Annotated in this window: 38 protein-coding genes and 2 pseudogenes; 23 read left to right on the top strand and 17 right to left on the bottom strand. The window is 71.0% G+C overall.

Annotated elements, in window-relative coordinates; genetic code table 11:
• The first annotated feature begins 386 nt into the window (after positions 1–386).
• Positions 387–2,237: a glycosyl hydrolase 53 family protein gene (locus AB0K12_RS47035; RefSeq protein ID WP_364575628.1), complete on the top strand. Its 1,851-nt coding sequence runs from the start codon at positions 387–389 to the stop codon at positions 2,235–2,237.
• Positions 2,238–2,626: 389 nt separating this feature from the next.
• On the opposite strand, the gene AB0K12_RS47030 is transcribed toward AB0K12_RS47035, so the two are convergent.
• On the bottom strand, positions 2,627–2,824 hold the full coding sequence (locus AB0K12_RS47030; RefSeq protein WP_364575626.1) for a TetR family transcriptional regulator C-terminal domain-containing protein: 198 nt from the start codon (positions 2,822–2,824) through the stop codon (positions 2,627–2,629).
• 321 nt (positions 2,825–3,145) lie between these two features.
• On the opposite strand from AB0K12_RS47030, the gene AB0K12_RS47025 reads away from it, so the two are divergent.
• The 8 genes from AB0K12_RS47025 to AB0K12_RS46990 all read left to right on the top strand — a co-directional run bounded on the left by AB0K12_RS47025 (position 3,146) and on the right by AB0K12_RS46990 (position 11,579).
• Entirely contained in the window at positions 3,146–3,787 is a 642-nt protein-coding gene (locus AB0K12_RS47025; RefSeq protein ID WP_364575624.1) for a histidine phosphatase family protein, read from the top strand.
• A gap of 640 nt (positions 3,788–4,427) precedes the next feature.
• The gene (locus AB0K12_RS47020; protein ID WP_364575622.1) at positions 4,428–5,420 is read left to right on the top strand and encodes a hypothetical protein; all 993 of its coding nucleotides are present in this window, start codon (positions 4,428–4,430) and stop codon (positions 5,418–5,420) included.
• Positions 5,421–5,893: 473 nt separating this feature from the next.
• Entirely contained in the window at positions 5,894–6,157 is a 264-nt protein-coding gene (locus tag AB0K12_RS47015) for a hypothetical protein (protein ID WP_364575619.1), read from the top strand.
• An 8-nt stretch (positions 6,158–6,165) separates the two neighbouring features.
• Positions 6,166–6,309 (top strand): nuclear transport factor 2 family protein, encoded by a 144-nt coding sequence (locus AB0K12_RS47010; protein WP_364575617.1) that lies wholly within the window; start codon positions 6,166–6,168, stop codon positions 6,307–6,309.
• 96 nt (positions 6,310–6,405) lie between these two features.
• Positions 6,406–7,038, top strand: coding sequence for an NADP-dependent oxidoreductase (locus AB0K12_RS47005; protein ID WP_364575615.1), 633 nt, complete (start codon positions 6,406–6,408; stop codon positions 7,036–7,038).
• A gap of 857 nt (positions 7,039–7,895) precedes the next feature.
• Positions 7,896–10,589: an AAA family ATPase gene (locus AB0K12_RS47000; protein WP_364575613.1), complete on the top strand. Its 2,694-nt coding sequence runs from the start codon at positions 7,896–7,898 to the stop codon at positions 10,587–10,589.
• Between the two features lie 172 nt (positions 10,590–10,761).
• On the top strand, positions 10,762–11,301 hold the full coding sequence (locus tag AB0K12_RS46995; RefSeq protein ID WP_364575611.1) for a hypothetical protein: 540 nt from the start codon (positions 10,762–10,764) through the stop codon (positions 11,299–11,301).
• 5 nt (positions 11,302–11,306) lie between these two features.
• Positions 11,307–11,579, top strand: coding sequence for a hypothetical protein (locus AB0K12_RS46990; RefSeq protein ID WP_364575636.1), 273 nt, complete (start codon positions 11,307–11,309; stop codon positions 11,577–11,579).
• Between the two features lie 243 nt (positions 11,580–11,822).
• Here AB0K12_RS46990 and AB0K12_RS46985 read toward each other — a convergent pair.
• Together AB0K12_RS46985 and AB0K12_RS46980 are read right to left on the bottom strand one after the other, a co-directional pair.
• A pseudogene (locus AB0K12_RS46985) lies at positions 11,823–11,960 on the bottom strand (NAD(P)-binding domain-containing protein); the annotation flags it as partial.
• Positions 11,961–11,991: 31 nt separating this feature from the next.
• Positions 11,992–12,726 carry an SDR family oxidoreductase gene (locus tag AB0K12_RS46980; RefSeq protein WP_364575609.1) on the bottom strand — a complete coding sequence of 245 codons (735 nt, stop codon included), beginning with the start codon at positions 12,724–12,726 and terminating at the stop codon, positions 11,992–11,994.
• A gap of 143 nt (positions 12,727–12,869) precedes the next feature.
• On the opposite strand from AB0K12_RS46980, the gene AB0K12_RS46975 reads away from it, so the two are divergent.
• Complete coding sequence (locus tag AB0K12_RS46975) at positions 12,870–13,511, top strand: helix-turn-helix domain-containing protein (RefSeq protein WP_364575607.1); 642 nt, start codon at positions 12,870–12,872, stop codon at positions 13,509–13,511.
• A gap of 300 nt (positions 13,512–13,811) precedes the next feature.
• Here AB0K12_RS46975 and AB0K12_RS46970 read toward each other — a convergent pair whose 3' ends face one another.
• Complete coding sequence (locus AB0K12_RS46970) at positions 13,812–20,660, bottom strand: DUF2341 domain-containing protein (protein ID WP_364575605.1); 6,849 nt, start codon at positions 20,658–20,660, stop codon at positions 13,812–13,814.
• 168 nt (positions 20,661–20,828) lie between these two features.
• On the opposite strand from AB0K12_RS46970, the gene AB0K12_RS46965 reads away from it, so the two are divergent.
• On the top strand, positions 20,829–21,689 hold the full coding sequence (locus AB0K12_RS46965) for a helix-turn-helix transcriptional regulator (protein ID WP_364575603.1): 861 nt from the start codon (positions 20,829–20,831) through the stop codon (positions 21,687–21,689).
• Positions 21,690–21,693: 4 nt separating this feature from the next.
• Here AB0K12_RS46965 and AB0K12_RS46960 read toward each other — a convergent pair whose 3' ends face one another.
• From AB0K12_RS46960 to AB0K12_RS46940, 5 genes are all read right to left on the bottom strand, one after another.
• Positions 21,694–22,155, bottom strand: a complete 462-nt coding sequence (locus AB0K12_RS46960) for a DUF2690 domain-containing protein (RefSeq protein WP_364575601.1) — start codon at positions 22,153–22,155, stop codon at positions 21,694–21,696.
• A gap of 347 nt (positions 22,156–22,502) precedes the next feature.
• Complete coding sequence (locus AB0K12_RS46955; protein ID WP_364575599.1) at positions 22,503–23,609, bottom strand: chlorophyllase; 1,107 nt, start codon at positions 23,607–23,609, stop codon at positions 22,503–22,505.
• Positions 23,610–23,940: 331 nt separating this feature from the next.
• A complete protein-coding gene (locus tag AB0K12_RS46950) occupies positions 23,941–24,957 on the bottom strand; it encodes an alcohol dehydrogenase catalytic domain-containing protein (protein ID WP_364575597.1) in 1,017 nt (338 codons plus the stop codon).
• Positions 24,958–25,170: 213 nt separating this feature from the next.
• The gene (locus tag AB0K12_RS46945; RefSeq protein ID WP_364575595.1) at positions 25,171–27,906 is read right to left on the bottom strand and encodes a LuxR family transcriptional regulator; all 2,736 of its coding nucleotides are present in this window, start codon (positions 27,904–27,906) and stop codon (positions 25,171–25,173) included.
• 353 nt (positions 27,907–28,259) lie between these two features.
• Complete coding sequence (locus tag AB0K12_RS46940) at positions 28,260–28,754, bottom strand: TetR/AcrR family transcriptional regulator C-terminal ligand-binding domain-containing protein (RefSeq protein WP_364575593.1); 495 nt, start codon at positions 28,752–28,754, stop codon at positions 28,260–28,262.
• 171 nt (positions 28,755–28,925) lie between these two features.
• Between AB0K12_RS46940 and AB0K12_RS46935 the strand changes: the two genes are divergently transcribed.
• The 8 genes from AB0K12_RS46935 to AB0K12_RS46900 all read left to right on the top strand — a co-directional run bounded on the left by AB0K12_RS46935 (position 28,926) and on the right by AB0K12_RS46900 (position 44,847).
• Entirely contained in the window at positions 28,926–30,191 is a 1,266-nt protein-coding gene (locus tag AB0K12_RS46935; RefSeq protein ID WP_364575590.1) for an MFS transporter, read from the top strand.
• 50 nt (positions 30,192–30,241) lie between these two features.
• Entirely contained in the window at positions 30,242–31,039 is a 798-nt protein-coding gene (locus AB0K12_RS46930) for an alpha/beta fold hydrolase (RefSeq protein WP_364575588.1), read from the top strand.
• A 305-nt stretch (positions 31,040–31,344) separates the two neighbouring features.
• Positions 31,345–34,077: an AAA family ATPase gene (locus AB0K12_RS46925; protein WP_364575634.1), complete on the top strand. Its 2,733-nt coding sequence runs from the start codon at positions 31,345–31,347 to the stop codon at positions 34,075–34,077.
• A 169-nt stretch (positions 34,078–34,246) separates the two neighbouring features.
• A complete protein-coding gene (locus AB0K12_RS46920; RefSeq protein ID WP_364575586.1) occupies positions 34,247–37,174 on the top strand; it encodes a LuxR C-terminal-related transcriptional regulator in 2,928 nt (975 codons plus the stop codon).
• A gap of 292 nt (positions 37,175–37,466) precedes the next feature.
• Complete coding sequence (locus AB0K12_RS46915; RefSeq protein WP_364575584.1) at positions 37,467–39,869, top strand: hypothetical protein; 2,403 nt, start codon at positions 37,467–37,469, stop codon at positions 39,867–39,869.
• 14 nt (positions 39,870–39,883) lie between these two features.
• The gene (locus AB0K12_RS46910) at positions 39,884–41,101 is read left to right on the top strand and encodes a hypothetical protein (protein WP_364575582.1); all 1,218 of its coding nucleotides are present in this window, start codon (positions 39,884–39,886) and stop codon (positions 41,099–41,101) included.
• Between the two features lie 55 nt (positions 41,102–41,156).
• On the top strand, positions 41,157–42,341 hold the full coding sequence (locus tag AB0K12_RS46905; RefSeq protein WP_364575580.1) for a hypothetical protein: 1,185 nt from the start codon (positions 41,157–41,159) through the stop codon (positions 42,339–42,341).
• Position 42,342: 1 nt separating this feature from the next.
• Positions 42,343–44,847 (top strand): S8 family serine peptidase, encoded by a 2,505-nt coding sequence (locus AB0K12_RS46900; protein ID WP_364575578.1) that lies wholly within the window; start codon positions 42,343–42,345, stop codon positions 44,845–44,847.
• A gap of 109 nt (positions 44,848–44,956) precedes the next feature.
• Here the strand turns inward: AB0K12_RS46900 and AB0K12_RS46895 are convergent.
• The 3 genes and pseudogenes from AB0K12_RS46895 to AB0K12_RS46885 form a co-directional block, all read right to left on the bottom strand.
• Positions 44,957–45,211, bottom strand: a pseudogene (locus tag AB0K12_RS46895) (PQQ-dependent sugar dehydrogenase); the annotation flags it as partial.
• Between the two features lie 168 nt (positions 45,212–45,379).
• Positions 45,380–45,802, bottom strand: coding sequence for a DUF5709 domain-containing protein (locus tag AB0K12_RS46890; RefSeq protein WP_364575576.1), 423 nt, complete (start codon positions 45,800–45,802; stop codon positions 45,380–45,382).
• Between the two features lie 244 nt (positions 45,803–46,046).
• The gene (locus AB0K12_RS46885) at positions 46,047–46,373 is read right to left on the bottom strand and encodes a GNAT family N-acetyltransferase (RefSeq protein ID WP_364575574.1); all 327 of its coding nucleotides are present in this window, start codon (positions 46,371–46,373) and stop codon (positions 46,047–46,049) included.
• A 314-nt stretch (positions 46,374–46,687) separates the two neighbouring features.
• Between AB0K12_RS46885 and AB0K12_RS46880 the strand changes: the two genes are divergently transcribed.
• Entirely contained in the window at positions 46,688–47,080 is a 393-nt protein-coding gene (locus tag AB0K12_RS46880; RefSeq protein WP_364575572.1) for a GNAT family N-acetyltransferase, read from the top strand.
• A gap of 75 nt (positions 47,081–47,155) precedes the next feature.
• Here the strand turns inward: AB0K12_RS46880 and AB0K12_RS46875 are convergent, their stop codons facing one another.
• From AB0K12_RS46875 to AB0K12_RS46865, 3 genes are all read right to left on the bottom strand, one after another.
• Entirely contained in the window at positions 47,156–47,782 is a 627-nt protein-coding gene (locus tag AB0K12_RS46875) for a TetR/AcrR family transcriptional regulator (protein WP_364575632.1), read from the bottom strand.
• 26 nt (positions 47,783–47,808) lie between these two features.
• Complete coding sequence (locus AB0K12_RS46870; protein WP_364575570.1) at positions 47,809–48,258, bottom strand: hypothetical protein; 450 nt, start codon at positions 48,256–48,258, stop codon at positions 47,809–47,811.
• 654 nt (positions 48,259–48,912) lie between these two features.
• Positions 48,913–49,488: a helix-turn-helix domain-containing protein gene (locus AB0K12_RS46865; RefSeq protein WP_364575568.1), complete on the bottom strand. Its 576-nt coding sequence runs from the start codon at positions 49,486–49,488 to the stop codon at positions 48,913–48,915.
• Between the two features lie 157 nt (positions 49,489–49,645).
• On the opposite strand from AB0K12_RS46865, the gene AB0K12_RS46860 reads away from it, so the two are divergent.
• The 3 genes from AB0K12_RS46860 (at position 49,646) to AB0K12_RS46850 (ending at position 51,945) form a co-directional block, all read left to right on the top strand.
• Positions 49,646–50,560 (top strand): NmrA/HSCARG family protein, encoded by a 915-nt coding sequence (locus AB0K12_RS46860; protein WP_364575566.1) that lies wholly within the window; start codon positions 49,646–49,648, stop codon positions 50,558–50,560.
• Positions 50,557–51,423, top strand: a complete 867-nt coding sequence (locus AB0K12_RS46855) for a TIGR03620 family F420-dependent LLM class oxidoreductase (RefSeq protein WP_364575564.1) — start codon at positions 50,557–50,559, stop codon at positions 51,421–51,423. The genes AB0K12_RS46860 and AB0K12_RS46855 overlap by 4 nt, the downstream gene beginning before the upstream one ends.
• Before the next feature lie 204 nt (positions 51,424–51,627).
• Positions 51,628–51,945 carry a hypothetical protein gene (locus tag AB0K12_RS46850; protein WP_364575562.1) on the top strand — a complete coding sequence of 106 codons (318 nt, stop codon included), beginning with the start codon at positions 51,628–51,630 and terminating at the stop codon, positions 51,943–51,945.
• A 284-nt stretch (positions 51,946–52,229) separates the two neighbouring features.
• On the opposite strand, the gene AB0K12_RS46845 is transcribed toward AB0K12_RS46850, so the two are convergent.
• A complete protein-coding gene (locus AB0K12_RS46845) occupies positions 52,230–52,655 on the bottom strand; it encodes a GNAT family N-acetyltransferase (protein WP_364575560.1) in 426 nt (141 codons plus the stop codon).
• Between the two features lie 157 nt (positions 52,656–52,812).
• Positions 52,813–52,920, bottom strand: a complete 108-nt coding sequence (locus AB0K12_RS46840) for a hypothetical protein (protein ID WP_364575630.1) — start codon at positions 52,918–52,920, stop codon at positions 52,813–52,815.
• Positions 52,921–53,463 lie beyond the last annotated feature (543 nt).

The raw sequence follows: 53,463 nt of genomic DNA, 5'->3' as shown, positions 1-53,463 counted from the left end.
TGGAACCCGGCCACCGCAGCCGGACTGCCCAACATCGACTACCTCGACCTCGGCGCCACGACCGGCTGACTCCTCACCACGAGCGGTTCAGGAGGGCACCGGGACCTCCGTTGCTGCGCCCGGGAGCGGCCGTGCCTGCCACCGCCCCGGTCCTGGACGTCACTGCTTCCCCTCCGCCCGGGTATCTCGCGAGATTCCGATTCTGTGAACGTTCACAGAACAAATCTCCTGAATTTTGCACGAACGTACATGTCTTTCCCAAGGGAAGCGCTCCCTGACTGCATGGCATCCGTCCACACCAAGACGCCAACGCGTAGCCGCACACCTCGAGAGGAAACATGATCCATAGATATGGGACGCGCGTCACCGCAGCACTCACTGTGCTCGTGGCCGCGCTGGTGGCGGGGATGTTCACAGCGCCCGCACCGGCGCACGCCACCTTTGGCACCGCGGACATCAAGCCGATCGAGAGCAACATCGCCGCCAAGTTCTGGGCCTCCGCCACGGCAAGCAGCGGCTTACCCACCGCCCGACTGGCCATTGACGGAGACCCGACGACGTCCTGGTACGCGGACGGCCCCAGCGCCCGACAGCGGCTGACCGTCGACCTTGGCGGCGCCTACGACAACCTGCGGAAGGTCAAGGTGATCTTCGCTGACCCTGGCGTGGTGTACCGGTACATCATCGAAGCCTCATCCGACGGGCGCCGGTGGACCAAGATCGCCGGCAAATTGCGCAACCGAGCCGCGTCACGGGGAGCGGTGCACCTGTTCACCCGGCCGGGAACACGCTTCGTCCGGCTCACGGTCACCGGCGCGTCAGGCCACTCCAAGGTCGGGGTGAGCGAGATCCAGATCTTCAACTACCTGCGCGACGACCTCATCCTCGGCGCCGACCTGTCCTGGGTGGACGACGTCCAGACCCAGGAATACTGGGTCAACCCCCTGGCCGCCGACCGGGGCGCCGGACCGCACCTACTCGACGTGGCCAAGGACCGCGGCATGGAGTACACCCGGCTGCGCATCTTCAACGAGCCGAGGGACGAAAGCACCGGCGAACCCACACCGATCCCACGCCAGGGGCCGGAACGCTCACTGCAGTCAGCACGATGGATCAAGGACCGGAGCATGGGCCTCGGCATCGACTTCCACTACGCGGACTCCTGGGCGGACCCGTCCAAGCAACCGAAACCGCGCGCCTGGGCCGAGTTGGAGTTCGACGATCTGACGCAGGCGGTGTACGACTTCACCGGCGACTACCTCCGCCGGCTGATCCAGCAGGGCACCACGCCGGACAAGGTCGCCGTCGGAAATGAGATCATCAACGGCTTCCTGTACGGCAGCGAGGCAGCCCTCATCGGCACGACCAACCCGCCGTACTTCGTCAACCAGGCCGACATCTACCAGTCGAGGCCCGGCGGCGGCCTGCTGTGGCGCTACTGGCAGTCGACCGACCCGGTCGAGCAGCGGCTTTACAACGAGGCGTGGGACCGGTTCACCACGTTGGCCGCGGCCGGGATCAAGGCCGTCCGCGATACGTCGCCGAAGACCAAGGTGGAGATCCATGTGATCGTCGACGCCGGGCGGCTCGCCAAGACCATGGAGTTCTGGAGCCAGTTCCTCACCCGGGTCAAGGCCAAAGGCCAGAACCCCGACGTGCTCGCGATCTCGTACTATCCGGAGTGGCACGGTTCGCCTGACGCACTGGATGTCAACCTGCACACGATCGCGACGACCTACCCCGACTACGAAGTCGAGATCGCCGAGACCGCCTACCCCGCGTCCGGCGGCGACGGCTCGCCGTTGCCCAACTCACCCTTCCCACGCACCATCCAGGGTCAAGCAGACGCCATCCAGCGGGTCTTCCAGGCCGCCAACGACGTGGTCGACAACCAGGGCACCGGCGTGCTGGTCTGGGAGCCGGCGGGCTACCAGACGATGTTCCGGGCCGTGCCCGAGTTGCCCAACACCTGGGAGCCGCACGCGTCGATCAACGTGTACAACGCGAGCCAGGCCAGGCACATCCTTGAAGACTTCGTCTACGTCACCACCGGGGCAGGCAGGCCTCCGGCACTCCCCTCCTCCATCCACAAGCTCACCACCGCAAGCAACGCCATCACCACAATCCGCGTTCACTGGCAGGCGCTGCCGGACGGAGCAACCGACACGCCCGGTGAGGTCGTCGCCGTCGGGATGACGGCGCTGGGCAAGGTCACCGCAGTCATCGACGTCATCTAGACACTCTCAAAAGGCCCGTCGAGGCGTGTTGAGACCCAGGCGACGGCCCGACGAGTCGGCGGAAGGCCACATACGCGTGTCGCATGTGGCCTTTCCGCTCGGCCGCTACGTGAGCTGACGGTGCGCATCAACCAGTTGGAGAAGCAGCTGAAGCAGCTCGTGCAGTCCATGGCCCCGCAGTTGCTGGACGTCGTCGCCGCTCTGCGTCAAGGGGCCTTGAGCAGGGTGAGGAAACTGTCCAGTTGTGCGGGGAGGGTCTGGATGGTTTCCAGTGCGGGCATGAGGGTCGCGGTGATCTGCGCGCCGAGCAGCGCGGTGAGCAGATGCCCGATGATGTGTTCGTCGGGGATGGGAGTGCGGATCTCCCCGGCCTCTCGCGCTTCGGTGAGTTAGCGCTGCAGGTGTTCGCGCCACTCGCGCATGACGTGCTCGTGCCGGGCCGCCAGGTGGGGACTGGTGAGAGCTTTGTGCCAGAACGGGATGACGATGCGGGCCTCGTCCAGGGTTGTTTCATCCAGCGGCAGGATCTCCTGGCAGTAGGCGCGCAGGGCCGTCAGGCCGTGTTTGCCGCTGGTGGCGGCGGCCATGCGGTCCTACCGGCGAGCGCGGGCCGATGACCACTACTGCGGCTCGCTGTACAGCTCTTTGACTTCGGCCAGCCCGACCTTGGTCCTGCCGGAGCCCGGCAGTTTCGCAACCCGGACGAGGCGGACTGGGAGGAGGACATCCTGTAGATCGTGGTAGGGCCCGGGACTCCTGAAGTTGCGGTGCACCCGCAAAGTAGAAGCATTCGCGCAGTTTACGGTGGGCCGCGGTCGGCGACAGGGCCGTGATCGCCGAAGTTCAGAGAACTCGTGAATCACTCTTAAGATCACTCAAGAACAGCCCCCCACAGGAAGAGCTCACGCATGCGCACCATTTACGCCGTCACCCATCCGGAGGCGACGCACCACGTCGAGGGGGTCGTCGGCGGCTGGCATGATTCGCAGCTGACACCAGCCGGTCTCAGCGCGGCAGCCTCCATTGCCCAGGCGCTGCGGGCTCAGATCCCGGACGGCGTCGATGTGGAGCTCATTTCCTCGGATCTGCAGCGCACCCGGCAAACGGCCGAGAAGGTCGCCGAGCCGTTCGGCGTGAGACCAATCCTGGACCACAGACTGCGGGAGAAATCCTACGGAGAGGCGGAGGGAAGGCCACAAGAGTGGCTGGACCAGCGATTCGTCCCGCCGCCGGCTGTCGGGGAGCGGTTGGAGCACGACGAGGGCGTGGAGGGAGCCGAGACCAAGGCGGCGTTGGCGCAGCGTATCTACGCGGCCATGGACGAGATCTTGCAGCGCCCGTGTGAACACCAGATCATCGTGACGCACGGTGGCGCCCTGACAATCATCGTGGCGTCGTGGATCAAGATGCCGATCAAAGCGGTCGGCCATGCCTTTTTCCGGGCGCCGTCAGGCAGCATCACCACGCTGCACGAAGACGACTTTTACTACAACCGGCAGGTCGTCAGTCTCGGTGACACCCGTCATCTCGACTCTGGCGAAGCTGGCTGACCTCTGCCCGGCCCGGCCGCCGAGCTCAGTCCATCCCTTGAGGGCGGTAACGGTCGATTGCGCCCCCATAGGGCGATCGATCAAGCCGCCAGCCGCCGCGGCCACGGCTACTCGGTCCGCATCACGGCCCCGGTCTCACTCCACCGCGCCGCGCTGGAACGGAGTGCCGCCCTTGCCGAGGCCGCCCCGACCGAGCGCAGGGCGCACCGCGTGTACGCCGCCCGCATCACAGCCATTCAGGCCACCCCACTGCATCCCTCATGACCTGCGAGACGCAATTTGAACAGAGAGTCACGGCAAGCCGCTCAACGCTGCCCTGCTAACGGGACTTTTCGTGCGGATGCTCGTCATGCCCCGATGCGCACCGGCGCGTGGTCGCCATCGCCGTGGACGGGCTGCGCGCCTGCCATCCGCGCCCGCTGCCCGGCGGCCCGCCCACCGACCGGCTCTTCACCGACCGCTGAGTGCACGAAAGCGGGTGATCTCCACCGGCGCTGCGTGAGGCGGGGCTCATCCGGCAGCGCGACGACGGCACCCGCCGATGGACCACCCTGCGGGAGCAGGATCTTGAGAGCCGCTGCCCCGGGTTGGCGGACGTCATCGTGACCGCTTATGAGAGGCCGGCGGGGGGATCGCACTGATGAGCGTGAACGAGGGGCTGGACGGGCTGAGTTCGGTCGACTGGACGAAGCTGCACCACGCCTACGGCACGGCCGAGGACGTTCCCGGGCAGGTGAGAGCGCTGCGGTCGGCGGACGGAGACGAACGCGGGCGTGCGCTTCACGAGCTGTATGGGAACGTCTACCACCAGGGGACCCGGTGGCAGGCGAGCGGCCACGTCGTGCCGTTCCTGGCCGGGCTGGTGGACGACCCGGCGACACCGGACCGCGTGGCCGTGCTCGGCCTGCTGCGCGCCGTCGCGCTCGGGGATTGCGACGACACCTGGCTGCCCTTCGATCCCGGCCGGGCCTTCGCCCAGGCCTCCGGGGTCACCGATGGTGATGTGGCCAAGGTGCTGGACTGGCTCTATGGTGGCGCGGCTGAGGAGGACGGCTCGGCCGAGAAGGACGGCTCGGCCGAAGAGGGAGGTGAAGGCGGCGAAGGTGATGAAGCCGGAAAGGGCCGGGAGGGCGGCGAGGATGTGGCTGATGCCGTCGCGGCGGCCTGGGACCGCGACGCCTACCTCGCGGCTGCCGCGATCAGCGACCGCTTCGCCGCTTGGCTCGACGATCGCGACCCGATGATCGCGGCGAACGCCGCCGAGCTGGTGACCTGGTTCCCCGCCACCGAGCCCGTGATCTCCCGCCTGCTGCGGCTTCCCGCCGCCGGGGGATACGAGGTGGCACGCGCCAGCGCCAACCTCAGCCTTGCCTACCTCGCCCCGGACGACCCGGCGATCGACGGCAGGCTGACGGAGCTGCTCGCCGCCGAGTCGCCGGGTGTGCGGCTCACCGCGGCGGTCGCTCTCGCGTTCCGGATCGGTGATCTCCTCCCCGACGCCGGCCTGCAGGCACTCGCGGAGGCCCGCGACCACACCGCCGAACTCGACGCCCGCATGTTTCCCATCCCCTGGGACCGATCGCTACTTGGCTTCGCCGCACTGGCACTCCAGCGGATCGGCCTGTCCCCCTGACCCGCGGCGGGGCTTTGAGAGCACGCGGCGGACACCCGGAAGGCGGCGGATCGGGCCGGCGAGGGCGAAACACGCCGGGAGCACCACGACGACGGCGAGCAGGAACCTTGTGGTATCGCCTCGGAGATCGAGCCGCAGATCCAGATCTGGGAAAGGTCCGTCATGCTCCGATTGTGGCAGCGAACCCAGTGATCACTGTGGGCTGTGCCCTTTTGGCTTTGCTGGGAAGGGCATGTGCGATGCGTCCATTGCGCCACCGCTCTGCCGAATCTCACCCGTAAGTGGACCTTTCCGAAACGCAGAGACGTAACGCGACGGACCTCGCAGCGCTCTCGCGACGGAGCTCGCAGCGCTCTGTGGAATTGTCGTGTCCATGAGTGTGGGTGACCCGGCTGGCTGGTCGAACGACCGGAAGAACTCGCCGGCGCCGGCGTGCCGCGGCGCGTGCCGCGACTGACCGCTATCGCGGGTGGATGGACCAGCTCGACGCCCAGATCAACGAGCTGGCGGAGCCGCCGAACGCATCGGTCTCGATCGCCGCGTGCGTCGCGGTTGCCGCCCAGCTCGCGCTGGGCCACGCGGTCGAGTTGCTGTCGGTCTTGCATGGCCAGGACCTGGAAGCCGAAGCAGGCAACGCCCTGATCCGATGGTGCCGCGGCCGCCGGCAGGCCGGGCGAAACGCCCCTCGCACCAGTGCGTGGGAGTCCGTGCGGGCTGAGGCGGGCCGGATCAACTAGGTGACACCATGTCTGCTTCCTGGGACCTCAAACACCGGCTGACCGATGCGGTCAACGCTCACGACCTCGAGAGACTGCTCGACTGCTACAGCGCGGACGCTGTCTACGTCACACCATCGGGCACAGGGGAAGGGCATGAGCAAATCGCCTGACTCTATGAGCAAGACTTCAAGACATTCCCAGACTTCATTTGACGCCGTGGTTTGAGCTCGCTGACTGCGATAACCCGGCCGTCACGGAATGGACACGTGGTACGGTCACGCCAGGTCGCCCGCAAACCCGCGAGCCTGTCGCACGTGGAGGCGGCGGCGCTTCCGCTGGCGGGGCTGACCGCCTGGCAGTCCCTGGTCGACACCGCCCAGGTGGGGCCCGGTACGCGCGTGCTGATCCACGCGGCGGCGGGCGGCGTCGGCCATCTGGCGGTGCAGATCGCCAAGGCGCGGGGCGCGTACGTGATCGGCACCGCCGGCTCCGCCAAGCACGACTTCGTGCGCTCACTGGGAGCCGATGAGGTGATCGACTACACGGCTGTCGCGTTCGAGGATGTTGTCGAGCCCGTGGACGTGGTGCTCGACCTGGTCGGTGGCGAGACCCGCCGGCGTTCGCTGGAGGTGCTGGCCGAAGGGGGACTGCTCATCCCGCTGCCGCGCGGGCTGGATGTCTCGCAGGAGGCGGCAGGGCGCGGCCTGCGGGTGGCGCCCGTCATCGTCGAGCCCGACTACCGCGGCTTGGAGCACCTGGCCGAGCTGGCCGGCTCCGGAAGGCTGAAGGTCAGCGTGTCCCGGGAACTGCCGCTGGCACAGGCCGCCGAGGCTCACCGGTACATCGACGGCGGGGGCGCCACCGGCAAGACCGTCCTCACTGTGATCGCCCTGAGCTGATCGCGGGGGACGGCACCATTGCGCCTGCCGAAATCTCATTTTTCTCAGCCTCCGGTTCCCGCCACGTTCCTTCTGGACCAGGCGGCGGTCAACTCGGCAAGCACGAGCTCCTCCTCGACCCGTCTGCCGCGTCGCTCCATCGCCACGGTCGGCCCCGGCTCCCAGCGGCGTAGGGCGTGCCTGCCCGGGCAGTGGCGACGACGAGGGCATGGCTTGGTAGGAGGCGGCAGTGAAGCGCCATGGCAGGAACCTGAGCCGTTCGTGAACCGGCGATGGCGATCCCCCCAGTCGATCCCGACAACGAGACCGCTGCCCAGATCGCCGCCCAAGCTGCCGTGCACCGGAGCCGCTACGCCCCCGGCGATCACCAACGGTGACAATTCTCCCCCTCCCGACCACGAATACAACACCGTTGATCACGAAACCTCACCGGTTCTGACCCCCGACTACATCCGCGACCTCGGCTACCCAGTCTCGGACACGGTGCTCACGATCGACCTGATCGACCTACGGGTGACCCCACTGCGCCAATCACCACCAGGTTGGCGGCTTTAGGGCTCGATGCCGGCGGTCGCGCTCACCCTGGCCACGGTCTCCTGCACGCCCGCCGGCCGGGTGCTCCCGCTCGGCGTCGTCCGATGACAGTGGCCGACGCTGTGACCTGCGCGCTGTCCTGTAGCGGTGTGTGTGCGCTCGCCTGACACGTCATCGAAGTCGGCAGTGACAGATGATTGTGCCGCCCGTTCGCCGGCATTCTCACTCACAACAGAGCTTGGGAAGGAGGGCCTTTCGCGTTAGCGGTGCGAGGGAATCCTTCCTGCGTTTTTTGCGACACTGTGATGGTGCGGGAGCGGAGGGTGGCGGCCGACGCCATTCATGAGCGGCTCGCGGAGGCCCAGGCGGGACGTGGCGGGGCGGTGTTCGTCCACGGGGACGCGGGGATGGGGAAGACCTGGCTGCTCGGCGGAATCGCCGACGCCGGTTTCCACGTCGGACGCGCTCACGGCTCGCCCATCGCGTCGGGGGTCCCCTTCGATGTGATGACTCAGGCCCTGGCGGCACTCGGCGTCGGCGACCAGCCGACCGACACCCTGGCGGGCCGGTGTCACCGCATCTGGCAGGCGCTAAAGTCCTGGTCGGGCGATCCTGTGGTGCTGGTCGTCGACGATCTCCACTGGGCCGACGCCGACTCGCTCACGCTGCTGGCGTTCCTGTGCCGCCGCCTGGCCGCCTCCCGGGTAGCGGTCGTGGCGGCCCTCCGGGCGTGGCCGCCCGCCGCTCTGGACCTCGCGCGGGACCTGGAGGAGAGCGGGTGCGCGCGTACGGTCGAGCTCGGACCCCTGGGTGAGCGGTCCTCCGCCGCCTTCCTCGCCCGGCGGACCGGCCACGAGCTGCCGGCCCGGATGGCTCGCACAGTGTGGGCGATGTGCGCGGGCAACCCGCTGCTGCTCGACCACGCCGCGCGGCTGCTCGCCGACGGCGCGGACCTGGGCTCGCTGGAGACGCGATCGCCCGATCTCGCGGGCCGGGAGCTGCTGGTCCGGCGGTTTGTCGGGGCGACGCCCGAGGCGATGCGCTGCGCGCGGGCGGGCAGCGTCCTGGGGCTGTCGTTCGATCCAGGGGCGGCGATGGAGCTGGCAGGCCTGGACACCGAGGCGGGCGACGACACCGTCGCGGGTCTCCAGCGGGGGCGCCTCCTGCGGGAGGCTCCCGGCGGGCGGGTCGAGTTCGTCCATCCGCTGTTCCAGCAGATCCTCTACGAGGAGATGCCGACCTCGACTCGCTTACGGCTGCACGCGCTGGCGTTCGCCCTGCTGATGCGGCGGGGGTCGCGGGCAGAGGCGGCCGAGCACGCGCTGCGCGGGAACCTGGCCGGCGACCGGCATGCCGTCGCCGCGCTGGAACGGGTCGGCCGCGACGCGCTGGCCGCCGGCGCGACCGAGACGGCCGCGCGCTACCTGGCGGGCGCCCATCGCCTGGCCGGAGACCACGCCAACCCGGGGCTGGGGCTGGCCGCAGGCCAGGCCCTCATGGCGGTCGGCCGGGCCGCGGAGGCGGTCGCGCTGCTCGGGGCCGTCTCCCGCCATCCCGCCGCCGACGTGGAAACTGCCGCGCAGGCCGCCTGGATGGCCGGCCGCGCCGGTTTCCTCACCGGCGACCATCGACAGGCCGAACGCGACCTCGACCGGGCCGCCGGACTGGCCGCCGAGCGTGCCCCTTCGATCGCCGTCGAGGCGCTGCTCGACCACGCCAACTTCCAGCACCTGATCCACGGAAGCCGGGCGCTCCCCTTCGCCGCCCGGGCCCGCGACCACGCCTGGGAACATGCGGCCGGCGTCGGCGCGGCCCTGCGCCGGAAGGTCGCCTCCGCGCACGGCTACATCGCCTACCTCGGCGCTGACCTGGCCGGGCTCGACGAGGTCGTGCGGGCGGCCCGGGAGATCGAGGACGACCCGGAGGCCCAGCTGACCGACGTGCAGGGCACCTGGGGGGCGCTGAGCAACCACGCCTTCGCCGCGAAGTGGGCCGAGCGCTTCGACGAGTGCGAGCAGGCGTTCACCCGGGTGATCGCCGCCGCCGAGCGCGCCGGGGCGATCGGCACCCTGAGCATGCTGTACGCCTCCCGCGCCGAGTTCATGGTGCGCGTCGGCCGGCTCCGCGAGGCCTTCGCGAGCGTGGAGCAGGCCCGGGCCGTCAAGGATCTGGCCCCGATCTCGGAGCGCTACGTGGCCGCCGCCCAGACCTGGCTCCTGCTGCTGTCGGGCGACTTGGAGGAGTGCGAGCGACGCTGCGCCCAGGTCGAGCACAGCGCGTCGAACCTGAGCGACGTCGGCACCCTGATCGTCGTCTGGTACGTCCGGGGCCGCCGCGCCCTCCACGAGGGCGACCTCGCCACGGCATGCGCGCAGTTTGACCTGCTCGACGAGACGACCCAGCGGGTCGGCATCTTCGAACCGTGCCTGGTCCCCTTCGCGCGGGACGCCGCCGTGGCGTACACGAGAATCGGGCGGCGCGAGTCAGCAGAGCGGCTGGTCGCGCGGCTAGAAGCGGTCTCGGAGTCGCTGCCCTGCGTCTGGCCGCGCATCGCGGCCGCGACCGGGCGGGCCCTCCTGGCCGACGACCCCGCCGTGACGGAGGCCGAGTTCGCGACGGCCCTCGACCTGCACGACACCACCGACCAGCCCTTCGAGAAGGTGGAGACCCAGCTCCTCTACGGCGCCTGGCTACGCCGGACCGGCCGGCCCGCGCGGGCCAGGCCGATGCTCGCCGACGCAGCGGCCACGGCCGCCCAAGCCGGGGCACGGTGGCTGGCCGCACGGGCGCACGAGGAGCTCCGCCGCGCCGACGGCCGCCGCCGTACCACTGACCCCCAGGCGCTGACCCCCGCCGAGACCCGGACCGCGACCCTGGCCGCCCAAGGACTCACCAACGCCGAGATCGCCGAACGGCTGTCGATCACCGTCAGAACCGTGGAGACGCACCTAGGCAGGGTGTACACGAAGCTGCGAATGTCCCGCCGCGACCTCATTCGGCGTGGTGTGACGCCCTAAACATCCGTGGTTCCCCCGATGCCCGCGTGAGCGGCCCGACCCGATCCTGGGTGTACCGAACCCACCCGTTGATCCGGCAGGCCCCTTCAGGCGCTCATCGAATTCGCGAATCTGTCTCGCGCGGTACGCACCTGCGCCGGAGAGCACCAGGGCGCCAATTTCAAGGAGAAACATGGAGAAAGACAGCAGCGGATCGATGCCCCGCCGAATCATGATCAGAACGGGCACGGCCGCCGGGCTCGGAGCCATCGGCCTGGCGGCGGTCGCCGCGAGGCCGGCCTCGGCCGATCCGGCGCCCCACTCCAGTCGTCTGTCGCAGAAGGCTCCCCCCAACTGGAAACTCCCCGGCGAACAGATCACATTCCAACCGGCCGACTTCGACGTTCTGGATCTGACCCTGCATGTCGTCCCCGAACTCAGGATCTGCGCCCTGGCGGTGAAGCTGGCGGAGGAAACCGGCGTCCGCTATCCCATCACGAGTCACGCGACCATCGCCGGCCTGCTGCCCGGCAAGAAGTTCAGCGCCGCCGGGCATCACATCACCGCCGCGGCGATAAGCCGGTACGTCCCCAAGGAGTTCTTTCCTATCAACCACCCGGGCGAGTTGGCGGAGCGGCTCTACATGGCGCTGCTGCGGTGCCGCGCCGAGAGTTCGGCGCTGATGGCGCGGCGGTCCACGCCAGCCGGTGCGACACCGGCGTCGGAGCAGTGATTCCGATGTCGACCACCCAGTACGCACTCTGCGACCCATCCATATGGACGGCGCTGTACAACGGCCCGAGCTTCGGGGCCATGAACCTCACCCACCGGCCGGGCGACGGGCTCGTGACCGTCGAATGGCGCCGGTACGGCGCGGACCCGCCGTTCTACGCCAATGGCACCGTGCACAACCTCAGTGGCACGACGACCATCTGGCACGGGGTGCCGACGGCGTACGTCCGGATCGAGGTCAGACCGATCGGACGTTTCGCCTACCTCATGGTCGCGTGAACGGGACGTCCACGTGCTCGGGCCCCGGGAAACCGGGGCCGCCCACTGCCGGCGCGCGCCCGTGGTCGTCCAGCTCGGCAAGGACTCCAGGGCGCTCCAGCCGACGATCATGTGGTGCGCGCTGCCCAGGGGCGGTCGTTGCGCTCGATCTGGTCTTGGTGCTACTGAAGGGAAGTTCACCTCGTGTCCGCTGTCCCGGCTGACCCCGGCCGGGACGGCACCCCACGCTCCCGTCGTGGCGCCGCCGCCGAGAGCCTTGGCCAGGTCAGCGGCCTTGGCCTGATCGCGGCCCATGACCTCGACGGTGTTGCCGCCCGCTACCGCCCGTGCTCCGATGGTGCGGGCCATGTTGCCGGTGCCGATGATGCTGATGTTGCTCATGAGATGTCCTGCCTGGTGGTGGTGATTCGGTTCAGATGGCGGTGGTGCCGCCGTCGACGACGAGTTCCATGCCGTTGACGTAGCTGGAGTCGTCGGAGGCGAGGAAGAGGGCGGCGGTGGCGATTTCGTCGGGACGGCCCATCTGGCCGCGGGGGATGAGGGACTCGAACTGGCGCTTGGTGGCCTCGTCGAAGAGCTCCTCCTGCTTGGCGGTGGCGACCTGGCCGGGGGTCAGGACGTTGACGCGGATGCGGCGGTCCTTGAGCTCGTTGAGCCAGACGCGGGCCCAGGCCTGCTGGACGGCCTTGCTGCCGGCGTAGACGCTCCAGCCGGGGAAGGCGCCGAGGGAGGCGTTGGAGCCGGTCATGAGGATGGAGCCGCCGTCGTTGAAGAGCGGCAGGGCCTTCTGGACGGTGAACAGGGTGCCGCGGGCATTCAGCCCGAACCAGGTGTCGAACTGGGCCTCGGTGATCTCGCCGAGCGGAGCGGGCTCGCCCCCGCCCGCGCTGGCCCACAGCACGTCGATGCTGCCCTTCTCCTGCTTGACAGTGTCGTACAGGCGGACCAGGTCGTCCAGGTCGGCGGCATCGCCCTGGACGCCTGTGACGTTGCGGCCGATCTGCTTCACGGCCTCGTCCAGGGCGCCCCGGCGGCGGCCGGTGATGAAGACGTGTGCTCCCTCGTCGACGAACAGCTTCGCGCCGGCCAGCGCCATGCCGGTGGTGCCGCCGGTGATGACCGCTACCTTGCCGTCAAGCTTTCCCATGGTGATCCTTCAGGTCGGTGGTGCGTGCGCACCTGGGACGACGGCGCTATGTACACCGTTCGGTGTGCTTACCGTACGGGGCGGGTGGCCGGGACGCAAACTTAAGTACACCGATCGTTATCCAGTTCGGGTAGCATGGGCCCGTGACGGAGTTGGAGAAGGGCCCCAGGGGCCGCCGCCGCGGCCGGGGCGCCCGCGAGCGCATTCTGAGCGCGTCCCGGCAGCTGTTTCGCGAGCAGGGCATCAACCGCACCGGCATGGAGCAGCTGTGTGCGGCGGCCCAGGTGTCCAAGCGCACGGCCTACCAGCACTTCACCGGCAAGGACGAGATCGTCGCCGAGTATCTGCGCCGGTTCGACCCCTCCGTTCTATCCGGCGTGTTCGACCGCACCGACCTGACGCCCCGCGAACGGCTCCTCGCCGCCTTCGACATCCCTCCCAGCACCCCCCTGTGCCCCTACATCGCCGCCGCCGTCGAACTCCACGACCCCGAGCACCCCGCCTCCCAGTACGCACGCGACTACAAGAAAGCCGTCGCCGCGCGGCTCGCCGACACCGCCCGCGAAGCCGGCGCCGCCGAGCCTGAACAGCTCGGCGAGCAGCTCGCGCTGCTCATCGACGGCGCCGCGGCGCGCACCCGGGTTCTCGACGCCGACGCCTTCCCCACCGCCGCCGCCATCGCCGCCGTCCTCATCGACAACGCCATCCCCGCGTCATCTCCCGGGCAGGCCGGCGATGACCGCAGAACTACCGGGTCTGCTCCCGTTCCGGTGGGAGGCCGATGACGGCCCGATCATGGGCTTCGCGGGCCCGGCGAACGCGCCACCGCCCAGCTCAAGTGCCGGCGCATCCTGCACAACGGGTCTGTCCAGTGGACGGCTCCGGCCCGTGATCGGTGATGGCGCTGGATGATCCCTGCCGGGCTGCGCCGTGCCGAAGATCGACGATCTTACAGATGTCGTGTTCGCGGGACTGTCCGCCCTGGTCATCGAGGGCGTAGAGGACGAGGGCGACCGCATTCCGAAGGTCCGCACGAAAATGGGCGTGACCGCCGAGACGATCACGCCCACCTTCTCACTCCGGGGTCAGGTCAGTGGCCGCCACGGGCCGTGCGGGTTGCCCGGCTCCTGGTCGCGGGTCCACCACTTGGCCTCGTACCGCTTCCCGTCGTGCTCCGCCACCTCACCGGCGACGAAGATCCGGCTCGCGGTCCAGACGGCGGTGCCGTCGGCGGTCGTGGCGATCTCCTGCCACGGCCCGTACGGGTCGCCCGGCTTCTGGTTCTGCGTCCACCACGACGCCCGCCAGACGGCGCCGCGATAGGTCACCTCGTGCCCCGCCGTGTAGACCGTCCTGGCGTCCCACTCGGGCTGCGACGGCGTCGCGTCCACGGTGAAGGTGCTGACGGCGCTGCGGGTCACGTGGCCGGCAGCGTCGCGCAACTCGGCGTACCACTCGTAGGAGCCGCCGCCCTTGAGCCCGTTCAGCACCACCGAGACCTGCTCGGCGCCTACCGCGGTGCGCACGTCCCCGACCTGCCGGCGCGCGCCGGCCGCGGCGGTGAGCGCCTTGGCCGTGAGGGTCCGCTTCGTGGTGCCGCCGAGGTCGATCTCCAGGGCGAAGTTCTCCGAGTCCGCGCCGTGGAAACCGGGGATCGCGCCCGCCGGCACGCTGTGGTGCCAGTTGCCGTCGGACGTGGCCTTGCCCAGCAGGGGCGACCAGGTGTTGAAGTAGATCAGGTCGTTCTCGGCGTCGACGCTGATGTGCTTGAGGTACTCCTGGCCGCCGTACACGCGCGACTGGTAGTCGGTCAGCACGCCGTAGACGCGGTTGCCGCCCGCCGTCTGCCGCCAGGCGACGCCGGTGCCGGCGATGTGGCCGCCGAGCACCAGCTTGACGTTCGGGTACGGATCGATCAGCGCCTGGGTGACGTTGCCGTTGGACCAGCCGTTGACGCCCTGGTTCACCGAGTTGTGGTTGGCCAGGATCACCGCGTGGTCCGGGTGGGCCTCGATGACCTTCTTGCCCCAGGCCAGCCCGGCGTCATCGGCGTTGTCGGCGGAGAAGAAGCCGACGGTGAGCAGCAGCAGCTTCGCCCCGTCGATCTCGGCTGTGTAGTAGTAGTTGTCGATGTCGTCGCTGCCGCCGAACTTCCAGGGGCTGCCTTCGAGGCTCTTCTCGAAGCGCTCCATGGGGAAGTACTTCGGCAGCATGACGCGGCCGTTGCGGGCATCGGAGTAGTCGTGGTTGCCCCACGAGATCATGTAGGGCAGTTTCGCGTCCTCCAGGGCCCGCGCCGACGGCTCGGCGTTGACCCACTGGTACTCCTGCGACAGGTACTCGCGGTTGACCCAGTCGCCCGACTGCAGCACCAGCTTGGTCTTGCGCTCCTTCGCGACCTCGGCGACGTACTCGAACTGGTGCGTCATGAGGTCGGGCGTCGCCTGCGCGTACAGCTGGGAGTCCGGCACGTGGTCGAACGCCCAGTCGTAGCGGTCGGCGGTGGGCATCGACTCGATGTCGTCACCCTCCTGGCCGGGCATCGCGGTCAGGCCGCGCCAGACCAGCAGGTGCAGCCGCCCGCCTGACACGACGTTCTCGCCGCCGCGGGCGGTCACGTCGAGCTGGATCTCGGCGCCGGACGGGTCGGAGCCGGTGTCCTTCAGGATCCAGCGGCCGGCCGTGTGGTCGTACACGTGGGCCGAGATCGTGCGCTCGTCGCCCGAGCCCGTCCAGGTCAGGTGGAACTCCTGCTGCGCCGCCTGCTCGGCGGTCAGGGAGATCTCGTAGATCTGGTACGGGTTCTCGTTCGTGCCCTCGGTCGTCGGCAGCAGCTGCTCGCTGACGGTGCCGCTGTCCGGCTTGAGCGCGTCGGGCACCCGGTCAGGGGTGGTGCCGGTGCGTACCACGACGTTGGAACCGGTCAGCGGGATGGTCGGGCCGGCGTGGAACGTGGCCTCCACCCGCTCGCGGTCCTTCGTCTGCGGCGTCGCGCTCAGCGTGACGCTCGGGTTCTGCCCGGTCGCCGACTCGGCGTCGTCGCCGACCTTCGGGGAGGCGGGCGCCACGGTGTCCTTGACCGTGACCGGCACCTCGACCGGGGTGGCGACGTCGCGCCCGCCGGAGCCGGGCTTGCCCGGCTTGCCGGCGGCGGCGGCCGTCACCGTGAGCGTCTGCTCGCCGTTCTCGTTCACGGGCACGGGGACCGTGAACGGCCCGGCGTCGACCTGCTGGGTGAGCACCTTCTTGCCGGCCACCTGCGCGGTGAGCACGGCGCGCCGGCTGACGGTGCCGGTCACCTCGACCAGCCCGGCCTCCAGCGAGCTGCCCGCCCGCGGGGTGCCGACCATCAGCGTCAGGCGCTCGTCCTCGCGCTCGACCCGCTCGCCGAAGCTCACGGCGTCGCCGAACAGGTTCGCGTACCGGAAGGACTCGAAGGCCGGCGTGAACGCCACGCCCGCGATCTGCACCTCGTCCACCAGGCCGCGGAACGGCGTCCGCAGGGTGCCGTCGTTGGTGAAGAAGTCGCCGATCGTCGTCTGCACGGCCGGGTCGGAGAACGTGCTGCGGTACTCGACCATCTGGCTGTGCACCTCGCGGCCGTCCACGAACACCGAGTACGTCATGCCGTCGTAGGTCTGGGTGACCAGGTGCGGCTTGCCGTCGGCGGGGAAGTCGAAGCGGTGGCTCAGGTCGACGTCGCCGAACTCGAAGCTGTTGCCCGCCAGGCGCGTGCCGACCTGCTTCTCGGCCGGTCGCACGCCCTGCCAGAAGGTGAGCTGCCCGTCACCGGTCGCGCTCTCCTTCGCGATCACGGGAGCCGCCGCGCCCAGCGCGGCCAGGTCCTCCTCGGTGACGGAGTACACGCCGCTGATCGCGATGCGGTCGTGGCCGCCGCCGACGTCGCCCGGGTACTGCAGGCGTGAACCCGCGAACCGGGTCTGGCCGGTGCCCCGCTCGGAGGCGTCGCCGGCCAGGGCGTCGCCGACCACGAGGCCGGTCTGCCGGCCGGTGGAGTCGGTACGGCTCTCGCCGCTCGCGGTGGCGCTGGCGAAGTGCTCGACCAGCGAGTACTGCTCGCCCCACACGTCCGTGGGGTCGTTGCCCGGAGCGCCGCCGCCGAAGTAGGCCCACAGCTGGCGCGCCGACCTGGCGGGCAGGCTCGGCACCCGGACCCACACGGTCGAGGTGCCGCCAGGCTGCCAGGTCTCCACCTCGTGCGGCAGGGGCGCGCCGTCGGAGCCGAAGAAGGCCAGCTCGTCCCGCTCGACGCCGGGCGTGGACGGGATGCGCAGCTGCACCGGCGTACCGGTGAAGTCCGAGGCGGTGTCGTTGCGCACGGTGACCACCTGTCGGGCGGTCGCGCCGGCGTCGGCCCAGGCCACGGTCTTGCCGTCCGTGGAGACGAGGCCGCCCAGGACGCGCAGCCTCCGCTCGGCGTCCTCCAGGCGCTTCAGCCCGGTCAGGGCGCCGCGCTGCGCCTCGGTGAGGGCGTTGACGGCGGCGCGCGCGGCGGCCACCGCCTCGGCGTCCGCAAGCTTGACGTCCTGCGGCAGTTTGCCGAGCTGAGCGTCGACCGGCGCGATGGCGCGGTCGATGCCGAACCCCTCGAACAGGCGCGGCACGCCGCGCTCGCGGATGTCGTAGACGTTCACCGTGAGGCGGTCGGCCGTGACGTTGATCGCCGTGAAGTTCTCGCCCGCCTGCTCACCGGTGCGGTCGAACAGCCGCAGGTACGGCTCCAGCTCCACCCCCTGCGGATTGGTCGCCTGCGTGTAGTGCTTGGCCCCGGCGGTGTTCGGCAGGAAGTAGATGGTGCCCTTGGGGTCCACCGCGTACTCGACGCGCTTCCCGTTCCGCACCTCGGTGATCTTGGTGGTCTCGACGGGACGGGCCCCCTGGACCCCGCCGGGGTCGGCGGCCAGCACCTTGGACCGGCTCATCACGTGGTCGTGGCCCTGCAGCACCAGGTCGATGTCCAGCTCGTCGATCACCGGCACGAGCGTGCGGCGCATCGCCATGACGTCGCCGTCGTCCAGGTGGTTCGCCGTGGTGTAGGCGCCCTTGTGCATGACCAGGACCAGCCACGTGGCGCCGGCGTCGCGGGCGGCCTCGGCGTCGGCCTTCAGCCAGTCGAGCTGCTTGCCGGAGATGCCCTCGGCGCCGCCCTCGTTGGTGTTGAGCACCATGAAGTGCGCCTGGTTGTAGGTGTAGGAGTAGTACACGCCGGCGGAGCGGTCCTGGTCCTGCGGGCCCTCCAGCGTGAAGTGGTCGGCGAACGCGTTCTTGTGCGCGTCGTGGTTGCCCGGCGCCGGCGCGAACGTGGTCTTCAGCAGGCTCGGGCGGGCGGAGTCGAGCAGGTCCTTCCAGTCCTGCTCCCGGTCGCCCGCCTCGACGACGTCGCCGTTGTGCATCACGAACTCGGCGTCGGGCACGTGCTTGAGCGCCTTGGCGATGGTCTGCGCCGACAGCTCCGCCTCGGCCAGGTTCTGCGACTGCGTGTCGGTCAGGTCGATGAACGTGAAGTCCTCCTCCCCGCCCTTCGCCGTGACGAACGTGCCGGTCGCGCTCCACACCTGCTGCTCCGCGTCGCCCACGCGGTAGTAGTAGGTGGTGCCGGGCTTGAGGTCGCGGGCGACGGCGCGGAAGAAGCTCTCCCCGTCCTCGCTGTCCTCGCGCTGCGCCCCGACCGTCACCGTGGCCGAGCCCTCGGGGAACTCGCGGTCCGTGCTCAGCACGGCGGCGCCGCTCGTGTCCAGCGTCGAGTACCAGGTGAAGGCGCGCTGCGTGCCCGGGTCGCCGTAGAAGGTGGTGGCGATCCGGTTCGGGGCCTCGGCCGAGGAGACGTACTTCGGCACGGGGTGGCCGGCCTGGGCGTCCCAGCTCCACTTCTCGGCGAAGTCCCAGCCGAGTGCGGTGTAGGTGGCCTGGCGGGCGAGCGCCTCGGCCGCCGTGTCGGTCCCGTGCTGGTTCTTGGTGCCGGGGCCGGTGACCGGATTGCCGCCGATGGTGATCGCGCCGCTGGCGAGGTTGCTCTGCGCGGTCCAGCCGTCGTAGCCCGTGTAGCCGACGACGCGGCCGGCGAAACCGTCGATCTTGCCCTGGTAGGCGATCGTGCCGGCGAGCGCGACGTTGCCCGTGTACGAGCTGCCCGAGCTGGGGTTACCCGGGTAGGCCACGACGTGCGCCGCGTCGATGCCCCTGGTGCCGTTCGCGCCGCCGTCGGCGGCCACGGTGAGGTCCGCCTCGACGAGGTTGTCGCGGATCGACACGCCGTTGTTCGCGTACGACACGAGGCCCGCGGGCATCTTGTCCGCGCTGACCGTGGCGCGTACCCAGTTGTCGCTGACCGAGCCGCCGCGCAGCTCCGCGACCAGGCCCGCCACCTTCTCGGCACTCGTGGCCGTGAGCTTGGCGTCGAGCACGGTGTTGCCCGTCAGGGTCGCGTTCGTGGCGACGACGGCCAGGCCGGCCACGAACCCGGCGCGCGTGCCGCCGTCGGCCGTGACGCCCGCCAGGGTGAGGCCGCGGATGGTGCCGCCGTCGAGCCGGCGGACCAGGCCGAGCCGGTCGGCCTCGCCGCCGGCGCTCTCCTGCGGGCCGTACCCCAGGCCGCTGATCTTGTGCCCGGCGCCGTCCAGCACGCCCTCGAAGCGGTTGATGCCGCCGAACGGCTGACGCCCGGCGAAGTCGAGGTCGGCGGTCAGCACGAAGTGCCTGTCGCCGGCGTAGCGGGCGTTGCCCGCGTTGAGCTGGGCGGTGAGATGCTCCAGGTCCTCGGGGGAGCCGATCTCGTACGGCTGCTCCGCGGTGCCGCTGCCGAACAGCGTCCGGGTGTACTGCGGCACCGGGTGGCCCGCAGCGTCGTCCCAGCGCCAGGCGTTGGTGAAGTCCCAGCCCAGGCCCTCGTACGTGGCCCGCTGCGCGAGCTGCTCGGCCGTGGCGTCCGTGCCGTGCTGGTTCTTGGTGCCGGGGCCGGTGACCGGCTGCCCGGCGATGGTGATCGCGGCGTTGGCCAGGTTGTTCTCGGCCGTCCAGCCGTCGTAGCCGGTGTAGCCGATGACGCGGCCCACGAACCCGTCGGCCTTGCCCTGGTAGGCGATCGAGCCGGACAGCGCGACGTTGCCGGTGAAGGCGGAGCCGTTGGGCGTGCCCGGGTAGCCGACGATGAGGCCCGCGTCGATGCCGCGCGTGCCGCCGTCGCCGCCCGGGGCGGCCACCGTCAGGTCGGCCGCCGCCAGGTTGTGCCGGACCTGGGAGTTCTGGTTGACGTACGCGGCGATGCCGGCGGGCATCTTGGCCGCGCTCAGAGAGCCGGTGACGAGGTTGTCCTCGATGGTCCCGTTGTGCAGCTCGGCGGCGATGCCGCCGACCTTCTCGGCGCTGGTCGCCGTGAGCTGCGCGTTCTTCACGGAGGTGCCCGTGATGGTGGCGTTGGTGGCGATGACGGCGACGGTGCCGATCCAGCCGTTGGTGCTCGTGCCCGCGTCGGCGCGCACGCCGTCGAGGGTGAGGTTGCGGATCGTGCCGCCGTTGAGCCGGCGCACCAGGCCCAGGCGGTCGGCCTCGCCGCCCGCCGACTCCTCCCGTACGAGGGTCAGATCGCTGATCGTGTGACCCGCGCCCTCGAACGTTCCGGTGAAGGTGTTGATGCCCCCGAACGTGCCTCCGCCGAAGGTGACGTCGGCGGTCAGCCGGTAGGCCGCGCCGCCGTAGCCGCCCGGGTCGCCGTTGATCGCGCCGGCGACCGTGCGCAGGTCGTCGGCCGTGTCGATCTGGTACGGGTCGCGGGGGGTGCCGCCGCCGTCGATGCCGGGCAGCGGGTCCGCCGCGTGGGCCACTGCCGGTAATCCGGCCCCGATGGTGAGGACGGCGCCGAGCACGGCGGTGACCCGGGCGAGGGCGCGGGTGCGTGACAGGACATGGGATTGCATGCGGGGAGTTCATCGATCATCGATGAATGCGTTTCGGATGGTCGGTAACGCCAGAATGAACATCGCAATCCACTGAAAATCGGGTCATTTCGTACGGGGTGGGTTTGCTTGTGGCCGCCGTTCGAGGAAGATCGAAGATGCCCGCGGCGTCGGCACGGGAGGGACGGCATGGGCCGACGGCAGAAGCCACTCGACGGCTCCACCGAAGCCGAGCGCTTCGCCCTGCGCTTACGCGAGCTGCGGGCCGGGCGAGGGTTCACCATCCGGCGGCTGGCCGACAAGGCCGGCTACGCGCCCAGCACCCTGTCCAAGGCGGAGTCGGGAGATCAGCTGCCGTCGTGGGAGGTGACGGAGGCGTTCGTCCAGGCGTGCGGGGAGGATCCGGCCGGCTGGCGATCCGACTGGCTGGCCGCCAACGCCGCTCCTCTGAAGGACAGCGAACCCACCGCCCCCGCGGATGAGCCCGTGCCCCGGCCGCCCGCGCGCCGACGGCGGCTCTACGCCCTGATCGGCGGGGGGCTGGTCGTCGCCGTGCTCCTCGGCGTCCTGGTCCGGGTGCTGATCCCCGGCGAGCAGCCGGTCTCCTCCGCGGCTCCCCCGCCCGAAAGGACGGGGGAGTGGCGCGAGCTGACGGAGGTGCTGCCTCCTGACCCCGACGACCCCCGCGACGGCATGGACCCGATCCGTACCGGCTGCGGCTCCCCGGACGTCGCCGCGACGGTGATCACCCTGGACGACGTGCCGGTGCGGCTGCCGCAGGGCACCGAATTCGGCCGCCTGCGCCTGCGACACCAGCCGTCGTGCCGGGCGAGCTGGGGCCAGGTGCTGGGCCCGCACGGCTCCGGCCGGGTGGTGCACATCGCCGTCTACCGCACCGCCGACCAGGTGTACGCGCCCAGCTCCTTCAGCGGCCAGGAGTCCGCCAGCTACGGCAACATGCTCATGACCACCCAGGGCTGCGTCTACGCCGAGGCGTACGTACGCACCCCGCAGGGCGACGGCCCCGTCGCCCGTACCCGCTGCGCGTAGGACGTCAGCAGGGGCCGTGCCGGTGGCGGTCGCCCACCCGGATGCCGCGGGACCCCGGCACCATGTCGGTGTAGGCGTCGTCGTAGCCGCCCGGCACCCGGTACGTGCTGACGTAGGAGTCGTAACAGGTCTGCACGTAGAACCAAGTCTCCGGGGTGCTCCTGGTGATCCGCGCCCACGAGGCGTCGCACGCGCGGCTGTAGCGGCGCTCCAGCTGCCCGTACCGGGTGGTGAGGCGGTAGGTGGTGCGGCCGTCGTGGTGGCAGCCCTGCGCGATCGGGTCCAGCCCGGCGCACCGCTCGCCGCGGCAGGTCGGCTTCGACTCCTTGGCGGCCGAGCCGATGCTCCGCTCGCGCTCGGCCGAGCCGGTGTCCCGCTTGCGGCCGGGGTCGTGCTGCGCGTACGCCGCCGACGCGGTCAGGAGCAGGCCGGCGGCCAGCGTGACGGCCGTGAGGGCTCGGTACATGCTCTTCCTCCTTCGAGGTGTGGGGGACGTGACCTTGAGGTTTCCCTGTCCGCCCGCCACGAGGAAGGCCGCCCGAACAACCGTGAACAATCGAACATCCGCCGAGAACGGGGGGAGCGGGCGTCCATGTCGTCGCGGCGCAGCTCGCGAAGCGACGGGTGCCTTCCTGGCGGGTGCGGGTGACGCCGGCGTCCCGCAGTGCCCACGATCAGGGGTCAAGCCCCAAGCCGACGGCGGTCAACGTATGGCTCGCGTGGCGTCCTCGTCCGCCGGAACGCTGACCACGTCGCCGTCCCGGACGACGCGGTGGCACAGATTCCGGTCCCCGGACCGTCCACCGGTCGCCGCTACTGCCGGCCGCCCGCTCCTGCGGCCTCCTTGGATTCGACAGAGCCGATCTCGAGCGCCGCGACCGCGTGCTGCCAGGCCGGGTCGGCCGGGTAGAGCTGCGAACGCAGATACGCCCAGACCATGGCGCGGAGCACGGCGACCCGCGCCGGGTTCTCGTCGGAGGTCTCCGCCGCGTCATAGCCGGAAATGCCGCCGAGGATGTGCTCCGCGCCGTGCATCAGCAGCAACGTCTTGGGGCCGGGGGCCAACGTGTACGCGTCCCAGCGGTAGCTGAGCCGGTCGGAGAACATCGGGTTGAGGTCCCTGTCCCCCGCGACCACCAGCGCCGGCGCGGTCATCGTGCTGAAATCGGTGTACTTGTTGACCGGGTAACGGTCGAGCATCTCCTGGTTGGTGTGCTCGTCGGCGACACCGGGCGCGGCGAGGATGACACCGGCCTTGACCCGGGCGTCGGGAAGATGCACGCGGCTGCCGTCCGTCGGGTCGGCGGTCCGCATACCGAGCAGCATCGCGGCGGTGTGCCCGCCCATCGAAAACCCGACGACCGCCACCCGCCTTCGGTCAAGGCGAGCACGCCCAGAAGAACCGCGGCCGGCCACGAACGTCGACCGTCCCAGGCCGGGAACGGCGGCCTCGATCTCGTCGAGGTGATCGAGGATGAAGCTCATGTCCTGAGCCCGGGTCTTCCAGAACAGTGGTGCCTCGGGGTGGTCGGTCTCGCGCAGCCCCAACACGGTGGAGTCGAGGTGGGTGGGCTGGATGACCACGAAACCGTGCGCGGCCCAGAAGTCGACGAGCGGGCCGCAGCCACGCAGCGACGACAGGAAGTTCGAGGCGCCGTGACCGTGCGACATCAGAATGATCGGCAGGTTCCCGCCGACCGCGGGAACGCTGACCTTGATCTCCAACGGCACCGGGCGGCCCGGCACCTCGAACGCGATCGGGCCGAAGGTGAGGACCTGGTTCGGCTCGCTGACCGGGATGTTGCCCGCGTCGGCGTACGAGGTCGGGGTGACCATCCCGTGCCCGTTCGGGCCCGTGGGGCTCGCCTGCGAGGGCTCGGCGACGGCGGCGCCCGCCGCGATCGCAGCGGTGCCGATCAAAGCCGCCCGCCGGGTGAACGCCCCGTTCCCTGGTTTCGAACATTCCTCAGCGCATGGCGCTGTGTCAGACATGAACGATCTCCCTAACAACTACGGACAGGCCAACTGAACGCACTGGCCACACAGGCGGTCGTAACGGCGAGGTGCCCGGCACAGACCAGGGCCCCGTGGCCAGGCCGATCGCTGTAGCCCCGCTGATGAGGGCGACAGGCATCAGCTGCTCCTTCTTTGAGTTCGTGATCGAGCGATGCTGCGCTCGTCGTGGGTCGGCTTGTATGGCGGGCCCGAGGCGGACTTCCGATCAGGGCTGCTGTCCGCCACCGGCTCACGGTCAGAACGTGACAACGGCCTTGAAACGCACCTCGCCGGCCGCGGCTCGCTGGTAGGCGTCGTTGACGCGCTCCAGGGGGAACAGCTCGACCATCGGCTTGACCTGGCCGCGCGCCACGATGTCGAGGGCTTCGGCGAGGTACTCCAGGCCGTTGTGGGCCGAGCCGATGACCTGGTAACTGTGCGTGGTCAGCGGAAGCGCCGGCAGGATCATCTCGTCCTCGGCCAGGCCCATCAGCACGAGCTTGCCCCAGGGCCGCAGGCCGGTCATCGCGTCGACGGCGGCGGCGTGCGAGCTGCTGGTGTGCAGCAGCACGTCGGCGCCGCCGATCTCCTTGAGCGCGGCACCGTCAGTGACGACGTCGTCGGCGCCGAGTTCCCGGGCGAGCGCGTGCTTGCCGGGACGGGTCACCGCGATGACGTGGTAACCCGCGGCCTTGGCGAACTGGATCGCGAAGTGGCCGATGCCGCCGACCCCGACGACGGCGACGCGGGCTCCTGGCCTGGCGTCGGCGCGGCGGATGCCGGCCCAGGTCGTGTAGCCGGCGCACACGGTGGGCGCGGCGTCCTCGTAGGAGATCCCGTCCGGGAGCAGGACCGTCCCTCCGACGTCGGCGACCGCGTACTCGGCCAGGGCACCGTCGACGTTGACGCCGGTCAGCGTCGGGCTCGCGCAGTTCCCGGCGGTGACGAAACTGTTGGGGTGCTCCTCGCGGCAGAAGCCGCAGGCGCCGCAGCGCTTCTGCATCATCGGCAGCCCGACACGGTCGCCGACCTTGCGCTCGGTCACGCCCGCGCCCAGCGCCACCACTTCGCCGACGCCCTCGTGCCCCATCAGCAGCGGGAACTCCCGGAACGACAGGACCCCGTGGGCCATCCACAGGTCGGTGCCGCAGATCCCGCACGCATGGACACGCACCAGCACCTCACCCGGCCCCGGCTCCGGCACGGCCTGCTCCCGCACCTCCCAAGCGGCCTTCACATCGGGGACGATGACGGCCTTCATCTGCTTCGTCATTGGCGAGATCCCTTCTCTTTCGCGCAGCGGCGGGCCGGATGGTCACGGCCCACCCACTGGGCTTCTACGGCGGTGGGCCCCTTCTGGGGCACGCGTTCATGCTCGCCGCCCCCACACCGCAGGCGCATCGGCGAAGATCACCTAGAACATCACCTAGGAACGTCGCCTACATTTCCCAGAACTACGGGCGCACCGTCGCGTCGTGACCGGCGCCTACGCCAGGCGCATGTCCCTGAGCTGGCGGCGCGAGGTGATGTCGAGTTTGCGGAAGATGTTGCGCAGGTGAGCGTCGATGGTGCGCGAGCTGAGGAAGAGCTGTCCGGCGACCTCCTTGGAGGTCGCGCCCGAGGCCACCAGCCTGGCAATGCGCAACTCCTGGGCGGTGAGCGCGTCGAAGGGCCGGGCGGACCGCTTGTGGACAGGCTCGCCCATCGCACGCAGCTCACCGGCGGCACGGGACGCGAAGCCGTCCGCGCCCATGTCGCAGAGCAGCGTGTGGGCGGTGCTGAGCTGTTCGCGCGCGTCCTGGCGGCGGCGCTCGCGGCGCAGCCACTCGCCGTAAACGAGATGAGCGCGGGCGAGGTGGGACACCGTCCGGCCGCCGGCAAGCCGCTCGATCGCCTCACGGTACAGCTCCTCCGCCGCTGGGCCGGTGCTGATCAGCGCTCGTGATCGCGCCGCCAGCCCGAGCGCCCACGGGGCATCGGTGGCGCGTGCCTGAGCGTCGAGCCGTTCCAGCGCCGCGGCCGCACGCGCGGGCCGACCGGCGCGGACCGCGGCTTCCACCACCTCCGGCAAGGCCGCGCCGGCGTGCACCATCTCACCGGACTTCCGGACGCGTTCCGCGGCGGTGAGGGCGGCGTCGTAACGGCCCAGCCCGTTGCTCAGCACGGCCAGCGCGTAGTCGGCGATCGTGAGCGCGGTGCCCTCGCCGCGCCGGGTGGCGTCCTCCACGCTCATGCGGTGCAGCCTGGCGGCCACGTCCCGGTGCCCGCTCCAGGCAGCGAGCAGCAGCCTGCCGTGGGGGATGGGCGCGGCGCCGGTCGCCCGGGCGATCGCGTCGCTCTCATCGACCAGGTCGGCCACGCGGGCAAGCCCGCCGGTGTGGGTCAGCACCGCCGCGGAGAGGTTGAGCGCGAACGGAAGCGCCGTCAAGGCGCCGGTTTCCCGGGCGAGCCTCACGTAGCGGTCGGCGAGGGCATGGATCGCGGTGTCGTCCCACAGCGCCATCGCCGCGTGGCTGGCCAGCCACCCCCACCGCAGGTCGCCGTCTTCGGCGGATCGCACCGGCGCCGCGAAGGACTCCACCGCCCGGCGCAGCTGGGGCACGCTGTCGGCGTAACCCTGCAGAAAATGGGTCACCAGGCCGTCGAGCAGCAGGTCCAGAGGTCTCGGCGGTGTGGGCGGCGGGGGTGCGGTCCTGGCGGCCTCAGCCACTTCGACGACTCCGTGGCCCTCGGCGAGGGGACCGGCGAGCATTGCCGCCTCGAGCGCGTACAGGTAGCTCTCCCGGGATTGCGCGGCGTCGAGCGGGCCGAGCAGCTTGGCCGCGTCCAGCAGCATCCCGGGCACGTCGTTGCCGCGGGTCGTGTGGAAGGCGATCTGTGCCCGCAGGAGCGCCGCCCGGGCGTGGCGGAGCGGGTCGAGTGGCCCCCTCGTGGCGGTGGCGAGCAGGTTCAGGGCAGCGTCGGACGCGCCCGCCCAGTGCTTGGCGCGGGCGGCGTCCAGCGTGCGGCGAGCTCGGCCGCCGGGCTCGGAGGTCAGCTGCGCCGACCGTTCCAGGAACGCGGCCGCCGCCGCGTGCCCGCCTCGCGCCCGTGCCCGGTCGGCGGACAGCTGCAGCTCCGCCGCGATCGCGTCGTCGGTGCTGAGCACCGACCGCGACCGGTGCCAGGCGCGGCGGTCGGGGTCGGCCTGCGCGTCGGTTACGGCGGCGATCGCGCCGTGCGCCCGGCGGCGGTCGGCCGGCGCGGCCGCCCGGTAGGCTGCCGAACGCGCCAGCGGGTGCGTGAACCGCACCCGGGAATCGATCGCCAGCAGCCCCGCGGCCTGTGCCGGCTCGGCGTCCTGCGGTCCAAGCCCGAGGTGGCCGGCGGCACGCAGCACCAGTGCGGCGTCGCCGGCCGGTTCGGCCGCCGCCACCACCAGGAACAGCCGGGTCGCCGTCGGCAGGGTGGCGGTACGACGCCGGAAGCTTTCCTCGATCCCGTCCGGGACGCTCAGGGCGGCCGGCAGGCCGAACCCGCCGGCGAGTTCCGTGGGCCCGGCGTACCGGCCCAGCTCCAGCAGCGCCAGCGGATTCCCCCGGGCCTCGGCGAGGATGCCGTCGCGTACGTCGTCGTCGAGCGGCTCGTGGATCACCGCGGTCAGCAGGGCCCGGGCGTCGTCGTCGGCCAAGCCCTTGAGGCATAGCTCGGGCAGGCCGGCGAGCAGCCGCCCGGCGTCATCGCCGGGTGCGGGGTCGCGCAGTCCGAACATGAGCGCCAGCGGCTCGGCGTGCAGTCGCCGCGCCACGAACGCCAGCGTCCGCAGGGAGATCGTGTCGAGCCACTGGGCGTCGTCCACCAGGCACAGCAGCGGTCGTTGCCCCGAAGCCTCAGCCAGGAGGCTGAGCGTGGCCAGCCCCACGAGGAACGGGTCGGGCCGGTCGCCGGTGCGGCGTCCCAGCGCCACCCCGAGGGCGATCTGCTGCGGCTCGGGCAGCGTATCGAGGCGGTCGAGGAGCGGGGCACACAGCTGGTGCAGTCCCGCGAACGCGAACTCGATCTCCGCCTCGGCTCCCGTCGCGTGCAGCGTCCTGAATCCGGAGGCGGCCTCGCGGGCGTGGGCCAGCAAAGCCGTCTTGCCGATGCCGGCCTCGCCGCGCACGACCAGGACGCCGCCGCGGGCCTTCCGCGCCTCCGCGACCAGCCGCTCAACTGCCTCGCGCTCAGTCCGCCGACCTCTCACCCCAGGCAGCGTAATGCGTCAGGACACGCCGTCATACGTAGCGGCGACCCGTGGCCGTACCCGCACATAAGCGATCACCACCGATGCGGGCGTGGCGCGGGCCGGAGGAAAGTGATGACCGCTGGGCGGCCTCGCCCGGCGCCCCCAGAGGAAGGAGCCGGTGCCATGGCCACGATCGTTCAGCCCGCCACCCCGCTGATCACCCACGGGCCCGGCTCGCCGTCCCCGAGTTCGGCCGCCCGGGTGACCGCCTCATGTGGATCGGCGGCCGGGAAGTGTGCGGATCTTCTGAGGAGACGCTGACGAACGTCGGCCCGACGGCCGGATCCTCACCCAGATCGCCGACATGGGGGTTATTCCGGCAGCAGGTGTGACACGAGGGTGCGTGCCCATTCGGGGGAAAGGGTTTGGTCGGTGAAGACGGCCCGATAGTAGAGGGGGGCAAGCAGGGCCTCCACGGCGCGTTCGACGGTCGGAACCTGGTTGCCCCGCGTCTGTTCCCGTTCAATGATGGCTTCGAGCTGTCGCTGGCGCTCCATGCGGCACACGCTGGCGCCTTCCCCGCCCGTGCCGACGATGGCGCGTACCAGCGCGAGAGTGTCCGGGTCGCTGAGGTCCTTGGCGAGGTCGTAGGCATAGCGTTCCAGGTCCTCGCGGAGGCTTCCGGTGTCGGGGACCACGAGATCGCCGGAGAAGCGGCTGGTCGCGACGTCGGCGAGCAGTTCGGCGACGGAGCCCCAGCGGCGATAGACGGTTGTTGCGTGCACGCCCGCGCGCGCGGCGATGACCGGGATCGTCAGCGCATCGCCGGCCTCGTCGGTGAGTAGGTCCTTGACCGCCTGGTGCACGGCCGCCCGGACCCGGGCTGAGCGGCCTCCGGGCCGACTGTCCGTGCGCGGCGGGGAGCTCTGAGCTGGCATGCCGCCATTATCGCATCGATCGCTGCTTTTGGTTCGCAGTAATCACTGCTTTTGTGGTACGTTCGCGACTGCTAACGCAACGATCACTGCGAGGTTGCCGTGTCTGTTGAAACTTCCGGTGCCGCGTCCGCCGGCACCACACCGACCGTCGTCGGTCCGCACCGCCGGCCGTGGAGGGGGGCCTTCTCTTCAGTGGCCGCCATCCTGGTGCTCTTTTTGGCCGCTTCCAGCGCACCGTCGCCGATCTACGTGATCTACCAGCAGCAGTGGCGGTTCACGGCCTGGGTACTGACCGTGGTCTTCGCTCTCTACGTGTTCGGACTGCTGGCCTCGTTGCTCGTCGTGGGAGCGCTGTCGGATCATCTCGGCCGCCGGCCGGTGCTCGCCGCGGCGATCGGGCTGGAGGCGGTCGCGCTGGTGTTGTTCCTGATCGCGGGGGACGTGTTGGTGCTGTCGGCGGCCCGGGTGCTGCAGGGCGTCGCCACCGGGGCGGCGACGACCGCGCTGAGCGCCACTCTGGTCGATCTCGAACCGCGACAGGCTCGCGTCCGGGCGGGCGTGGTCACCTCGGTGGCGCCTTTGACCGGGCTGGCTCTGGGCGCTGTCGGCAGTGGTGTGCTGGTGGAGTTCGGTCCGGCGCCGACCCGGCTGGTCTACGTGCTGCTGCTCGCAGGCATGGTGCTGGCGGCGGTCATCGTCGCCCTCCTGCCGGAGACGTCGCTGCGCCGGCCGGGAGCGCTGGCCTCCCTTCGCCCGCGGGTGGCGATGCCCGCACACCTGCGCGCGGACATCGTCCCGCTGGTGCCGGCGATGATCGCAACCTGGGCACTGGCCGGCATGTACCTCTCCCTCGGCCCGTCGGTCGCTGCGGAGTTGCTGGGGCTGCGCAGCCATCTCATCGGCGGTGTCGTCGTGACGTTGCTGGCGGGCACCGGAGCGTTCGCGGTGGCCCTGCTCCGCTCCCGCCCGGCGTCCTCGCTGCTGGCCCCCGCCGCTGCGATGCTCGGGGTCGGCACTTTGATCTCGCTCGCCGGGGTGGCGGGCAATCTCGCCTGGCTCGCCGCGGCCGGCACTGTTGTCGCGGGCATCGGTTTCGGCGCGTCGGTGCTCGCCACGTTCGGCACCTTCGCCAGGATCGCCAGGCCGCACGAGCGCGGCGCGGTCTTCGCCCTGGCGAACGTCATCAACTATCTGGGCAACAGCGTGCCCGCCGTGCTCGGCGGCATCGCCGTCACCGCCCTGGGATTGAAGTCGGCCACCGTGATCTACGCGCTGGCGATCGCGCTGATCACCTTCTCCGCCTTCGTCCTGCGTCTGAACCAGCTACGGGTCCAGTGCCGCATGGCCACGGTCCCCTGCGACTGAGGCCCCAACGAAGACATCCCGACACGTTTCGAAGTGAGGAAGGACGAATCATGACAACTACGCGCAGGATCAGGCGGAACCTGGAGGTCCGGAGGCCCGGCGGCACGACGATCCGCTACACGGCCAGCGGCCCGGAGCACGGACCGACTCTGGCTCTCATCCACGGCTGGGCGTGCGACCGCCGTGACTTCGACGCGGTGACCGGCCATCTGCCCGACGGCCTCCGCGTGCTGGCGATCGACCTCGCCGAGCACGGCGAGTCGCGGTCGGCGAGGGAGGTCTGGACGATCGAGGAGTTCGCCCGTGACGTCGGCGCGGTGCTGGAGGCCGAGTCGGTGGACAAGGTGGTCGTGGCCGGGCATTCCCTCGGCGGGGCGGTCGCCGTCGAGGTGGGTCGGCTGCTGCCCGACAGGGTCTCGCACGTGGTCGCCCTCGACGCCTTGCACTATCTGTCCCTGTTCCCGGCGATGAGGGAGGAACAGGCCGAGGCGATACTGCGCGTGTTCAGGGAGGATTTCGCCGCGGGGGTACGGGGCCTGGTGGAGGGAGGCTCGCCGGCCGGGACCGACCCGGCTCTCAAAGACGCCTACTTCGAGAAGATGGCAGCCGTGCGTCAGCCCGCCGGACTGCGTTCCATCGAAGGCCTGGTGCGCTGGGACATGGACGCGGCGCTGCGTGAGACGAGGCAGCCGATCACCGTGTTCGCGATCCGCGACCTCATCACGCAGGAGGCGATCGACCGCTACGGCGACCGGCTCGACATCGTGCTCGTCGATCTGGGCAGCCACCATTTCCCCGTGGAGTCGCCGGAGGACACGGCGAAGCTCCTGGCCGGCCTCGCTCCTTGAGCAGGCCCGCGGGCAGGCCGGCGGGCCTCGTTCCGGTAGCGCTGTACCGATAGCGGCGTGATCCACGAACAGGCCGTTCCCATCTGCCCTGGAACCGTATGGCGGGTCCGGCCCTTCGAGCGCAGCGGGCCGCCGGCGGCCAGCAGGCGTCGGCAGACGTCACCTACTCGCCTACGTAAGAAGGCGACACGGTCCACTCGCGAACTGCACGATCCGAAGCGACGTGGTCCGTGTAGCTTTGTCCTTGATCACAGAACTGGCGGGCAAGCCCGCGGCCAGTCGATGCCCTCGGGGGAGAGCCGGTGATGATTCGAGGTCGGCAGGCCGAGTACGTGGCCGTTCAGCGGCTGCTTACGCGGGCGCGCGGCGGGGACAGCGGCGCGCTCGTCGTGCGCGGCGAGGCAGGCATTGGCAAGACCGAGTTGCTGAGACACGCCCGCGCCACCGCGTCGGGCTTCCGGGTGGTGAACGCGGCCGGCGTGGAGTCCGAGATCGGTTTCGCGTTCGCCGGGCTGCACCAGCTCTGCGCGCCGCTGATGGATCGCCTCGCCGCCCTGCCCGAACCCCAGCAGGCCGCCCTGACCGTGGCGTTCGGGCAGCGTCCCGGCGAGGCGCCGGACCCGTTCCTGGTCGCGGTGGCCACGCTCGGCCTGCTGGCCGAGGCCGCGGAGGACGAGCCGCTGCTGTGCCTGGTGGACGACGCGCACTGGCTGGACCTGGTCTCCGCGCAGGTTTTTGCCTTCGTGGCACGCCGGGTGCATGCCGAGCGTCTGGCGCTGGTGTTCGGGCTGCGCGACCAGGGGCCCGCCTTCGAGGCCGCCAAGGTCTTCGCGAGCCTGGCCGAGTTACGCCTGGACGGGCTCACAGACGCCGACGCGCGGGCCCTGCTGGGCTTGGCGGTCCACGCCCCGCTTGATGAGAGGGTGCGCGAGCGGATCCTCGCCGAAGCGCGGGGCAACCCGCTGGCCCTGCTGGAGCTGTCCCGGAACGCCGCGCCGGCGGAGTTGTCGGGCGGGTTCGCCATGCCGGAGGCGCGGAGCGTGCCCGGCCGGATCGAGGAGAGCTTCCAGCGCAGGGCAGCCGGCCTTCCCTCGCCCGCACAGGCGATGATGCTGATCGCGGCCGCCGATCCGGTCGGCGACGCGGCGCTGCTGTGGCGGGCGGCCGAGCACCTCGGCATCGATGCCGATGCGATCGCGCCGGCCGAAGCGGCGGGGCTGCTCGAAGTCGGCGCCACGGTGCGCTTCTCTCATCCGCTGGTGCGTTCGGCCGTCTACCGGGCCGCCGAGCCGGCCGAGCGCCGCCGCGCACACCGCGCGCTGGCCGAGGCCACAGACGAGCAGGCCGATCCCGACCGCCGGGCCTGGCATCGGGCGCGGGCCGTCCTGGGCACCGACGAGACGGTCGCGCTGGAGCTGGAGCGCTCGGCCGGGCGGGCCAGAGCCCGGGGTGGTCTGGGCGCCGCGGCGGCGTTCCTGGAACGGGCGGCCGCCCTCACTCCCGACCCCGCCAATCGGGCCTACCGGGCTTTGTCCGCCGCGCAGGCCAAGCACGAGGCGGGCGCGGCGGACGCCGCCTTCGAGCTGCTGACCATCGCGGTGGCCGGTCCGCTGGACGGTCTGCATCGGGCCCGTGCCGAGCGGCTGCGCGCCCAGATCGAGTTCGCCCGGACGCGAAGCAGCGACGTGCCGGGGATGCTGCTCGACGCCGCCAAGACGCTCGCCCCGCTCGACCCCGCCCAGTCCAGGGACACCTACCTCCAGGCCCTCGAAGCGGCCATCCACGCAGGGCCGCTCGGGCACGGCCGCGGCGTGGTGGAGGTCGCCGAGGCGGCGCGCGACGCTCCTGCGCCGGCCGGGCCGCCGACTCCGGCCGATCTCCTGCTCGACGGGCTGGTGACCAGGTTCACCCGTGGGTACGAGGCGAGCGTGCCGGGCCTGCGGCGGGCACTGCAGGCGTACCACGACCACCTGGGCGCCGACGACGCCAGCCGGCGGGGGCTGTGGGCGGCCTGCCGAGCCGCGTACATGCTGTGGGACGACGAGACCCTCTACGGGCTGACCACCCGCTTCATCCGGCTCGCCCGCGATGCCGGGGCGCTGTCCACGCTCGCCACAGCGCTCAACTTCCACTCGACCGTCCTGGTGCAGATCGGCGACCTGGCCCAGGCCGCCGGCCTGGTCGCCGACGTGGCCGCGATCTCGCAGTCGACCGGAGCCCCGCCGCTGCCGCACGACATCGTCCTCCGCGCGTACGCCGGCCGGCGGGCCGAAGCCGTGGAGCTGTTCCACGACATGGTCCAGGAGGCGACCCAGCGAGGCGAGGGCACGGTGGTTACTCTCGCCAACTCCTCCATGTCCGTTCTGTACAACGGGTTGAGCGACTACCGCGCCGCACTCCGGGCCGCCTCGGTGACGTGCGACGCCGACGAGCTGACGCACAGCAGCGCCGCCCTGCCGGAGCTGGTCGAAGCCGCCGTCCGCGCCGGCGAGCCGTCGCGCGCCGCCGCCGCGCTGGAACGGCTCAGCTCCCGTGCCCGTGCCAGCGGCACCCCGCTGGCGCTCGGGGTGGAGGCACGCTCACGCGCGCTGACCACCGCCGGGCCCGCCGCCGAGGACCTGTACCGCGAGGCGATCGGTCATCTGTCCAGATGCCGGTACACGACCTTTCTCGGCCGCGCCCACCTGCTCTACGGCGAGTGGCTGCGCCGTGAGGGCCGGCGCCAGGACGCCCGGGACCAGCTCCGCACCGCCTATGAGATGTTGTCCGACATGGGCATGGAGGCTTTCGCCGGCCGCGCCGCCCGCGAGCTGCGGGCCGTCGGCGAGCAGCCACGCAAGCGGGTGACGCAGCCGGCCGATGCCCTGACGCCCCAGGAACTGCGCATCGCGCGGCTCGTGGTCGCCGGGGCGACGTCCAGGGAGGCCGCGGCGCAGCTTTTCCTGAGCCCGCGCACCATCGACGCCCACCTGCGCAACATCTTCGGCAAGCTGGGTATCGCCTCCCGTCGCGAGCTCAGGTCCGTGCGCCTCGCGTAGCGGAACACGCCTACTCGGCGGCCGCCGGCCGGTGACCACTTCGTAGCTCTCATGGAGAGCGTGAAGAGCGTCGTCCTCCACGGAGCGGGCGTCGCGCCGTGCGGCGTCGTGGATGGGCTGTTCGCGGCGCCCCTTGTGGGTTCGGACGTGATATATACACCTTAAAGGGATGAACGAAATTCACGTTCGGCGCAGGTCGCCCTCGGACGCGCTCCCGCCGGCGCTCATCGGCCGCGACGACGCCATGGCCGCGATGGTCGCCGCGGTGTCGCAGGACGCCCTCGTGCTCGTCGAGGGCGAGGCCGGCATCGGCAAGTCCCGCCTGCTGGACGAGTGCCTGGCCGATCCCGCCTTACGCGGCCGTACCGTGCTGATGGCCGCCTGCCCGCCCCTGCGGGAGCCGTTCCCGCTCGGCGCGGTGGTGGACGGGCTGCGCGTCTTCGACGACCGCTTGGGCGAGCTGGCGCTGAGCCCGCTCGCCGGTGCGCTGCGCACGCTGTTCCCCGAATGGGCCGCGTGGCTGCCGAAGGCGCTGGAGGCGCTGCCCGACCCGCAGGAGACCCGCCACCGGCTCTTCCGCGCGCTCGGCGAGCTGATCGACGCGCTCGGCGTGGACGTGCTCGTGGTCGAGGACGCGCACTGGGCGGACACGGCCACGCTCGACTGGCTGCTCACCCTCACCACCTCGCGCGGCGCCGCGCGCTCGATCGTGGTCACCTACCGGCCGCTCGAGGTCGGCGAGGGCTCGCCGCTGCTGCGCCTGACCTCACGCCCGCCCAGGAACATGTCCTGGGAACGCATCGCGCTGGAGCCGCTGGACGTGCCGCAGACCGGCGCCCTGGTGAAGTCGATGTTCGCGACCGCCGACGTGTCCGACCGCTTCGCGGCCTTCCTGCACGAGCACACCGGCGGCATCCCGCTCGCGCTGGAGGAGACCGTACGCCTGCTGCGCGCCCGGCGCGACATCTTCCGGTCAGAAACCGGCTGGCGCCGCCGCATCACCGAGGAACTGCGCGTGCCGCCCACGGTGCGCGACTCCGTCCTGGAACGCGTGACCCGGCTCGACCCGGCCACCCGCGCCGTGCTGGAGGCCGCCGCCGTGCTGGAGGCGCCCGCCGGCGAGGCGCTCATCGCGGCGGTCGCTGACCTCGACGAGGCCGCCGTCCAGGACGGCCTGGCCGTCGCGCTCGCCTCCGGCCTGCTGCGCGAGTCCGGCCGGGGTGCGTTCTGCTTCAACCACGTTCTGGCCTCGCGCGCGGTCGCCGAGGCGACCCCGATCCCGTCGCGCCGCCGGCTGCACCACCGCGCGGCACTGGCCCTGCGCGAGGGCGAGCACCCTCCCGTCGTACGGCTGTGCCGCCACTTCCGCGAGTCCGGCGACGTCGAGGAGTGGTGCCGCTACGCCGAGGCGGCGGCCGAGCTCGCCATGGAGGCGGGCGACGGCCACACGACGGTCGCCATGATGCTGGACCTGCTGACCGCCGCGGACCACCCGGTGGAGCGCCTGGTCCGCCTGGCCAGGCGGCTCGGCGCGGCCGTCTCCGTCACCGCCGAGCCGCTGCTGGGGCTGGGGGAGCGGGTGCGCGCCGCGCTGGAGGAGACGCTCGCGCATCCCGGGCTGCCGGCCGAGGCCAGGGGAGAGCTGGGGCTGAGGCTGGGGCGGCTCCGCTTCCACCTCGGCGAGTTCGAGGCCGCGATGGCCGGCCTGGAGGCCGCCATGCCGGATCTGGCGGACCGGCCCGAGCTCGCCGTCCAGGCCATGCTCCTGCTGGCCAACCCGATGATCCGCGCCTGGCCGCGAGCCCGCCACCTGGAGTGGGCCGGCCGGGCTGAGCGGCTCTTCCCGCTGGTCCGCCTGCCGGTCGAGCGGGCCGCGTTCCTGTCCAACCAGGCCGCGGCGCTGCTCTGCCTCGGCGAGGAGGACGGCTGGCGCGTGGCGCGCGCCCTTCCCGCCGACGGGGACAGCCGCCTGGAGCGCCAGGAGATCGCCCGGGGGCGGCTGATGACCGGTCAGTTCTGTACGTTATGGGGCCGGCACGACGACGCCCGCGCCTACCTGGACTCCTCCGCGGCGCTGGTGGAACGGGCGGGCTATCGCCGGATCGAGGACGCGCTGAGGCTGGCGCGGGCGCACCTGGCCTGGCACGCCGGCCACTGGGACGGCCTGGACGACGTGGCGGCCGAGCTGGCCGGCTCGGAGACGGCCGACGAGGCGACCCGACTGGAGGCCCGGATGATCCTCGGCTGCCTTGACCTGGCGCGCGGCGTGCCGCAGCGGGCCGAGCAGCGGTTGCGCGAGGTCCTGGCCGCCAGCCTGGCGCGCGGGCACGCGGACCCGTTCATCTTCCCCGACGTGGCGCTGGCCAGGATCCTGCTCGCGCGCGGCGAGCCGGAGGCCGCGCTGGAGATCACCGAACCGATGCTGGAGATGATCGCCCGCAAGGACGTGTGGCTGTGGGCCACGGAGCTGCTGCCGGTCCACCTGGACGCGCTGCCGGCCGTCGGGCGGACGCAGGAGCGGGCCGGCCTGGCGGCGGCCTTCGCCGCCGGGATGGCGGGACGTGACGCTCCGGCCGCCGCCGCGGCGGTCGTGACCTGCCAGGCCATGGTCGCCGCCGACCCGGGGGAGGCGGCGGGCCTGTTCGGGCGGGCCGCGGCGATGTGGGCGGCGCTGCCCCGCCCCTACGACGCGCTGCTCGCCGCCGAGCGCCAGGGCCGCCGCCTGCTCGACGCGGGTGAGCGCGAGCGGGCGCTGACGGTGCTGGAGGAGAGCCAGCGGGAGCTGGCCGCGATGGGCGCGCGCTGGGACGCCGACCGGGTCGCTCACCTGCTGCGCGAGCAAGGGGTCGAGGTGGCCAGGCCGTGGCGCGGCGGGCGCAAGGGGTACGGTGACCGCCTGTCCCCGCGTGAGGTGGAGATCGTCCGTCTGGTGGCGCTCGGATGGACCAACAAGCGCATCGCGGAGAGCCTGAACCTGTCGCCGCGTACGGTGGAGCGCCACCTCAGCGCGGCCATGCGCAAGCTGTCGGTCGCCACGCGCACCGCCCTGGTCACCACGGCCGCCGCCGACGGGCTGCTCGACGAGACACCGACATAGATCGCCTTTTCCCCATTAATTGGGTGATTTGCCGACTCGCGATATCGGCCGGTCCGCCTGATCATGATCTTCATGTCTAACGATCAAGCGGACGTCGAGCCGGATGCAGTGCGTGACGCTGGGCCTGACGCTGGGCCCGACGCTGGGCCCGATGCCGAGCCGGACGCCGAGCCGGACGCCGTTTTCGATGAGGGCCTCCTGAGCGAGGCGGCGCCCGACGGCGCACACGAGCCGCTGTGAACCAGCACGTCGTGCGCCTGCCGTACAGGCGCGGTCAGAAAGCGGGACAGAGATGACATTCCACCATCGGTTAGGCTCCGCACGCCTCCTGGTCACGGCCGGCCTGGCGCTGGCGCTGACGGCGGGAGCCGCACCCGCCGCGGCCGCCCCGCCACTGGACCCCACCCCCCGCACCACCGGACCCGCCACCGCAGCGCCTGAGGCGAGCACCTCGACGGTGACCCTGCTGACCGGTGACCGCTTCCAGGTCGACATCGACGAGCGCGGCCGCCAGCAGGTCAGCAGGCTCCCCGGCGGCGGCCCGGCCGGAGGCACGTTCTCCCAGTTCACCCTCGGCGGCGACACCTACGTCGTGCCGTCAGAAGCGGTGCCCTACCTCGGCAAGACCATCGACCTGCGCCTGTTCAACGTCGGCTACCTCGTGCGGGCCAAGCTGGACGACGAGCGCAGCGCCACCCTCCCGGTCACCGTACGGGCCGGTCGCGCCCAGGCCGAAGCCCTGCCCGGCACCAGCGTCACCGCCGCCGCCGGCAGCGCGGCCACCGCGACGGTGACCAAGAAGGAGGCCCCGGCGCTCGGCAGGCTGCTGGCCGAGACCTGGCGCGCCGCGAAGGGCGACGCCGTCGGCACCCTTCCCGGCATCGAGCGGATCGAGCTGGCCGTCCCCGAGGGCGCTCCCGAGCCGCCGCCCTCGCCGCTGGCCGCCGACAAGCCCGCCGGCGCGCCCACCGCCAGGGCGGCCGGCGGGGAGCTGAGCTACTACATGCTGACCGTCGACTCCATCGCCAGGGACGGCACGCCCGGCACGATGATCGGAGCCGTTCAGAACGTCAGCGACGGAGCCCTGGCCACCTTCGCCTTCGCCTACCCGGGTGAGGGCAAAAAGTCGTTCATGGTGCCGGAAGGCACCTACAGCATCATGGCCAGCGTGCTCACCGCCCCGGCCACCGACCTCACGTCGGAGACGGCCCTGGTGATCGAGCCCGAGGTGCGGGTCGGCGCCGACACCAGCGTGCTGCTGGACGCCAGGAAGGCGGTCCGCTACCGGCCGGAGCTGGCCTCGCCGCCCCGGGCGCCGCTGATCCGCTCCGAATCCCTGTCGTTCGTCCGCACCAGCGCCGCGGGGGACGAGACGGGCATCGGCCCCTCGGGACTGCTCGCGGGCTTCATCTGGAAGACCTACTCCGACCCGGTCACCGGCAACCCCGACCTCTACGTCACCCCGACCAGGCGCGTCAAGAAGGGCGACTTCAAGTTCACCGGCTTCACGCTGCTGGCCGAGAACGCCGACTCGGGGCCCGAGATGGGCGCGACGTACAAGCTGGTGTTCGCCTACGGCGACGCCGTCCCGCGCAAACTGACGCCGGTCGTCAGGAAGTCGGAGCTGGCCACGGTGCGCTCCACGCTCTACAACACCGCCTCCGACGCCGCCTCGCCAGGACCCGTGACCAGGGGGTCCACCGTGTTCCTGCCGTGGGGGTGGTCCGACGCGAGCCACGGCTACCTGCCGGCCGCCGGTGACCGCGTCGACTACGTCTACAGCACCAGGCCCGGCGAGACGTACTGGCAGCACGTCATGTCCGCCGACACCAACGAGGTCATCCTCGGCGAGCGCCGCAAGCTGCGCCCCGGCCAGGAGATCAGGGAGGTGTGGAACCTCGGCCCCCGGACGCCGTCGGCGGCCGCCACCTACGTGCAGGAGACCCTGCTCGGCATCGGCGGCCCGAGCAGCAAGGTGGACGAACCGCTGCTGCAGGTGTGCCTGGCGTGCCGCCAGGGCTCGCTGGGCTCGGTCTACCTGAACGGCTTCGCCGACTCGGCTCCGCTGCACTCGACGTCGGAGGCGTACGCCGCGTCGCGGACCACGTTCTACCGGGACGGCAAGCTCGCCTTCGACTCGGGCGCCGGCGGCTCCCGGCCCTATCGGCCCATGCCGTTGTCGCTGCCGCTGGCGCCGCGCCCGGCCGACTACCGCCTGGTCTGGGACTTCGCCGCCCAGGGCAATCCCCAGTCGCCGAGCCGTACCGAGTGGACCTTCCGCAGCGGCCCGCGTGACGCCGCCGCCAGGCTGCCCCGTACCGTGCAGTGCGCCGACACCACGCGCCCATGCTCCTTCCTGCCGCTGCTGTTCGTGCACTGGGACCTGTCGCTCGACCGCGACTCCCGGGCCAGGGCCGGGCGGCGGTTCGACGTCGCGTTCCGGGTCTCGCGCCAGGAGCACCAGGCCCGGCCCACCGGCGTGCGGGCCACGCTCGAGGTGTCGTACGACGACGGCAAGACCTGGTCGGCTCCGAAGACCGCCACCGCCAGGCGCGACGGCACGTTCACCGCGCCGGTCACGCATCCGGAGTACTCCGAGCCGGTCCGCTGGGTGTCACTGCGGGTCAAGGCGCGGGCCGGTGACGGCAGCACCGTCACCCAGACCAACATCCGTGCCTACCGGCTCGCCGGCTGACCGGGAGACCTGACATGCGCACCCATCGATGGACGACGCTCGGCGGCGTGGCGGCGATGCTGCTCACCACGATCGCCCCGCTGACCCTGCTCACCACATCCGCGGCAGCCACCTCCACCGGGGCCACCGCCGCGCCGCCCGCCACGAGCGCGGCCTGCCCCCGCGACGCCAAGGACACCGGGCCGGCGACGTGCCTCCTGCGCGCCGGCACGGGAGGCGGCGACCAGCCGCTGCCGCGCGTCACCGCCGGCCGCGGCCCCCTGACCGCCGGCGACCTCCAGGAGGCCTACCGGCTGCCCGCGGACTGGCTGGGCGGCGGCCAGAGCGTGGCCGTCGTCACCCCGTACGACAACCCAGCGGCCGGGGACGAGCTGGCCGAGTACCGCAAGGCGAACGGCATGCCCCCGTGCGACGCCGACTTCCCGTGCTTCAAGAAGATCAACCAGCGGGGCGGCGACACACCGCCCGCCCCGAGCCCCGCCTGGGCGGTGCACAGCAGCGTCGGGCTGCAGCTCGCCGCGGCGGCCTGCCCGAACTGCAAGCTCCTGCTGGTGCAGGCCGACGACCCTTCTCTGGCCAGCATGGCGGCGGCCGTGGACCAGGCCGCCGCGCAGGGCGCCACCGCGGTCGTGCCCATGTGGGGCGTGGCCGAGTACGACGGCCAGAACGCCCTGGCCGCCCACTTCGACCACGCGCCGACCACCGTCGTCGCCCCCTCCGGCCAGGGCTTCAACAACGGCGGCCGCCAGATCCTGCCCGCCGCCTACCCGTCGGTGATCGCCGTCGGCGGCACCCAGCTCTACCGGGACTCCGCCACCACGCGCGGCTGGAACGAGTCCGTCTGGCGCGACACCGCCTCCGGCTGCTCGATGTACATGACGCGGCCGGCCTGGCAGCCGGCCGGAGCGTGCGGCAGCCGGCGCACCGTGGCCGACGTCGCGGCGGTGGGCTCCGCCGACACCCCGGTCCAGGTCTACAGCACCAGCCTGGGCGGCTGGGGAACCGCCGCGGGCACCCCCGTCGCGGCGGCGTTCATCGCCGGCGTCTACGGCCTGGCCGGCACCGACTCACCCACCCCGGCGGGCCGGCGGCTCTACGCCTCCGCCCAGTACCTGAACGACATCACCGCCGGAAGCAACGGCGCCTGCGGCGGCGGCAGGATCTGCACCGCGGCGCGCGGCTACGACGGGCCCAGCGGCATGGGCACCCCCAACGGCACCGGCGCCTTCTAGGAGGACCCTGATGCGAACACCACGATCCCCCCGCAGCCGGCTGCGCAGTGCCACTATGAGAGCCACCGTCGCGGCCGGCCTGACCGCCCTGCTCAGCACCGCCGCCACCTCCGCCACGCAGGCTCCCGCCGCAGCCGGGACGGACTGCGTACCGACCTGGACGATGCTCGACGCGCCCGCCAGCGAGGGCGTCGTCGACGTCGACGTGATCTCGCCTGACGACGTGCGCTTCTCAGAACAACTCGAGGAGGGCGCCAGGTCGCTGCGCTGGAACGGCCGCGAGCTGGTCGAGAACGGCCCCCAGATCCCGGTGCCCGCGCGTACCGGGAACCTCTTCCAGGTGGGCGCCGGCTCGTTCACCGCCGGCGGCGGCTGGTCGCTGATCAACCTGCACGGTTCCTTCCAGCCGGACGGGACGGGCGTGCTGGCCCGCCTCGACCGCGGCCGCTGGACGCTCACCCCGGCGGGCGCGTCGCAGAACCCGGAGGCCGGACCGTCCTGGCTGGCGGACGTCGCCACGGTGAACTCCTCCCAGGCGTGGGCGGTGGGCCGCGTCGAAGGGCCGGCCGGCGGCGCGCTCATCCAGCGCTGGGACGGCACGGAATGGACGAGCGTCGACCACCCCGCCGCCCGTCGCGCCGCCGCCGCCCTGACGTCGGTGAAGGCGGTGCCGGGCGGCGGCGTCTGGGCCGCAGGCTTCCAGAAGAACGAGCAGACGGGCTCGTACCAGCCGATGGTCCTGCGCCACGACGGGACGGCCTGGGCCGACGTCGCGCTGCCTGACCCCGGCGCGGAAGGGATGCTGTACGCGCTCGACGCCTCCGGCCCCGACGACGTCTGGGTCGCCGGCATCTCCGGCAGCCAGAGCAGCCCGAGGCCGCTCCTGCTCCACTGGGACGGCCAGAGCTGGACCACCGTCCCCGCGCCCGAGCCGGGCCCCTACGGCGGCGACATCTTCAAGCTGTACGCCCCCGCCCCCGGCCAGCTGTGGGCCCTCACCAACGACAGCAGCATGGGCGTGTTCCACGTGCAGCACTGGGACGGCGCCTCCTGGCAGGAGGCCAAGCCTCAGGGCGAGCAGCCGGAGGCGTTCGGCTTCATCTTCCACGACGTGGACGGCAGCGGCCCCGGCGACGTGTGGGTGACCGGCACCTCCACCCGCACCGAGCCCTCCGACATCGGCTACCCCCAGCTGCTGCCGCGCCGCCTGATCGCCCACCTGAGCTGCGGGAGAAAGTGACATGAGAGTTCCCCGAAAGTCACCCGCCCTGGCGTGCGCCCTGACCCTGCTGGCCACCGCCCTGTCGGGCGCCGTCCCCGCACATGCCGCCGCGGACGACCCGGTGATCGCGCCGGAGGTCCTGGCGAGCTTCGACGCGCGCCCCACCACGGACTTCTGGGTGCGCATGTCGGGCAAGGCCGACCTCGCCCCCGCCAAGAAGATCGCCGGCCGCACCGCCCGCGGCCGGGACGTGGTCGAACGGCTGCACGCCAGAGCCGACCGCGACCAGGAGCCGCTGCGCAGACTGCTCAAGGCGGAGGGAGTGAAGTCCACGGCGTACTGGGTCACCAACGCCGTCTACGTCAAGAACGCCTCCAAGACGCTGGCCAAGAAGATCGCGAAATTACCCGGAGTCGAGGAGATCCGCGCCCCCGTCACGTACACCATCCCCGAGCCGACCCGCAGCACGCCCACCGGGGCAGCCGCCGCGACGAGCCTCGCCTGGGGCGTGACCAACATCAACGCCGACGACGTGTGGGAGCGGACCGGCCGCCGCGGCGAGGACATCGTCATCGCCAACATCGACTCCGGCGTCCAGTACGACCACCCCGCCCTGGTCAAGAGCTACCGGGGCAGCAACGCGGACGGCACCTTCACCCACGACTACAACTGGTACGACCCGCTCAGTGAGTGCCCGAGCGACGCGCCGTGCGACAACAACTCCCACGGCACCCACACCATGGGCACCATGGCCGGCGACGACGGCCAGGGCAACCAGATCGGCGTCGCCCCCGGCGTGCGCTGGATCGCCGCCAAGGGCTGCACCACCAGCCAATGCTCGGAGGAGGCCCTCGTCGCGTCCTCGCAGTGGATGCTCGCGCCCACCGACTCCACCGGCGCCGACCCCGACGCCTCCAAGCGCCCGCACATCGTCAACAACTCGTGGGGCGCGAGCCTGACCACCCAGCCGTTCATGGAGGACATCCAGCTCGCCTGGGCGGCCTCCGGCATCATGGGCATCTGGTCCAACGGCAACGACGGCCCCGGCTGCCAGACCTCAGGATCGCCCGGCGGGCGCATCATCAACTACTCGGTCGGCGCGTACGACGCCGACAACAGGATCGCGAGCTTCTCCAGCCGCGGTCCCGGCCAGGACGGCGAGATCAAGCCGAACATCTCCGCACCGGGCGTGAACGTCCGCTCCTCGGTGCCCGGCGGCTCCTACGCCTTCTACAACGGCACCTCGATGGCGGCGCCGCACGTCGCGGGAGCGGTCGCGCTGCTGTGGTCGGCCCGCCCCGAGTACGTACGCGACACCGCGGCCACCCGCCTGCTGCTCGACCTGTCGGCCATCGACACCGACGACACCAGCTGCGGCGGCACCGCGGCCGACAACGCCGTCTACGGCGAAGGCCGCCTCGACGCCCTGGCCCTGGTCGAGGCCGGAACGCGCGGCACCGCCACGCTGGCCGGCACCGTCACGGACGCCACCACCGGCCGGCCGGTCGAGGGCGCCACCGTCACCCTCACCGGCCCGCTCACCCGCACCTCCACCCTCGGCGCCGACGGCGCCTACCGTTACACCCTCGTCGCGGGGGAGTACCAGCTCAAGGCCGAGGCGTTCGGCTACCAGACCACGACGAAAACCGCCACCCTGACCAAGGACGGCTCCCTCACCCTGGACGTCGCCCTGCCGCAGACCGAGCGGATCGACCTCACCGGCACCGTCTCCGACGCCTCCGGCCTCGGCCGCGGGCTCGCCGCACAGATCACCGCCGACGACGGCAAGGGCCACACATGGAACGCCGAATCCGACCCCGACACCGGCGCCTACACCCTGTCCCTGCTCCCGTCGATGACCTACACCCTCACCACCCGCCCCACCGAGCCCGGCTACGACCCGTCCGTCCAGCAGGTCACCATGGGTGAGACGGGCCGGCGGCTCGACCTCGGCCTGACCGTCTCCCTGTCCTGCGTCGCCCGCGGCTACGAGGTGATCCGCGACGGCAGCACCGAGCCGTTCGACGGCACCACGGCGCCCAAGGGCTGGACGGTCACCGACGTCGACCCCCGCATCCCCAACTACGCCCACCAGCCCGGCTGGGTCTTCACCGACGCCGGCGGACGGGGCAACCACACCGGCGGCGCGGGCGGGTTCGCCATCGTCGACTCGCTGCACTCCGGCAAGGGCCACCTCCAGGACACCTACCTGACCAGCCCCTCCTACGACCTGACCGCCCGCACCTCGGCGACCCTGGAGTTCGCCCACGACCTGAAGCCGGCGGTCAACTCCACGACCGGCGTCGACCTCAGCGTGAACGGGGGCCGTACCTGGAAGACCGTGTGGTCGGCCAAGGGCTTCCCCGGCGCGCCAGGGCCGGCCGTCCACGTCGTCCCGCTGCCGGACGCGGCCGGACAGGCCGACGTACGGCTCCGCCTCCACTACCGGGGTCAGCTGTCCGGCTGGTGGGCCGTCGACGACGTGTTCGTCGGCGACCGCACCTGCAGGCCCGCGGCGACCTGACCCCACCCCCCGCGCACCGCCGCCCTCGCTGAGGGACTGCACGGTCTGCGGCTCTGTCGCAGAAGACCGTGCAGTTCCTCAGCGGGCCGGGAAGCGCAGGATGCGGTCGTCACCGTCGCGGAGGTCGCCACGGCCGTCGGTGTCGCCCTCGCCTTCGACCTCGGGCCAGCCGCAGGATCTTGCCGTTGGGGCTGTCCGGGTCTTGGGAGCCGGCGGTATCGCCGGCGTCGCCGGTGCCGGCGTAGAGCATGCCGTCCGGGCCGAAGGCGATGCGGCCGCCGTTGTGGAAGCCGGCCTTGGCGATGCCGGAGAAGACGACCTCCGGATCACCGCTGTCGAGCCGGAACCGGACGATGCGGTTGTCGCCCGCGGCGGTGAGGTAGGCGTAGACGAGGTTGCCGGTGGCGAAGCCGGGTGAGGCGGCTGCCCGGCCAGGATGTTGTTGTTGGGTGTGAGCCGGTCGATGTCAGAGACGTTTGAGGCCCGTGGTGAAGCCGTTGAGATCGTCGGCGGTATGGTCCTTGGCGCCCTCCTACACGTGGAACGGGTCGTCGGAGACGATGTGAATCGCAGCCTCCTCCGCGGAGGCGCCCGCGCGGTCGATGCCGACGTCCTCGGACCGAAGATCCGATGACGGGTCGTCGGCATCTTGGGTGGCCCAGACGAGCCGCCCTGCCCTCAGATAACCGACTTGGTCGTCGATGAGTTCGCCGTCGGTGTCGGATGCGTCACCGATCCCGTCACCGATCTCTTCGGCTGCGATGTCGGGAACCTCGTGGGCGAGTCTCTGGCTGAAGGGTTCGTGGGTGCGAGCTTCGTCGGCGGTCAGCCCCCAGGCCAGGCTTCCGATGGGGCGATCCAGCGGCAGATAACCCGGGCCGTCGCCGTCCTCGCCGAGTTCGTCGTCATCGAGACTCTCCTCTGGTGGCAGCAGTCCGGGGACGTAGTCGTCCATTGTTTCTCCTCTGAGTGGGTTGCCCGGTTGGCTGGGCCGGGAAAGGTGTTTCGGCGGGTGTCCTCGAGAAGCGGGCCGCTGTCGGGTACGTGCGCTTTCCCGCGGGAGGATCGAGTTCGTCCTGGCATCGTAGCGCCTTTGGGAGAAAGTGGACGCTTTAGACCATTTCTGACTCGATCGGATCGCTGGTCAAGGACTCGGCCGCGGGCGGCCCAGATCTCGGATGTCCGTCAACCGGATCAAGTCAAGAGTGGCCCGGGTGCCGGGCGTCGATCAGATCGGCATGGGCGGTCGTTCGCGAAAGGTAGTCGGCGACGAAAGAGCAGACAACGGTGATCGTGCCCTGGCGGGCGCGGATCTCGTCGAGCACTTGCCGCACCAGTGCGCTCGCCACGCCCTGGTGCCGGTGGCTCGGTTCCACCTCGGTGTGCAGGAGGGCGTACCGGTTGGGCTTCAGGTGGGTGTAGGAGAGCCAGCCGACCAGCTCGCGTTCACGGTGAAGCTCAAATCGCCCCTGATCGGTGTTGTCGATCAGCACCTCGGTCGCCGGTACCTGTTCTTCGCCGCTCATCCGCTCACCCTTCCCGCGTGGAGGGACACAGCGCCCTCGTGCCCGCCTGCCATCCGGGCTATCCCTCCACTTGTGACGTCCATTTGCTGACAACCTACACATAGACGCCATATATTTGGACCACGGGGTCCCATTTCTGTGAGGGGTTGCTCGGGGCCACCACCGATGACGAACGAGGCGAGAAGGGGACATGGAGCTTTCACCGGTCGCCCTCGAGGTACGCAAGGACGAGACGATTCCCCTCCGCGAGGCGCTGTCCGATGGTGGAGTCGTCGCTGCCCTGGCCTACGAGCGGATCAGCGGGCGCTGACGGCATGGACGACCTGCACGTCACGATCGAGCCTGAGCGCATCGTCACCCCCACCCTCATCCTGCGTTCCTGGTCCGCCGGAGATGCCCAGGGGGCGTGGCATCTGCGGCCCGAGGCCCGTGGCCATGGCGTGGCCGGCCAGATCGGCCATGCGCTGGCACACCAGGCATTCCTCGCCGCCGACGTCGAGGAGGTCTTCGTCGCGGCGCCGGTGCAGAACGCCGGCAGCCTCGCCGTTGCCCAGCGTCTCGGAATGACCGCCGTCGAGGACGTCACCTGGATACACGACGGCGTAAGGCTCGAGGTGCTGCGGATGGGGCGGGCGGACCTCCACAAGATCCGGCCCGGGGTATCGCTGGACCGCTCCTATGACCCGGACGGGCTGAACGACTGGTGAGCGCGACGACGGCGCCCGACCTCTCCTCGCAAGAGGATCGCTGGCCGGGCCGAATCGCGTGCCGCCGGCGTCGGCTCAATCGGCGGACAGGCTCTCGACGTACGCCAGCGCCATGTCGATGGAGGTCGCCATCGGTGTGACATCGCGCGCGGTTTGGGCCAGCATGTATCCGCCCTGGACAGCGGCGATGAGCCCGGTCGCGAGTTGGTCGACCGGCGCCCCGGCCGGAAGCGTGCCCTTGTCCTGAAGCCTGCGCAACACGCCTGCCAGGAGTTCCTGCCATTCGCTGAAAAGGTGGACCAAGGCCCGGCGCGCGAGCTCGTCCTGATCGGAGACCTCGGAGGCCAGCGTGCCGAGCGCACAGCCATAGGCGCCATGCCGGAGGGCGTTGTTCTGGACCAACGCATCCCGCCAGCGTCGCAGGCCCGGGATCGTCGAGACATGGGCGAGGGCATCGCGCTCACGCTGGATGACGCGTTCGCCCACGTGATCGATGACGGCTCGCACGAGCGATTCCTTGCCGTCGAAGTGGTGGTACAGCTGCGACTTGCTCACTCCGCTTGCCGCGAGCACGTCGTCGAGCGTGGTGTCTCCGACTCCTTTGACGTACATCAGCTCGGCCGCTGCGGCGACGATCCTTGCCCGCGTCTTTGCGCCGCGAGCCGTCAGGCGTCTGCCGGTGTGCGAGTCAGCGGTCGTCATCACGTAGTCATGGTACTGATGGCGGACTACTCGCTCCCCGTCCCCGCAGGGCTGTCGTCCTCGGCTCCGGCGAAAGGCGCGAGTGCGATGTCGAGCGCGACGTTGAGCGGCCAAGGGTCTCGCGCGATCTGGCTCAGGGTGCTGCCTCCATGAAGCGCCGCAAGGACCAGCACGGCGGTTTTCCGGACGTCGATGTCCGCTCTCGAGGTGTGCGCGGAAGAGCACGGCGAGTCCCCTGCGGCGCCGGACTGGAGCAACCGGTCCAACGTCTCCGCGATGAGCTCGCACCAGCGATCGAGCAGATCGGCCCGCCCGGGAACGTCCCCCGATTGTCGCAGCGCCAACGCGTACGGTGATTGTGGGGTCATGAGCTCCTTGACGACGCGGCGACGCCAGCCAGCCAGCTCTGCCTGGTCCGTGACGCGAGACAGAGAAGCGCTCTCGCGGGCCAAGACCTCTGCGAAGTGTGTCGTCATCAATTCCTCCCGCCCGGTCGAAATCGCTCACGTACTCTACCAGGAGATGGGACTAAATAGTCCAAAAAGGTTCTCGCGAGTGCAGGCGTACGAAGCCTCGGCACCGTTGACGGACGCTGCCGAGCTGTGCCGCAGATGGCCGCTCGGCGAGCGTCAGCGTCCATGGCAGCGATCGAGCGTGCCTGTGGCTGTTGCTGAAGAGCGTAGGAACGGCGGTGATGTTCACGGCGTCGGCGTCGAGCACGCCGGCCGGTGACCTCGGCGAGATGAGGTCTTTCTCGAGTTGCTTGAGGTCAGGGCCCAGTCGTGGGCGATCCGGATGGTGTCCTGCGGTTGCCGGAGACCGCGCGCGAGAGCGGGATGCGGCGCCATGCGTCGGCGGAGCCGGCACGAAGGCCGATCCGGCCCGCAGCCCTGCTCAAGACGTCGCCTCTACGGGGGCGGCCGGAATGCGCCGCGGGTTGCTGTGGCCGCAGCTCGGCGGGTTCTGCAAGGTGCTGGTGGCGGCTTTTGGGCCGCGGCTCCGGGGCGGTCCGTCCGGCCTGGGCGAGATGTGACACATGATGATGCCGAGTCGCCCGTGGCAGGACGAAGTCCGAACTGGGCGGACACGATCCGGCGGTCGCCAGCGTGACAGATGGTCCATCTTCTGCGTCACGTCTTTCGGCTCGCCGTTTCTCCTGCGGGGTGTACTCCAGTCAGCGCAAGGGTGAGCAGGCGGTCGGCCTGGGCCGCGCCGTCGGGTTCCTGCTCGACGGCCAGGCAGATGGCGTTGACGAGTTTGAGCAGGTCTGTGATCGAGACGTCGGGCCGTGCGGCGTTCGCCTCGCGGGCGCGGGCCAGCAGGTCCGCTCCGGCGTCGATGATCATGGTGTGGCAGGTGGCGCCCAGGGTGGGATCGCCGTCGTGGGCTCCCCGCATCAGCGAGGCGGCCAGGCCCCGGTTGGACACGGCGTGCCTGGCGACGGCTCCGAGCCAGTTCGCCAGCGCACCTCCGGGGTTGGGGTCGGTGGCCAGGTCGGCGGCGGTGGCGCACAGGGTCTCGACCTTGTCGCGGAAGACGGCCTCCAGCAGCTTCTGTCGGGAGGGGAAATGGCGGTGCAGCGTGGCCGAGCCGACGCCGGCGCGCCGGGCGATCTCCTCCAGGGATGCTTCGGCTCCGTGCTCGGCGATGGCCTCGGTGGCCGCGGTCAGGATGCGGTCGTAGTTGCGGCGTGCGTCCGCGCGCATCGGCCGCGTGGGCGAGGTTGCACGGCTGGCTGGCGGCATATGTTCTCCGGCGGGCTTGCAAAACGGGGTGGCCCTCCATATCGTACTCACCACAAAACCGGAGGGCCACCCCAGTTAGGCCGGTGGCCGCCGCATGCCTACCGTCTGGAGACACACCGTGAAGACCATCGTGGTGGTGGGGGCGACCGGCCTGCAGGGCCGGGCCGTGACAGCGCAGCTGCTCACCGACGGCTGGCAGGTACGGGCCATGACGCGCGATCCGGACGCCGCAGCGGCCCGCGCGCTGGCGCAGGCGGGCGCCCAGCTCGCCCGCGCCGAGATGGACGACCTCGCCTCACTCATCGCCGCGGCCGAGGGCGCCTACGGCGTGTTCAGCGTGCAGCCCACCGTCGGCTCCCCGGGCACCCCGGCGGGCTTCTCAGCTGAGGACGAGGTCCGCTGGGGTCGCAACGTCGCCGACGCGGCCCACGCCGCCGGTGTGCGGCACCTGGTCTACGCCTCGCTCGCCGGCGCGGGCCGCCACGACACCGAGAAACTGCCGAGCAACACGATCAACAAGTGGCGGATCGAACAACACATCACCAGGCTGGGCCTGCCCGCGACCTTCCTGCGCCCGGTCTCCTTCATGGAGAACTACACCGGCGCCTACCACCTGCACGACGGCGCCGTGGCCACTGCGTTTGCCGCCGACGTGCCGCAGCAGATCATGGCCGTCGACGACGTCGGCGCCTTCGCCGCGCTGGCCTTCGCCCGGCCGGGCGAGTGGATCGGCCGCGCGGTCGACCTGGCCGGGGACGAACTGACCCCACGCCAGATCGCCGCCGCCCTCTCGGAAGCCGTCGGCCGGCCGCTGCCCTACGTCCAGATCCCGATCGAGGTGATCGCCCAGCTCGGCGCGGAATTCGCCTACGCCTACACCTGGCTCAACGAACGCGGCTACCGCGCCGACGTCGCCTTCGCCCGTGCCCTGCATCCCGGCCTGATGGACCTGCGCACCTGGCTACAGCGGACCGGAGCAGCCCAGATCGCCGGCTTCCTGGCCGCCCAGGACGCCGCCGAGGATGACCGATGAACGCGCTCTACCTCGGACGGGTCGGCATCTGGGCAGGCGAGATGGACCGCTATCCCGTCCCCGCCCTGCGCCAGGCGACCGCCGCCATCGAGGACCTCGGCTTTCCGGCCCTGTGGTTTCCCGAGACGACCGGCCGCGAGGCGATGGCCCAAGCCGCCCTGCTGCTGTCGGCCACCCGGCAGCCGGTCATCGCCACCGGCACCGCCAGCATCTACGCCCGCGACGCGATCAGTGCCGCGGCCGCGCAGCGCACCCTTGCGGAGGCATTCCCCGGGCGGTTCCTGCTCGGCCTCGGTGTCAGCCACCCCGCCCTGGTCACCGACGTGCGCGGCCACCGCTTCGGCCCGCCAGTGGCGACCATGCGCGCCTACCTGGACGCGATGGACACCGCCCCGTTCGGCCCTGCGACCCCTGCCGCGCCCAGGGTCCTGGCCGCGCTGGGCCCGCAGATGCTCCAGCTCGCCGCCGAACGCGCCTGCGGTGCCCACCCGCTGGGCATGCCGGTCGCGCACACCCGCCAGGCCAGAAGCCTGCTCGGGCCCCAAGCGCTGCTGGCGGTCACCCAGCTCGTCGTCCTGGACTCGTCCCGCGCCCGCGCGGCCGAGCTGGCCCGGGCCCACGCAGCCGCCGCCCTGCCCAACCGGCTCACGCTGTTACGCGACCTGGGATTCGACGACGCCGAATCCCTCGACGGCCGGCTGGTCGACGCCCTGGTGGCCACCGGCGGTCCGGAGGACGTCGCTCGGCGGGTCGAGGAGCATCTCGACGCCGGTGCGGACCACGTCAGCCTGCACGTGCTGACGGCCACACCAGATGAGCCGCCATTGCGTCAATGGCAGGAGCTGGCCGCACGGCTGCTGTGAGCGGCCCCTGCTCGGCCATCCAGGCGCGGGCTGGGACGTGCGGTGATGCCACAGCACGCTGACGACCCGCATCCGCGCACTGGGTTGTGTGCCGGCGTACGCCAGCCAGCAGCCTAAGACCGCGATGGCGAGTGAGACGGGGGATGCCCAGAGGATCGCGAAGCCAGCCACCATGCCGAGAAGGAGCAACCCCGTGGCTGCCGCATGGTTCTGCCCGTCCTCACTGGAGAGGGCGAGCTTCGCCTGGTCGTCACTGGAGAGATGGTTGACCAGGAAGGCTTCGACGCGCTTCTCCACGTGCTTGTACCTGAGCCGATCCGCCTCCTTGGGGTTGCCGGGGTCGCCCTTGCCGGGCAGTTCGCCGATCAGTTCGCGATGGAAGCAGCGGTAGGTGTCGAGCGTGACGTCGAGCCCATCAGGGACCCGCTCGGGAGTGACTTCGACAACGCTGTACACGATGATGACGGGGCGGCCTGCCAACGAGCTGTGTGCACTCAGCGTCATCATGTCGGCCATGACTGATCTGCGGAGGCGGGACAAGTGGGCTGCCTGGCGGGTGTGGCTGCTACGGGCGAGCGCCCGCTCAGCCCGCTCCTTGGAGCTGTCCCCCCCAACTCTTCACGGGTCCAGCAGGTCGAAGATGACGGCCAGACCCGCCACGAGCAGCAAGGCCTTGCCCATGCCGGTAAGAGCACGTCCACAGGTTCATTCAAGCCTGGCAGCAGAGCTCGTGGAGGGGGATATCGCCGTATTCCGGTGGCACCCCCTCTACGCCGCTGACCGCCAACGGCCCGGCGCAGCCAAAGTCATCGGTGGCCTTGGGCCACTCCGGGGTGCTCGGAGTCGACGAGGCCGGCGTACTCGGGGTTGCGATCGATGAAGGCGCGTACGACCGGGCACATGATGGTGACCGTCTTGCCCTGCGCGCGCACGTCGTCGAGGACGCGTCTGATGAGCTCGGTGCCGATGCCCTGCCTGCGGTACTCGGGGAACACCGAGGTCGCCAGCAGGACGAGCCGGTCGTCGCCGGCGACGTTGTAGGGCAGCCCGGCGATCTCGCGGTCGCCGAGGACGGCCTCGTAGATGCCGGCCTGCTCGTCCTTGACGACTGTGAAGTCGAACGCGGGAGCATGGGGATCACCGATCACCTCGTCCATGAGGACGGCCTGGTCCTCACTGAGGGTGCTTTTCCCCTCGGGGTATTCGGAGGCGTAGGGGGTTGGGTCGGTCATGGGATGCTCATTCGTGGTTGCTCGTTCGCCGGTCGGGGCCGCTCATGTGGGTTCTCGGGTGTGCCGAAATCTTCAGGGACGTACGCGAATGACCGTCTTTCCCGTGATCCGCTCAGTCGGGTTGAAGGCGGCGACGGGATTCTCGAGGGTCGCCACGTCACCGATGTTCGTCGGCCAGGGTGCCGTCACGCGTCCATTCCGCGGGCCCGAACACCCGCTGCGCCACCGACAGCCCTCTTGTGCCAGAGCCGAGCGCGGTGACCACACCGGCCACCTCGTGGCCGGGGATCGACGGCGTGCGGTCGAGCCGAGGCGATCGGTCCAGGTTCCCGGCCAGGTCAGCTCACCGGGGGTGAATCCCGACGCGTGTACCTCGACCAGCACGTCGTTCCCCGTCGCCTCCGGCTCGGGCCGCTCCGCCAGTGTCATCCCGGCCGTTCCCGCCGCCTCATCCGTCACCACAATGGCCTTCATCGGTACGCGCCTTTCTGTGTCAGTCGCTCGCCGACACGAAACGCCGGCTCTTCCCCTTGGTGACGCCAGACGTCCTCGTCTTACCCGGCCGAGCGGACGATCTGCGACGGGGAACGCAGACCCGCTGCGCCGCCTCCGAGGCCAGGCGTCGCGGAAGCTCAGGCTGCCGTTCCCGGTGCATCGAGAGATCCCCGTCGTGGACCGGCGTGACGTACGGCGCGAACGAGGCGGTCTAGGCTCTAGGCCGTGTTTCGAAAGATCACGTGTGAGGCGTGTCGGTGATCGTTGAACGAAGAGGTCTCCGGTAGTTGGTTCAACGACCAAGAAGAACGAA

Origin of the sequence: Nonomuraea sp. NPDC049419, from assembly GCF_040676995.1 — a bacterium.
Taxonomy (GTDB): domain Bacteria; phylum Actinomycetota; class Actinomycetes; order Streptosporangiales; family Streptosporangiaceae; genus Nonomuraea; species Nonomuraea salmonea.
Note: the sequence above shows the minus strand (reverse complement) of the source record. Positions and strands in the feature narration are given on the sequence as shown.

What these genes read in the sequence shown, in the direction of transcription:
- AB0K12_RS46950 (WP_364575597.1), bottom strand. Translation starts at nt 24,957, where the DNA reads ATGACGAAGCAGATGAAGGCCGTCATCGTCCCCGATGTGAAGGCCGCT.
- AB0K12_RS46995 (WP_364575611.1), top strand. Translation starts at nt 10,762, where the DNA reads ATGGAGAAAGACAGCAGCGGATCGATGCCCCGCCGAATCATGATCAGA.
- AB0K12_RS46850 (WP_364575562.1), top strand. Translation starts at nt 51,628, where the DNA reads ATGGTTCTGCCCGTCCTCACTGGAGAGGGCGAGCTTCGCCTGGTCGTC.
- AB0K12_RS46855 (WP_364575564.1), top strand. Translation starts at nt 50,557, where the DNA reads ATGAACGCGCTCTACCTCGGACGGGTCGGCATCTGGGCAGGCGAGATG.
- AB0K12_RS47010 (WP_364575617.1), top strand. Translation starts at nt 6,166, where the DNA reads ATGTCTGCTTCCTGGGACCTCAAACACCGGCTGACCGATGCGGTCAAC.
- AB0K12_RS46990 (WP_364575636.1), top strand. Translation starts at nt 11,307, where the DNA reads ATGTCGACCACCCAGTACGCACTCTGCGACCCATCCATATGGACGGCG.
- AB0K12_RS46915 (WP_364575584.1), top strand. Translation starts at nt 37,467, where the DNA reads ATGACATTCCACCATCGGTTAGGCTCCGCACGCCTCCTGGTCACGGCC.
- AB0K12_RS47030 (WP_364575626.1), bottom strand. Translation starts at nt 2,824, where the DNA reads ATGGCCGCCGCCACCAGCGGCAAACACGGCCTGACGGCCCTGCGCGCC.
- AB0K12_RS46960 (WP_364575601.1), bottom strand. Translation starts at nt 22,155, where the DNA reads ATGTACCGAGCCCTCACGGCCGTCACGCTGGCCGCCGGCCTGCTCCTG.
- AB0K12_RS46870 (WP_364575570.1), bottom strand. Translation starts at nt 48,258, where the DNA reads ATGACGACACACTTCGCAGAGGTCTTGGCCCGCGAGAGCGCTTCTCTG.
- AB0K12_RS46865 (WP_364575568.1), bottom strand. Translation starts at nt 49,488, where the DNA reads ATGCGCGCGGACGCACGCCGCAACTACGACCGCATCCTGACCGCGGCC.
- AB0K12_RS46980 (WP_364575609.1), bottom strand. Translation starts at nt 12,726, where the DNA reads ATGGGAAAGCTTGACGGCAAGGTAGCGGTCATCACCGGCGGCACCACC.
- AB0K12_RS46890 (WP_364575576.1), bottom strand. Translation starts at nt 45,802, where the DNA reads ATGGACGACTACGTCCCCGGACTGCTGCCACCAGAGGAGAGTCTCGAT.
- AB0K12_RS46930 (WP_364575588.1), top strand. Translation starts at nt 30,242, where the DNA reads ATGACAACTACGCGCAGGATCAGGCGGAACCTGGAGGTCCGGAGGCCC.
- AB0K12_RS47015 (WP_364575619.1), top strand. Translation starts at nt 5,894, where the DNA reads ATGGACCAGCTCGACGCCCAGATCAACGAGCTGGCGGAGCCGCCGAAC.
- AB0K12_RS46970 (WP_364575605.1), bottom strand. Translation starts at nt 20,660, where the DNA reads ATGCAATCCCATGTCCTGTCACGCACCCGCGCCCTCGCCCGGGTCACC.
- AB0K12_RS46880 (WP_364575572.1), top strand. Translation starts at nt 46,688, where the DNA reads ATGGACGACCTGCACGTCACGATCGAGCCTGAGCGCATCGTCACCCCC.
- AB0K12_RS46845 (WP_364575560.1), bottom strand. Translation starts at nt 52,655, where the DNA reads ATGACCGACCCAACCCCCTACGCCTCCGAATACCCCGAGGGGAAAAGC.
- AB0K12_RS47020 (WP_364575622.1), top strand. Translation starts at nt 4,428, where the DNA reads ATGAGCGTGAACGAGGGGCTGGACGGGCTGAGTTCGGTCGACTGGACG.
- AB0K12_RS46885 (WP_364575574.1), bottom strand. Translation starts at nt 46,373, where the DNA reads ATGAGCGGCGAAGAACAGGTACCGGCGACCGAGGTGCTGATCGACAAC.
- AB0K12_RS46900 (WP_364575578.1), top strand. Translation starts at nt 42,343, where the DNA reads ATGAGAGTTCCCCGAAAGTCACCCGCCCTGGCGTGCGCCCTGACCCTG.
- AB0K12_RS46910 (WP_364575582.1), top strand. Translation starts at nt 39,884, where the DNA reads ATGCGCACCCATCGATGGACGACGCTCGGCGGCGTGGCGGCGATGCTG.
- AB0K12_RS46875 (WP_364575632.1), bottom strand. Translation starts at nt 47,782, where the DNA reads ATGACGACCGCTGACTCGCACACCGGCAGACGCCTGACGGCTCGCGGC.
- AB0K12_RS46905 (WP_364575580.1), top strand. Translation starts at nt 41,157, where the DNA reads ATGAGAGCCACCGTCGCGGCCGGCCTGACCGCCCTGCTCAGCACCGCC.
- AB0K12_RS46920 (WP_364575586.1), top strand. Translation starts at nt 34,247, where the DNA reads ATGAACGAAATTCACGTTCGGCGCAGGTCGCCCTCGGACGCGCTCCCG.
- AB0K12_RS46925 (WP_364575634.1), top strand. Translation starts at nt 31,345, where the DNA reads ATGATTCGAGGTCGGCAGGCCGAGTACGTGGCCGTTCAGCGGCTGCTT.
- AB0K12_RS47025 (WP_364575624.1), top strand. Translation starts at nt 3,146, where the DNA reads ATGCGCACCATTTACGCCGTCACCCATCCGGAGGCGACGCACCACGTC.
- AB0K12_RS46965 (WP_364575603.1), top strand. Translation starts at nt 20,829, where the DNA reads ATGGGCCGACGGCAGAAGCCACTCGACGGCTCCACCGAAGCCGAGCGC.